Below are 57,671 nucleotides of genomic sequence, written 5' to 3' on the forward strand. Positions count from 1 at the left end.
TATTAGGCAAACAAAGAAATATCAACCTCATTATTTCTTAGCAGACAGAGCTTATGATTCTGAAGAAATAAGAAAATGTATTAATGAAGAAACTTTAGCTTTTGAGCAAATACCACTTAAAACAAGAGCCAAAAATGGTCATTATCGTTTAAATAGTTCAACAATTTTCAGACCTAAGATCTATTCTAGAAGAATGAATGTTGAAAGTGTAATTTTTGTTATAAAGCAAATATTTTCAGGTATAAACTTTTCACGCAACGATAAATTACGTAATAAAGAAACCAAGCTAAAAGATGTTTTATATAATTTCTACAGGCATGTACAAATCTTTTAAAAAGGGTTTCTACAAGGCTAATTTTTTATCTATTTTTCCATTAAGTTTATATGTTATAATTAATATATCTTAATATGTCTATAATTTTAAATGTTTAATTCTAGGCATCGGTTTTTAAGATTTTGTATTTTAAAATAGCTATTTTTAATTAGAAATTAGTGATAAAAGATTTGTTTTGATTTAAAAATATCTATATTTAGAAACATTTATATATAATCATTAACAGACTTTTATGAGTAAGAAGGACCGGTGGTCTAGGGGTATGATACCTCCTTGACATGGAGGTGATCACGAGTTCGAATCTCGTTCGGTCCATTTGCCGTAGTAGTTCAGTTGGGAGAACGCTAGACTGAAGATCTAGATGTCGCTGGTTCAAGTCCGGCCTACGGCACTTTTTTTATCTAAGGTTATTTAGTTTTTATCATCACGAACTATCTTTATAATTAAAAGAATAATGGAAAATTTAAAATATTAAAAAGTCATCTTTAAGGTATTTAAAAAAGATTAAAAAAAGGTTAAAAAGAATAAATTAAAAAAAGAAAAATAAGTTAAAAATAAGTTTAAAAAACTTATTTAAATAAGTCTTGGCCCTGTTTTTTGATTAGGGCTTATCTTTTGATTTTCTAATACATGATTAAGCTGATCCATTATAATAGTTCCTGAGGAGGTTCCAATTTTAGTTACACCTGCTGCCATTACATTACTTGCTAATTTGTAGTTATTGATTCCTCCAGCAGCTTTCATTTCAAGATGAGGTGCATTCTTTTTCATAATTCTTAAACTTTCCATTAATGCATAGAAATCTTCATTTCCATTAAATCCACTAGAAGTTTTTACATAATCTGCTCCACCATCTTCACACATTCTAGAAGCTCCTGCTTTTTCATCTACAGTAAGGAGGGTATTTTCTATGATTACTTTAAGAACTTTATCTCCAATTGCCTCTTTCACTGATTTAATATCATTCTTTACAGATTCAAAGTCATGGTTTTTAATTGCAGGTATATTTGCCATCATATCAATTTCATCAGCACCATCTGCAATTGCTTTTTTTGATTCAGCTATTTTTCCTTCGGTATTTCCTGCACCTAATGGAAAATCAACAACAGTTACTACTTTTATATCAGTATCCTTTAGTTCTTCTTTTGCTAATTTTACATAGTGAGGTAAAACCACAACAGAGTAAAAACCATATTCTTTAGCTTTATCAAAAAAAGCTTTCATTTCTTCTATTGTTGCACTATTATCTAAATTAGTAAACTCAATAACTTTTGAGAGTTTTTTAGCTTTATTGATCATTTGATTCATCTCCCTATTTTTAAACAATTTAAATAAAATTTTAATCTCCAATAATTATGATTTATTTTATATGTATATAATAGTTAGTTTAACTTCAAACTATATAATATTTTTGTCTTGTTTGATTGTTTTAAATTTTTTATATTTTTTCATAGAACAAAATATAAAATAAAAATAAGACAAATGATTTTTAGTTTAATTAAATTAACTTTTTAGCCATATAAGGGCCTTTACGTTCATAACCAAATTTACGGTAATAATTTCTAGCTCCAATACCACTAATAATTAAAAGTTCCTCTTTATTTTGATTAAGGCTGATTTCTTCAGCACGCTTAAGTAATTTTTCTCCAAAACCAGTATGTTGGCCTATGTTTTCTCCTTTTTGACCTATTTTAATCATATTTCCATAAACATGTAATTCACGTACGATTGCAGTTTTATCATCAATCTCTTCTCTATGGGCTTTTAGTGATGGCATTCTCAATCTTAAAAATCCTGCTAGGCTTTCCTCATTTTTATCTTCAATAGATAAGAAGTGCTCTTCCCCATTACTTGCAATATAATCTTCTTCAAATAGTTTATAATCATCAATTGTATACTCTTCTTTTGTCTTTTTATGACCTATTTCTCTACATCTTATACATTGACAGTTAATATCTTCTTCTTCAAGACGATTATAAACTAATTCTCCTAGATTAGATTTTTTAACACCATCTTCAATTAAAGTTGAAGGTATATCTCTTTGTATTCTCATAGTTCTAAGCCACTTTGGCAAAATTTTCTTAATTTGAACTATTAAATCAACTGCTTCTTCATCACTATATGGCCTGTATTTACCTTCTTTCCATAGTTTGTGAAGTTCACTACCTTCAGTAACAAGACAAGGATAAATCTTAAGCATATCTGGCTTAAAGTTTTCATTGGTGAAAATGGTTTTAAACATTTCTAGATCTTTTTCTGGGCATTGTTCTACTTTAGGATTGTCTCTTGCAAGTGGGAATAAACCAGGCATCATATGCATAGCTACTTTCACTCCTGAATCTCTTAAGATTCTATTTGCTTCAATCACATCAGATACTCTATGTCCTCTTTTGATTTTTTTATAAATATAGTCATGAATTGTTTGAACACCTAATTCAACTCTAGTCACACCCATTTTTAGCATTCTATCAACATGATCTTCCATGCAATAGTCTGGACGTGTTTCAAAGGTCATTCCAACACATCTTACTTTAGAACTTTCATTTGCTTTTTGAATATCCTCTATAAGTATATAATCATTTGGCGGATATGTTTTAAGAGCATTGTTTATATAGGGAGGATATTTTAAAAGATCTTCTTTTTTAAATGATTCTATATCATCAATTTGTTTAATATTCTCTAAAATTACTCCAAAATCAGTCATTGCTTTTAGACATTGTGAAACAAACCATTCCTGATAGCAAATATCTCTTGAAGGGAAAGTTCCCCCCATAATAATTAATTCTACTTTATCGATAGGGTGTCCTACTTTATGTAATTGTTTTAATCGGTTATAACATTGAACATATGGGTGAAACTTAAACATTCTGCCTCTAAGTGCTGCAGGTTCTTCTCCAGTATAACTTGGAGGTGCAATATCACTTTCAGGACAATAATAACATCTTCCATGTGGGCATTGGTGGGGATGGCACATAACTGCAACTATTGCAACTCCAGAGATAGTTCTTGTTGGCTTCTTTTTTAATAAACTAGAAACGATTTTCTTTTCTTCAAGACTTGCATGTTCTAAAATTATGGAATTGCTCATAAATTTTTTTAACTTTCTGTCTCTACATAATTGTCTTTTTTCTACTTCAAGTTCACGTCGAGTAGTTATTTTTCCATTTATGATATCTTCTATGATAATTCGACATGCCTCTTCCATTTTAAATCCTCATATATTGTATTTTTTATTTAAAATTTTTACTTATTTAACTACACTTTTTAACTAAATTTTTTTTAATTACACTTTTTAGCTAGATTTTTTAGCTATATTTTTAAATTACTATAATATATTTGTTCTTAAAATATTAAATTATTTTCATAAATTTATAAAACTTTTTATTTTTTAAAAATATTAGATAAGTTTATATAATTCCAAATCATACTTTTAATTAAATTGAACTTATGTTAAAAAATATTTTTCATGATTTATATAACTATTCTAGTTATTAATAAAACTAATGTTTTTTAATTAATAAAATATTTTTTAACCTATTTCATAAATTAATCATTGAGGTAATATTATGAAAATTAAACAATTATTGGGAATGATGGCTTTAGATTCTAATGCAAATGAAATTGGAAAAATTGAGGATGCAGAATTTGATAAAGAAGATGGAAAAATTAGTTCTATAACTATTGTCCTTAAGAAAAACATTATTTCTTCTAACAAAATCGAAGTTGGCTTTGAAGATATAAAAAACATTGGAGATTATGTATTGTTAAATATTGAAATTAACAAAGAAGCTGCAATCGAAGAAGCTGAAAAAGCTAAAAAAGCTGCAAAGGAAGATACAAATGAAGAAAAAGTAGCTGAAAAAGTTGAAACTGTTGAAGCTGAACTTGTTGATGATGTTGGAGAAGAAGTTGAAGATAGAGCTGATGTAAAAATTGAATAATTTTTTAATTTTCAAGAATTAAATTTTTAAAATTTTATTTGAATTTTTTAAAAAATATTTTAAAATTTTATTTGAAATGTTTAAAAGATGAAATGTTTAAAAGACATTTTAAAATTTTATTCTTCTTTGAAGAGCTTATTAAAACTATATTGGTGATAATATGAGTTTTTGTGATATTCGAGGAGAAAACATTGATGTTGGTGCTTTTATAAGATATACTGGTACAGGTACTATAAGCAAAGTTGTCGATTTAAAAGAAGAAGACAACATGCAATGGGTTAAATTAGATGAACCTGCTTTATGGTATGCAACCGATTCTTTAGAAGTAGTTGATGAAAAAGATATCATAAATGTTGAATCTGTTGATAAAGACACTTTAAAACAAGTAAAAGATTTAAAAGAAGATTTTGATGAACTTTCACAATCTATTAATGATATTCAAGGTTGTGAAGGTGGAGGATAATTATCCTCCATTTTTTTTATTTATTCTTTAATCTTATTTTTTAAGTTTTTTATTCTTTAATCTTATTTTTTAAGTTTTTAAATCTATTTTTTTAAAATTAGTTTATAGATAATTAATAGTTATCTGCAAAGTTTTTAATGCTTTTAGCTAATTTAGGGCCGATTCCTTCAACTTTCTGAAGCTCTTTTTCTGAAAATGGCCGTAAATCATCACCGAATACATCTACTAATGCTCTTGCACGGCGTCTTCCTAAACGTTTCACTCCTATTACAAGAGGTATAATGTCTTCTTTTACACCATAATAAAGTCTTGCTGAGAGATAATCTAAATCTTTTGAATAATTATATTTTCCAAGTACTTCAAGTGTATTTTTAGTAAATCTAACAAGTAAGGATGCTTCATATGCAGAACGCCTAGTAGAGGAGGAATAGACATGATAGGCATTTTCAATTTGGTATTCAGTTCTTTCATTTATCCATTCAATTAAAGAAACTGCTGTAGCTTCTGGATTTGCAATATCAATAGCAAAGAGACCATAATTTGAAAGCTTTTCACGAACTGGATCTTTAGATTTTCTGCCTTTGAATGAAATAAGAGGTAAATCAGGAGTTTGAGCTAATTGGTATATCAACTCTTCCGGATTAAAGCTTTCAAGATTATTTACATATTCTTTAATTTTCACTGCTGTTTCAACACTATAATTAGATTTAGCTATTAGATTACCAAATGCAGTTGTTTTTAATCCACTAGGTGTAGCTTGTAAAATCTGGTTTTGTATTAAAAATTCTAAAGCATTTTGAATTTCAAATTTTAAACTTTCCTCAGCAAAGAAACTCATAGAAGAGTTAGCAGTCATTTGATATCCGTAGAATGTCTTATTAAAGAAATCTTGAAGTTCTTCAGGACTTTGTGAGAGAGTAGATGCTACTTGTGCGATAATTTGTTTGAATACAGCATCTTTATTTTCAATTAACTTTGAATTTGTTGGTTCTACCGAACCATTGATATACCTTTCTTCAAGTGTGATAGATTCTTCCATAGATTTAGCAACTAAATAGGAGTAACCTTTATCATCATATTGCGGTCTACCTGCTCTTCCAGACATTTGTTCATAATCAAAAACAGGAATTGCTTGAGGACCTTGTTGAGTCCATCTTGTATAATCTCTAATAATTACATATTTTGAAGGTAAGTTAACACCATACATTAAACTTGGAGTAGCTGCAATCATTAAAATATTCCCATTTCTAAATTCTTCTTCAATGATTTCTTTTTGTTCACTGAAAAGACCAGCATGGTGGAAAACAGAACCATTTTCACAACTTTCAGCTAATTTAAGACAAGTTGAAGTTGGTCTTGATCCTTTTTTCTCAGGAACAGCAAGTAATTTTTCTGCTACTTCTTTAAAACCTTTCTTTTGTTCTATAGTAGTTTTCTTTTTTAATTTTCCAGCAACATAACTTGCTAAACTTTCTGTAAATCTTCTTGTTGAAACAAAACTTAATGCTTGAGAATCATCTGCAATAGCCTTTTCTAAGACTTTTACAACAACATCATTTTTATTTTTTGTATTAAACATTTCACTATCTAAAACATCTTTATTTAATGGCACTGGTCTGTAATCATGCTCTACAACAGTTGCATCTAACCAGTTTTTAATTTCTCCCATATTTTCTAGTGTTGCAGATAATGCAATAATTCTTAAATTAGGATTTATAATCTTTGCTCTTGTAATGGCACATTCTATTGTAGGTCCTCTTGAAAACTCACCAATCATATGGAATTCATCAATAATTAGTGTATCAACTTCCCTTAAAACATCCCATGAAAATCTTGTTAACACATCAAATGATTCAAAAACCATAATAGATAAGTCTGAAGAAGAGGGATGTTTACCTACTTTAATCCCAAATTCTTCGAATTTTTTAAATTCTTTCACTTTTTCGTTTTGAATTGAAAGAAGTGGTGCAGCATAAATTGCTTTTCCACCATCTAAAATAGCTTTAAGTGCTACCATAACTCCAAGTACGGTTTTTCCACTAGCTGTTGGAATTGCAATAACACAATTTTTATTATTTTCAAGATATCCAGAATCAATCACAGCCTTTTGTGCAGGATTAAATTCTTTAATATAGGGATAACAACTATTTATTATTGTTTTTATATTCTCTGGGATGTTTTCCATAATAATCAGTCTTTAATTTTAGATTTTAAATATTTTTTAATTTTTTAATAGTATTTTTTATTATTAATAGATAATTTTGATTTTCATAGAGCAATTGAAAAGTTCTCTAAACCTTTAAAAAAGCTTTGATTAAATTTTTTCATTTTTGATGATTTATTTTTTTCATTTGGGATGTTTTCATTAAAGAAAATCTTTTGATGTTTTAATTAAAAAAATCTATTAAATTAAATTTTTTCTTTTTTAAGAACTTTTATATCAGATATTCTTGTATTAGGGTATTGCCCATCTTCATCTTTTTCCACTGCCTTTGTCATATCCCAAATCGTAAGTAAAGCTACACTTACACCGGTAATAGCTTCCATTTCTACTCCAGTTTGTCCTGTTAATCTACATTCACATATTGCAGTTATATTAGTTTCGCCTATTTCAAAGTCTAGCTCAATTCCACTAAGATTTAATGGGTGGCAAAGGGGTATAATATCTGATGTTTTTTTAACAGCTTGAATTCCAGCTATTTGTGCAGTTGTTAGAACATTTCCCTTTTTAATTTCAGCATTTTTAATCATTTCAATTGTTTCTTTTTGAAGATAAATTTTTCCACTTGCTACTGCAGTTCTTCTCTGTTGTGGTTTTGCTCCAACTTCTACCATATGAACTCCAGTTTCAGTTAAATGTGTAAATTCTTTTTCTCCCATATAAAAACCTCACCATTTTTTAATATTCAGTAATATTTTTTAAATTTCAAATGAATTTATTCATATTTTTACTTTTATTTTTTATTATTAATAACTCTTGTTTAAAATTTCACTTTAATCTAGCTAATTTATTTATATTTTCTAATTTAAATCAGTATTATTAATTTAAATCAACTTTAGATTATTTTTATAAATTTTTTTATTTAATTAATTATTTTATTTAAATTTAATTTTTTACTTATATTAAATATTCTATACTAATTAAGTATTCTAGTTTAATTAAATTTTTTAATCTAAATTAATATTTTATAATCCTAATTAAGTATTCTAGTTTAATTAAATTTTTTAATCTAAATTAATTATTCTATGATTCTATAATTTTCAATTCAATTCATCATAGGGTAATTTAGTTTCTGAGAAGTCTTTTGCTCTATTTCTAGCATTTGATTGGAATTTTTCTCTTAAATCTTTATCTGTTAAGATTTTATCGATAGCTTTTGCTAGATCTTCGCTGTCATTTGGATTGATTAATAAACCAACATCTTCTGTAATTATTTCTTTTATTCCACCTACATTACTACCAATTACAGGTTTACCACAGGCTAAAGCTTCTATTAAAACAAGTCCAAAACTTTCAGTAAATGAAGGTAAAACAAGTAAATCACAGCTTGGTATTATATCTTCTATATCAGTTCTTGAACCTGTGAAGTAAACATTATCGAGATTCCCTTTTAAATATTCATTTTCAGTTTTATCTTTTAGCTGTCTTAAAAGAGGACCATCACCTACAATAACAAGATTTGCCTTAGCTTTTAATTGTTTTTTAGCTTCAATGAGCAAGTCAACATTTTTTCTTTTGATTATATTTCCAACAAATAATATTATAGGTTTATCAATAGCTATATTAAATTTATTAACTAATTCTTCCTTGAATTTACTTTCATTATCTTTTGTAGTTTGAAACTTGTCAATATCTACTGAGTTCCAGTGTAATCTTGTTTTTTTTTCTATATCTGGTATTTTTGTATTTATTATTTCATTTTTTAATGTATCACTTACAGCAAGTACTATATCTGCATCTTTTAGAACTTTTTTTATAAGAGGTCTTATTAATGATTGTTTTTTATAGATTTCAAACATATCCGATCCATGGGATGTTACATAAGTTTTTGTTTTAGTTGATTTTCCAGCTTTTACAGAGGTCCACCCTGCAGGTAGTAAGTAGTGGCCATGGATTATGTCAATATTTTCTTTTTCAATTAATCTTTTAAGTTCTCTTTTTCCATTAATTGCAAAAAATAATCCTCTTAATCCGGGAATATTAACTCCTTTTGTACCGATAACATGGATTCCATCAATATCTTTAATATCTTTGTGAGGGTATGTTATTACATATACTTCATGACCTTCTTTTATTAATTTCTTGGCTAAACTATGTATATGTACTCCAACTCCCCCAATATGTGGTGGAAATTGTCCAACCATTGCAATTTTCATATTTTTACCTCATATTTTGAAAAGTTTTTTATTAATTATCAACTATTTTAATCACTATTTTAATTAAGATAAGTATTTAATTAAGATGAGTATTTAATTAGGATAACTATTTTAATTAAGATATATTTTTAAATCTATTAATTTTAATAAAATTTTAATTATTATAATATATTTTATTAATTCTATTTATTTTTATTTTAAAATAGTTTAAAAAAGTTTAAATTTTTATTTTAAAATAGTTTAAAAAAGTTTAAATTTTTATTATAGGATTATTTTTTAAAAAAAAGGAGGTAAATCAATGATTATTAAAAAAACTTGTTTATATTTAATAGAAATAGTATAAAAAAGAAAAAAAATATTAGAAAATTGTTTATACAATTATTCTAATCTTTCTAATAATTCATTAAGTCTTGGAGCACCAATAAATGCTAATGAATTATTAATTGCAATTGCAGGTACTGCTGTAACACCGTAGCCAATAGCTAAATCTCTGTTATCTGGATCTGCTATACTGAGTACTTGTACATCGAGTTTGTCACCTAATTTTGCTTTTGCTTCTTCAACAACTTTTACAGCACCTGGACAATGAGGACAGGTTGGTGAGGTAAATACTTCTACTTTGTTTGCCATTTTATCACCTAGTTTTTTTTAATTTAATAAAATTTTATTTAGTTTTTTTTAATTTAGTAAAATTTTATTTAGTTTTTTTAATTTAGTAAAATTTTATTTAGTTTTTTTAATTTAATAAAATTTTGATATAAATTTATAAAAATCTATTTAAAAACTTAAACTTTTATAAATTTATTTATAATTATTAGTTGTTACTATATAAATATTCCTATATTTTAATAGATTTTTTTTAACTAAAATCTAAATTTAAAAAATTAGTTAAAAAGATTTAATTATAGATTGAACAATTTATTTTCACTTAAAGTTTCAGTTAAGCTTTTTTTAGCTTTAGGATAATTAACTGCAGTATAATTAGTTGTATTTGATTTTGAAGCAGCTAATTCAATAGCTTTATTTTTATTTCCAACTCTATCAATTAAACCTAAGTTTTTAGCTTCATTTCCATTATATTTTTTACCATGAGCTAATTTTGCAATATAATTTGGACTTAAACCTCTATTTTTAGCGATTTTTTTAATAAATTGAGTATAATCTTGATCAATCATTTTTTGACCATTTGCAAGCTTATCAGCATCTGTTTTATTAGATTTTTTTAATTTAAGATAATCTTCATTATATTCTCCTCTAAGTTTAAGCTTTGAATATTTATCACTATTAATAAAGCTAAGGCCAATTCCTCCAATTGATGATGAAGAACTTGCAACAATAGAATCTGCACTAGATGCGATTAAATAACTTTCATCTAATCCTTTATCTCCAATATATGCAATAACTAACTTTTCTGAGTTTTTAATATCATCAGCTATTTGTTCACTTGCAACTTCACTTCCACCTTTACTATCTATATCTAATACAATAGCTTTTACATTTTTGTTAGAGTTTGCTTCATTTAATGCATTTTCTATCTGACTTACACTTGTTGTAACTTTGGTAGAATTAGATGGATTGTATGTAACAGTTCCACTAATTGATATAATAGCTATTTCATCCTGTTCAATAGCTAAATTACTTAGTGGTAAAATAAGAACTAAAAGTAATGTTATAGCTAATATAATGAATGCACCTATTCCTATATTAAGCCATTTTATTTTGTTTTCACTCATTTTATCACATCTAGTATCTTATTTTAATATTCTCTATAATTCATTAAGTGATTGGGTTATGAAAATTTTTTTCATATTCTCCAATATTTTCATTAATTTAATAATATATTATATTTAATTACATTAATATATAAGTTTATTTTTTTTAATATTTTTCAATGTTTTTTAAATAATAAAATTGATTTTTTCACATTTAAAAATTTAACTTTAAAAAGTTATAATCTTATTTTCAATTAAGTTTATATGATTTAATTTAAAGGGTTATATTCTTATTTTCAATTAAGTTTATATGATTTAATTTAAAGGGTTATATTCTTATTTTCAATTAAGTTTATATGATTTAATTTAAAAAATAAGATATATATTTAATCCTATTTAAAAATTAGCTAAATAATTAGGTGATTCAGTTGAGTAAAACAGTTTTATCTCCAGGTTCTGCTACAATTATTAATGCAATTTCAACTGGTTTTGGTTCTGCATTTGGTATTGGCCTTTCTATTGAAGCTGAAGCTAAATTTTCTAATTGTGGTATTAACTGCTCTTCAGATTTAGGAGTTAGTCCTAATTTAATGAATTTATGTGTAAAGAAAGTTTTAGATTATTATAATATTACTAATGATAAAATTATTGAAGAGATTATCAGTGATTTAGATTTTGGAAATGGAGAAGGTATTGAAATTAAAACTAAATCTAATTTACCATTAGGTTCAGGTTTATCAAGTAGCAGTGCTTTATCTAATGCAGTCGTTATGGCATCTGCTTCTTTAATTGCAGATGAATTCTGCCTAAAACCATTAAGTGATTTTGAATTAGTTAATCTTGGAATTGATGCTTCACTTGAGGCAGGAGTTACTATAACTGGAGCTTTTGATGATGCTTCTGCATCTCTCTTTGGTGGAGTAACTATAACTGATAATACTAAGCGTAAGATTTTACATCAAGAAAAAATGCCTAATTATGATGTTTTAGTATTTATGCCAGATAAAGAATCTTTAAGCGGATCTTCTGATGTTAGTAGGATGAAATTAATTGCTCCATTTGTTGAAATGGCCTTTGATAAAGCTATGGATAAAGAATATCTTGAAGCTTTAACTTTAAATGGTTTATTATATGCTAGTGTATTAAATTTTGATAATAATATTGCACTTGATGCACTTGAGTCTGGTGCTTTAGCTTCTGGTTTATCAGGAACTGGTTCTTCATTTGTAGCTATTGTAGATGATAGTTCTATTGACAATGTCAAAGAGGCTTGGAATTCTTATGATGGCAAGATTATTGAAACAATAGTAGATAATGAAGGAACAAGGTTTATTTAATTATTTTATTTTTTTCATGAAATTTAAAACCTCTTTCATGAAATTGTTCAGTATTTTCTTTTTTTTAAAAGAAGGTAGTTTGTTTAGTATTATCTTTATTTGGAAGTTCATTCAAATATTCAAATATTTCATTTGGATTATTCATGATATTGTTTTCTTTTGTTCTTTTATAGAACATTTCCATTAGTTTCTTATTATTTGGACTATTTAAGATATAACTGTTTCCATAAGTTTCAATATATTTTTCTTTAAGAGCTGGAAAACTCTTATCTAGATTTTTATAGAAATATTCTCTATTTCCTTCTCTTAAAGTCATTCCAATACCAAAACAAATTATTCCTTCCACATTTGTTTCAATGCAATAATCAATTATTCCATTTATATTTTCTTCTGTATCGTTAATAAATGGTAAAATTGGGCATAGCCATACAACAGTTGGAATATTTGATTTATTTAACTGCTCAAGTACTTTTACTCTTTCTTTTGTGCTAGATACATTTGGCTCAAGTACTTTGCATAAATCTTCATCATATGTAGTTAAAGTCATTTGTACAACTACTTTTGATTTTTTATTAATCTTTTTTAATAAATCTAAATCTCTTAAAATTAAATCAGATTTAGTTATACAGGTAAATCCATGACCATATTTATAAATTAATTCTAAAGATTGCCTTAGATGATTTAATTCTTCCTCAATCGGGATATATGGATCTGTCATAGCTCCAGTTCCAATCATAATTTTTTCTCTTTTTGATTTAAGAGCTTTTTTAAGTAGCTCAATGGCATTTGCTTTAATTTCAATATCTTCAAAATCATGATTCATATTGTAAACTTTACTTCTAGAGTCACAATAGATACATCCATGAGAGCATCCTCTGTATAGGTTCATACCATTCTTATTAGACAAAATACTTTTAGAATTCACATAATGCATGATTTCACTTTTTTAAATTTTTATTTTAATATTTGTTGTACTATATTTAATTATTTATGAGAGCGTTTGATAAGAATTTTTAAATTTTAATTATTTATGGGAGCGTTTGATAAGAATTTTTAAATTTTAATTATTTATGTGAGTATTTGATAGGAATTTAAATAAATTTTTGTTAAAATTAAATTCAATTCAATAATTATCTTTAAATAATATGAAATATAAAGTATATCTATTATCAAAACTATGGAGTTGTTTTTGTGGATGAGAAAGAGATAATGAGCTTATTTAAAAGTGAATATGAAGCTCGTAATATTCTTGAAGCGTCTAGAAAAAGAATTGATGAAATTGATAATGATTTAGTTAACTTAATTAGTGAAAGAACTTCACTTGCTAAGGATATTGTTTCTGCTAAAGTTTTTTTAGGTATGGAAATTTATGATAAATCAAGAGAAGATGCAATCCATAACAAAGTAAATAAATTAGCTCATGAAAAAAATATTGATGATGATATTCTTAGTGATATTATGAATATGCTAACAATTTTAAGTAAAAATAAACAGAAGGAAATTTTGGAGGAATGATTATGGGAAATATTAGAACTTCATTCGTAAAACGTATATCTAAAGAATTAATTGAAACTAATGCTGGTAAATTTACTACTGATTTTGAAGAAAACAAAAAATTAGTAGCGGAATACTCTACTGTAAGTACTAAACATTTAAGAAATAAAATTGCTGGTTACATTACTAGATTAGTAAGACAACAAGCAAACCAAGTTTAATTTTATTTTTTACTATTTTTAAGATTATTTAATTTTAATCTACTTTTTCCTATTTTTAATTTTTAAGTAGTTATTATTTTTCTCTATTTTTATAATTTCATTGTAAATGAATAGTTTTTTCTATTTAACTTTTATTTTAATTTCACCTATTTTTTATTAAAAAATTCTAAATTTTTATTCAAAAATTCTAAAATTAATAAATAAATTTATTAACACCCTTTAATAAAATAAATAAATGAATAATAGTTTATAAAATATATACTTATCAAAATTTATTATTTTAATTTTTAATTTATTAAAAAGGTGTGTAAACAAATGGAATTAATTGTAGCCAAATTTGGCGGTACTTCGATTGGAAATGGTAAAAGAATTAGAAAAGCTGCACAATCTGTCGTTAATGAGTTTATGAAAGGAAAGAAGGTTGTGGTTGTTGTATCAGCTATTAATAAGACTACTGATGATTTAGTACTTATTACTGATGAATCCATTGGAAAAGAAGTAACTGAAAAGCAATTGGCAGAAATTTTATCCATGGGTGAGAGAACCAGCATCAGAGTATTTTCATCAGTTTTAGAATCTTTAGGTGTAAAATCTGAATATATCGATCCAAGTCATGATTTATGGCCTGTGATAACTGATAATAACTATGGTAAAGCTAAAATCAACTTCGATAAAACTGAAGAGAAATCTAAAGGTCTTTTAGATTTATTAGAGCAAGGAATTATTCCAGTTATTTGCGGATTTTTAGGAAAATCTGAAGATGGACAAGTAACTACCTTAGGAAGAGGAGGTAGCGATGTAACTGCATTTCTCTTAGGGCATTGTTTAAATGCAGATGATGTAATCATTGTAACTGATGTAAATGGAGTTATGTCAACTGATCCGAGAAAAATTAGTGATGCTGAAAAATTAGATTATATCTCTGTTGATGAAATGAGAGATTTAGCTACTCATGGTGCTCAAATTTTACACCCTCATGCTTTAAGATTTAAAGACCCAGAAATAAATGCAAAAATTATTGGCTTTGAAAAAGGGGATTTATCTGATCTTGGAACTGCTATTGTTGGCCCTTTTGAAGATTCTATAGGTAAATCTGTAAGTTTGCATCCTGAACCTATCTCTGTAGTAGCTTTAGTTGGAGAAGATTTACTTAATCAGATTGGACTTCTTGCAAAAATGACTACCTTGGTAGCAGATGCTAATATCAATATTTATGGTATTTCTGCAGGTCAAAATTCAATTACTTTATTCTTAGATAAATGTGATGCTGATGAAGCATATCACTTATTACATAATTTAGTTATAGCTGAAGATAGCTTAAGTTCTATTTCTTTAGGCAGAGATATTGCTATGTTAACTATGATTAATCCAGACTTTATTGAAACTCCTGGAGTAATTACTGAAATTACTAATCCACTTAAGGAACAAGGTATAAATATTGTAGAAATCTCATCCTCCCAAACTGCTATTGTTTTATTTATTAATTGGGAAGATGGTAAGGTAGCTTATGATTTAATTAAGGGAGTTTTATAACTTCCGCCTTTATTTATTTAATCTTATAAAGAAGTATTTACTTTTATTTTCTTTCAAGAGAAGTATTATGCTTCTAACGCTTTTTACTGTATATTAATTTTAATTTACAATTATTAAATTTTCGTAAAAAATAATTGGTTTTTATTGGTACGAATTTTATTTAAGTATTTTAAAATTAATATTGGGATTTTTTAAAAATTAAAAATTAAAATAATTAAAGTATTAAAAGTCTTTAATTATTATTTAAATTTATTGGAGTCTTTAAATAGCTCTATATAAATTAATTATTAGATTATTTCATTTGAAGAAATAATTATGTTATAGTAAGGTGTTATTATGCGTTTTGAAGGTACAGCTGTTGCTATGGTCACTCCTTTCTTTGAGGATGGGACTATAGATGAAGAAGGATACAGACAAAATATTAACTGGCTAATCGACCAAGATGTAGATGGTTTAGTTGCTGCAGGAACTACTGGTGAATCTGCTACCTTATCCCACGCAGAACATAGAAAAGTTCTCGATATTATGATTGATGAGGTAGATGGTAGAGTAACTACTATTGCAGGAACTGGAAGCAATGCAACTACAGAAGCTATAGACTTAACTAAATATGCAGATGATGTTGGAGCAGATATGGCTCTTTTAATCACTCCATACTACAACAAACCTCAACAACATGGAGTTATTGAACATTATACTCAAATTGCAAATGTGGTGGATATTGACTTAGTTACTTATAATGTTCCATCACGTACTAGTTTAGATATGGCTCCTGAAACTATTGTAGAACTTGCAAAAGTAGATAATATCACTGCTTTAAAAGAAGCTTCATCTGATGTAGATAAAACATCTAAAACTATGAGCTTACTAAGGGATGCAGGTTTAGATGATGATATTGTTATATTATCGGGTAGTGATGAATTAACCCTTCCTTTAATGTCTGTTGGTGCAAGAGGGGTAATTAGTGCATCTGCAAATATCGATCCAAGAAGAATGGTTCAGATGGTAAACAATATTTTAGATGCTAACTATGATAAAGCCTTAGAATTACATTATGAAATGTATGATTTAATTAAAGCTTTATTTATTGAAACTAGTCCTGCTCCTGCAAAAGAAGCATTGACCATGATGGGAATGCCTGCAGGTCCATTAAGATTACCTTTAGTTCCTATGTTAGAAGAAAACAAAGTAGTCTTAAGAAAAGCATTAGAAGATGCTGGAATTTTATAATTTTAAATAAAAATTTAATATTAACCTAGTTCTATTTTAGAACTAGTTTTTAATTTTTTTTAAAATTTTAATTCTAGACTTATTTATTAAGATGGTACTATGATAAAAGTTGCTGTAACTGGAGCTGCTGGAAGAATGGGCTCTGGTATTATAAGGAAAATTAGTGAACAAGATGATATGGAACTTGTAGCTGCTATTGAAATACCAAACTCTCCATTAGCAGGTATTGATGCTGGTGAAAAAGCAGGTATTGGTAATATTGGTGTAGCTATTACTGGTTCTGAAGATTTAGAAAAAACTTTAAAGGAATCTGGAGCTGAAGTATTGGTTGATTTTACTATTGCTCATGCAGCTGTAGAAACAATTAAAAGAGCTGCTGATTGTGGCGTAGATTTAGTAGTTGGAACTACTGGTTTTACTGAAGAGCAAGCACAAGGAAATGCAGATATAATTAAAGAAAAAAATATTAAAGCTGTAATTTCTTCTAATTTCTCAATTGGGGTAAATGTATTTTTTAAAGTTTTAAAAGACTTAACTCCTATTTTAAATGATTTTGATATTGAAATTATTGAAGCTCACCATAATCAAAAGGCAGATGCTCCCTCTGGAACTGCTATGACTGCATTTGAACTTGTTGCAAATGCATTAGAAAGAAAACCAGAAGAAGTAGGTGTTTATGGAAGACAAGGTCAAGTAGGTAAAAGAACTAAAGAAGAAATTGGTATACATGCAGTACGTGGTGGAGATATTGTAGGAGATCATACTGTATTGTATGTTGGTGATGGTGAAAGATTAGAAGTTAAACACATGGCACATACTAGGGAAGTATTTATTGCTGGTGTAATCCGTGCTTTAAGATTTGTCGGTTCTGCTGAAAGAGGAAAAGTAAATGACATGTCTGATGTTTTAGGAATTTAATTTAGTTTTTTTTTTACTAAATTTTAATTCCTTTTTTTAATTCTTTCAAATTAATAAGAAATATTTATTTTTTTTAAAATAATTATTAAAGATATTTATTTTTTTAAAATAACTATTAAAAATACTTATTTCTTTTAAGATAATTATTAAAAATACTTATTTCTTAAAATAACCACTAAAAATATTTATTTCTTAAAATAACCACTAAAAATATTTATTTCTTAAAATAACCACTAAAAATATTTATTATATGATTAAGGATTGATTAAAATGGTAAAAGTAGGTGTACTTGGTGCAACTGGAATGGTAGGTCAAAGGTTTATCCAATTATTGGATAATCATCCTGATTTTGAAATAGCTGCTCTTGCAGCATCATCAAGATCTGCTGGTAAAAAATATGAAGATGCTACCACTTGGTATTTAAATGAAGAAATGCCAGAATCTGTAAAAGATATGAATGTTATTGAAACGGATCCTGCAAAAATGGATAAGGATGTAGAAATTGTTTTTTCATCACTTCCAGCTGATTTTGCAGCTAAAATTGAACCTCAATATGCTAAAGATTTTGTAGTAGCTTCTAATGCAAGTGCTATGCGTATGAAAAAAGATATTCCTTTAGTTATTCCAGAAGTTAATCCTCAATTTTTAGATATGATTGATGCACAGCAAAAAAATAACAACTGGGATGGATTTATTGTAACTAATCCTAATTGTTCTACTATTGCTTTAACTTTAACTTTAAAGCCAATTTATGATAATTTTAATATTAATAGAATTTATGTCTCTACTATGCAGGCTATTTCAGGAGCAGGTTATAATGGTGTTCCTTCTATGGCTATTTTAGATAATCTAGTTCCATACATTGGTGGGGAAGAAGAAAAAATGGAAAGTGAAACTTTACATTTACTAGGTTCTCTTGATGGTGGAGAAGTTAAACCTGCAAACTTTTCATTAAGTGCATCATGCCACAGAGTTGCTGTTATTGATGGCCATACTGAAGCAGTATTTGTAGAACTTGATGATGAGGCAGATATTGATAAAATCAAAAAGACTATAGCTGATTTTAAAGGCCTTCCACAAGAATTAAATCTTCACTCTGCTCCAGAACATCCAGTTCTTATTAAAGAAGAAGATAATAGGCCTCAACCAAGAATGGATAGAAATGCTTATGGGGGAATGGCTGCAACAGTAGGTAGACTAAGAAAAGATCAAGCATTTGATAATAGTTTTAAATATGTTTTAGTAGGACATAACACTATTAGAGGTGCTGCTGGTGCTTCTATCTTAAATGCAGAATTGATTAATAAGCAAATATTATAATCATTTTTTTTAACTTTCAGCTAAAAACCTTGTCCAAGATTTTTATTGATGCTTGGGAGTAATTATATCAATATTTAGGGGTAATTACCCTTAATTATTTTCTTTTTTATTTTCTTTATTTTACTATTTTTTATATTTTTTTATCTTTAGTTTATTCTTATTTTTCTTAAATTATCTATTTTTTATATTTTTTTATCTTTAGTTTATTCTTATTTTTCTTAAATTATCTATTTTTTATAAATTTGAATTGTTTAATAAAATTTAATTAATTTGATTAAATAACTTTAAATAAGAGATTAAATATAATTTTAATTGATAGTTTTAATTAAAGATTAATCTATTTTGATTAACATTAAATTAAGTTATATTTAAGTGATAAAATGAGCTTTGAAAATTCAAATGATATAAATAAACTTCAAAAATTAGTAAAATCTTCTCTTTTAGAGATTAACAAACTTAAAATGGAAAATGTTCAATTAAAACAAGAGCAAAATTCCCTAAAATCTAATGACGAATTTGAAAAATTAAAAAATGAATCTGAAGAATCTTTAAAACAAAAAGATAATGAAATATCAGATTTAAAAAATAAGTATGATGTTGAGCTTTCTGATTTAAAATCTCAATATGAAAATGATATTTCTTCTTTAAAAAATAAACATGAAGTTGAAGTTTCTAATTTAAAGAATAAACATATTGATGATGTATCAGATTTAAAACTTAAATATGATGAAAATTTAAGAGTTAAGGATGATGAAATTTCTGATTTAAAAACTAAATTTAGGGATGATTTAAAGAATAAAAGTCTTGAACTTAGTGACTTTTTAGCTAAATTTGATAATGATATTAAAGTTAAGGATGATGAAATTTCTGATTTAAAATCTAAATATGAAGCTGATTTAAAAACTAAAAATTATGAAATTGAAAATTTGACTCATTCTTTAAATACTAATATTGAAGTGTTAAACAGGTCTAAAGATTTATTAAATTCTAAGGATGAAACTATTAGGAATTTATCTGATAAGGTTAAAGAACTTTCTGATATAAATGAATCTCTTTCTAAAATGAAAGAATCTTTTGATGAAGAATTTAATAACTTTAGAACTTTAGAATTAGGACAAGCAAATCTTAAATTAAAAGAAACATTAAATGATCTTAGTTCTAAAGATAATGAGATTCAAGCTATTTCTAATGATTTAAAAATTGCAAATAATAAAATCACTGAGATTCAACGTCAATTGGATGAAGCAAAAAATAAAGAAAATCAAGCTAATCTTAAATTAGCTAATACATTAAGCTCTGTGGATGATAAAAATATGGAAATCCAATCCCTTAATGCTCAAATTGCTTCTAAAAATGAAGAGATTCTTGATTTGAAAAATAATTTAGTAAATAAAGATAATCTTGTAGCATTACAAAGAGAACTTGATTCTCGTGATGTAACTATTCGTGAGAAGGATGTTCAAATAAAATTATTAAAAGATAAATCTGTTTCTCGTGAGGACTATGCTAAAGTTCAAAATGAATTATCTAAGAAAGATTTACAAATCCAAAGGCTTAGTGAAGTTAAAGATTTATTCTTTGAATTATCTGATAATAGCTTCTTAGATAATCAAGCTCATGATAGTCTTGTAAATAAAACATCTTCTGAAGATAGGGAATTATTAGAATTAAATGACATTAAAAGGGAACTAGAGTTAGCTAAAGAAAACAAACTTAAAATTAAAGTAGCAAAAGATAAAAAATTAAATAAAGGTGCTGATTTAATCGATTCTACAGATTCAGTTAGTGGTATTAAAAATCTATCTGGCAATCCATCTAGTGATTTAGAAGATTCTCTTAATGACCTTAATCAAAATAATTTAAAAGAAATTGAAAGGTTAAAGCAAGAAGTTGAAGAATATAAATCTTCTGTTTCTGAGTTAAAAAAATTCAAAATGGTCTATGATAAATTAACTGCTCCTCAGTTGAAGAATTTAAATTCTATTCAGTCTCAAATTTATCATTTACTACCTAATGAATCTATGGACACATTATCTGTAAAAGATTATCTTAATGATATAGCATTTAAAAATCTTTCATTTGGTAACACAAAGAACATTCTTAAAAGTTTAGAGAGAAAAGGCTATATTGAAGTAGCTAAGAAGGAAAATGATATATTCTTCTGGAAAAAGCTTCCTTTACCAGAGGAATAACTAATTTTTCTTATTTTCTTTTTTATACGCTATTTACTTTTATTTTTTTATTTTATAGATTATTCTTCTATTTTTATATTATTTTTCCTTTCATGTAATTAGCTAAAATTTTCATGAAAGCATTTTTTTTAAAATTTTTAATATATTTATTTGGATTATTTAGATTATTTTTATTATTTTATTTTTATTATTTTATTTTTATTATTTTATTTTTATTATTTTGTAAAATTATTATGTTCTAACTTTTTAATTTTTCATATAAACTATTTCATTTATTTATACACTTAGATAATTTACTATTTTTATCTTTAATAAAATCACCTTTTAAGAGATTTTCATTATTTAAATTTTTATTAATCTTATTATAACAATTCATTGAAAATTTTATTAATTTTTAATTGGCGTTTGTCTGTTAACTGCAAAGGAACATGTGTAAACCGCAAAGGAACTTTCTATTTTAATATATTTTTGTAACTAAATTATATTTATATTGATTTGTCTATTTTTTTATTAAATTATTATAATTTATTTATAATAAATTAATTTTTTTATATTTTTATTTAATTAATTAGTTTTTATAAAAACTATAATGAAAACAAAAACTTTATATATTACTTTAAACCCATTGTTATTATAGAATAAATATTATTAACATTAGTTAAATCTATCTTTAATTTAAAAATTTCTATTAAATTTAAAGATTTTTACTTAAAAAAAATTTATAGAGTTTTTATTAAAAATTAATTAATTTTTCAATGATTTAACTTAGGTTATTGCTTTTAATTTAAAATTAAGTAAATTAATTAGCTATAATTGAAGTATATTTATTATCTATTAAAAAATATTATTTATTTAAAAAAATTGAGGTGTATTAATATGGCACAAGGTGGACAACCTATTTTCATTTTACCTGAAGGAACTAACAGATTGTTAGGTAGAGATGCACAAAGAACTAACATCTTAGCAGGTAAAGTATTAGCTGAAACTGTAAGAACTACTTTAGGTCCAAAAGGAATGGACAAAATGTTAGTAGACGGACTTGGAGATATTGTAGTGACTAACGATGGAGTTACTATATTAAAAGAAATGGATATTGAACATCCTGCAGCAAAAATGCTTGTAGAAGTTGCAAAAACCCAAGAAGATGAAGTTGGAGATGGAACTACAACTGCAGTAATCATTGCTGGAGAACTCCTCAAAAAATCTGAATCCTTATTAGATATGGATATTCACCCTACTATCATTGCTATGGGTTACAGACAAGCTGCTGAAAAAGCACAAGAAATCTTAGATGAAATTGCTATTGAAGATATTTCTCGTGATATGTTAGTTAAAGTAGCTATGACTGCTATGACTGGCAAAGGAACTGAAAAAGCTCGTGAACCTTTAGCAAACTTAATCGTCGATGCTGTTTTAGAAGTATCTGATGATGGTGAAGTTGATACTGATCATATTAAAATTGAGAAAAAAGATGGTGCTGTAGTAGAAGAATCTACTTTAGTACAAGGTGTAATTATAGATAAGGAAAAAGTACACCCAGGTATGCCTTCTGAATTAAAAGATGCTAATGTTGTTTTAATTAACTCTCCTTTAGAAGTTAAAGAAACTGAAGTTGATGCTGAAATCAGAATCACTGACCCTGCTCAAATGCAAGCATTCATTGAACAAGAAGAACAAATGGTCAGAGATATGGTTAATAAAATCGCAGATGTTGGAGCAACTGTATTATTTGCACAAAAAGGTATCGATGACTTAGCACAACACTACTTAGCTAAAGAAGGAATAATGGCTGTAAGAAGAGTCAAAAAATCTGATATTGAAAAATTAGCAAAAGCAACTGGTGCTACTGTTGTATCTAACTTAGATGATTTAACTGAAGATGATTTAGGTAGTGCTGGCTCTGTAACTGAGAAAAAAATCTCTGGTGAAGACATGATCTTTGTAGAGGAATGCAAAGAACCTAAAGCAGTAACTTTACTCGTAAGAGGAAGTACCAAACACATCGTTGATGAAATCGACAGAGCTGTTGTTGATGCAATCGGTGTAGTAGCTGCTACTATAGAAGATGGCCAAATTGTAGCTGGAGGAGGAGCTCCTGAAATCGCTATGGCTAAAAAACTCAAAGATTATGCGGAATCTATTAGTGGAAGAGAACAATTAGCAGTTACTGCATTTGCAGAATCTTTAGAAATTGTTCCTAAAACCTTAGCTGAAAACGCAGGTTTAGATAGCATTGACTCCTTAGTAGACTTAAGGGCTTCACATGAAAACTCTTGCTATATGGGATTGAATGTCTTTACTGGCGATGTTACTGACATGAAAGAAGAAGGTGTTATAGAACCTAAACGTGTCAAAAAACAAGCTATTCAATCTGCTTCTGAAGCTGCTGAAATGATTTTAAGAATTGATGATGTAATTGCTTCCAGTGGAACTAGTGCTGGTGACATGCCTATGGACCCAGGTATGGGTGGCATGCCTCCAATGATGTAATTACCAAACTTTTTCTGACCTTCGGTTAAAAAACCTTCACCAAAATTCTTATATATTTTGGTGAGGTCTGGTTTTTTTATTTTAAAATGAACCTTTTTTAAGGTTTTTTATTTTCTTTTTATTTTTTTACTCATTTTTATTACTTCATAACTATTTTCTAGATTTTTCATTTTAGATTTTATCAATTTTTATGGCATATTATTTTAAACTATTTTTATAAATGATCATTTTTTTCATATATATTAAACTATTTATTATTTATTTCATATATATTAAATTATTTATTATTTATTTCATATATATTAAACTATTTATTAGTTATTTTTAATTTTACCATGTATGGTTTACTTATTTTAAATATTACTTTTCAAATGCTCTTTGTTTAGGATTATATTCTTTAAAAAACAATTTTTATTCAAGAACTTTTTTAAAATAATGTAAAGGATTTGATAAAATGTCTTTAAAAAATTGTAAAAAAAGCACTAAAGAAAGTAGATATCTAAAAAGTAATGTTGACTATAGTTCTCATGTTTCTCCTTTAAGAAATGATGAGAAAAATAAGGATGAAAATAATTCAGATTCTTTAGATTTTTTAGATGATTTTGAATTAGATGACTTAAAACAAAATGGTATTGTTGAAGATTTAGACCAAAATGGTATTGTTGAAGATTTAGACCAAAATGGTCTTGGTTGTGATTTAAAGGATTCAGACCCATTGAAAAATATAAATTGCCAATATTTTAATGAAAATCCAGATGAACTCATCATCTTATCTTTTTTCAATGATTTTACTTTAATGGATATTGGAATAGGCGATTTTATTCGGGAAGTTTATTTCGAAGATTAACTCCTTTTTTAGTTATTATTTTTTATTTATTTATTTATTATCAGATACTAAGATTTATTAATCATGCATATTAATATTATAATTGATAAGATTATATTAATTGTTAAGATTGTATTTTTAGGAGTTATAATATGTCTGATGATAAAAAAATGAGAAGGACTAAAGAAGAGAAAGAATTATTGATTAATGCTCGTAAACCTAAAGGGGATTTAGGGGATAAATTATTGGATAGAATGAATAAAAGTCATGAAAGTCTTGCACAGTGGGGTGTAAGCCATTTAGATATCTCAAAAGATGATGTAATTTTAGATATTGGTTGTGGTGGAGGAGTCAACCTAGAAAGATTCCTTAAAATGACTGATAATAAAGTTTATGGTTTAGATTATTCAGAGATTGCAGTTGAAAAATCTATTAAATTAAATCAAGCTGCTATTGATGATGGAAGATGTGAGATTATTCAAGGTTCTGTTTCTGATTTACCTTTTGATGATAATAGCTTTGATATTGTAACTTGTTTTGAAACTGTTTATTTCTGGCCAGATTTTCTTAATGATTCAAAAGAAGTTAGAAGAGTATTAAAAGATGATGGAATAATGTTTATTTGTAATGAAGCAATTCCAAATGAAGATGATGAAGGTCAAAATGAGCTCATTGATTTATTAGATATGGATATTTATTCTGAAGATGAATTTGACGAGTATTTGCGTGAGGCTGGATTTTCTGATATAATCTGCTTTTCAAAAGACGGTTCAGATAGTCTAACTAAAGAAGTTACTGGCTGGCTTTGTGTAATCGCTAGAAAATAAATATTTATCTATTTATTTCTTTTTTATTATTTTTTAATCTATTTTTTATTCTAAAATTTAGAGTTTTTATTTAATTTTCTCATAGATAGATTAAAATCCCTTTTATTGAAGTAAATTTTAAATATTATTAAACAAATATAAAACATGTTAATGATTAATTTTAATTAAGATTTTTTATTAACTATTATTTGTAATTATTCAATTAATTCTAAATAATAGCTAATAAAAAATAGTAATAATTTAGTTATCCTTAATAAAGAGGAAAGGGTGATGAAATGATTTTAGGACTAACTATTGGTTTGATTTCCTTAATAGTTTTTGGAAATATAGAAAACTTAATTTTAGCTTCTCAAGGAGTAGTTAAAGGTGCAAACCCTTTAAAACTTGCGATATTCAGTTTAATTTGTGTAAATATATGGTTAATCCTTGGTACTGTATGTACTCAACAATTAGAATATTATGGTATTTATATTGAATTCATTGGCGGATTTGCAATATTTGTTTTAGGTATCCAATCAATGATAGAAGCAGTTAAAGGTTAGGTGAAATGGTGTCTTTTATTGAAGAGTATAAGCCTTTTTTAGGATTATTAATTTTTGGTAACATTGAAAACTTAGTTTTAGCTGCTCAAGGTGTAATTGAAGGAGCTGATCCATTCATTGTTGCAGGTGCTAGTATTTGTTTGGTTATTCTTTGGCAATTAATCGGTGTTTTTGGTACGAAAGTAGCTATGAAATATTCCAGACATATTGAATTCATTGGTGGATTTGCAATATTTGTTTTAGGTATTCTATCTATGCTTCCTCTTATTTATTATTTAATTTAAAAATAATTTTAAATTTTTATTATTTTAATATTTTAATTTCTTAGAATATTTTAATTTTTTTAATATTCTAATTTCTTAGAATATTTTAATTTTTTTAATATTCTAATTTCTTATAAGTTTGGCCTTATATTTTTAAATTTTTTATCAATCATTTGATTATAGAAAAATTTATATAGTATATTGACCAATCTTTATATGTTGTTATATTGCGGTGTTAGTCCAGCCTGGTTAAGACTCTAGCCTGCCACGTTAGAGACCCGGGTTCAAATCCCGGACGCCGCACTTTTTTTATTGCAGCTGTGGTATAGTCTGGCTATTACTTGGGCCTTCCAAGCCTACAACCCGGGTTCGAATCCCGGCAGCTGCATGGTGTTTTTTTAAATTCTTTTTTAATATTACTTTTTTTATAGGTAGTTTTTTCTTATTTTTTAAATTAATCATTGTTAACTTGATTTAGTATTCCTAATTAATTAGTTTTTATAGATTTTTTCTTTATTTTATTAAATAAGTTTATATGTAGTAAAAAATAATATTATAATAATATAAATTTATAATGATTATTTTAAATTCTTATTTAATTATTTAAGTTTATATTCTCAGTAAAAATGAAAGGAAAAATAAATTAAAAATTTAATTTATTTTGGAATTATTAGAAATTTAAAAAATTTATATTTTTTATTTAAAATTAAATTTAAATCAGATTAAAAATATTAAATTTATATAATTTAAAATTAAAATCTAGATAAATTTAAAATTAAGTTAATAGCAATTATTAGCTATTTTAATTAAAACTAAATATAAAAATGGTTGTGATTCAATGGCAGGAATTGTTGGATATGGGGCAAGTGTGCCATCATATAGAATAAAAGTAGAAGAAATCGCAAAAGTATGGGGAGATAATGCTGATTCAATTTCAAACGGTTTAATCGTTAATGAAAAATCAGTGCCTTCTTCTGATGAAGATACTGCAACTATTGCAGTTACTGCTGCAAGATATGCATTAGCAAGATCACAAATTAATCCTCAAGACATTGAGGCAGTTTATGTTGGTTCTGAATCTCATCCTTATGCAGTAAAACCAACTGCTACTATTGTTGCTGAAGCGATTGGTGCAACTCCTGATATGACTGCAGCAGATTTAGAATTTGCTTGTAAAGCAGGTACTGCAGGAATTCAAGCTACTATGGGTTTAGTTGACTCTGGTATGATTAAGTATGGTTTAGCTATTGGTGCTGATACCTCTCAAGGAGCACCGGGGGATGCTTTAGAATACACTGCATCTGCTGGTGGTGCAGCATATATCATTGGTAATAAAAATACTATTGCTGACTTTGGAACTACTTACAGTTTCACTACTGATACTCCTGATTTCTATAGAAGAGAAGGTCAACCTTTCCCAAGTCATGGGGGAAGATTTACTGGTGATCCAGCTTACTTCAAACATGTATTTGGAGCAGCTAAAGGCTTACTCGAAAAAACCGATTCAAAAGCAGAAGATTATGATTATGCTCTTTTCCATCAGCCAAATGGTAAATTTTACATAAGAGTTGCTAAAAAATTAGGATTCACTCAAGAACAATATAAAGATGGTCTTTTAGCTCCTAATGTAGGTAATACTTATTCTGGTGCGGTTCCTTTAGCACTTTCTAATGTTTTAGATAAAGCAGAACCTGGAGATAAAATTTTTATAGTATCTTATGGTTCCGGTGCAGGTAGTGATGGATTTACTTTAACTGTAAATGATAGAATCGAAGAAGTTAAAAGTTTAGCTCCTACAACTGAAGAAATTATATCTAAAAAAATTTATGTTGATTATGCAGTTTATGCTAAATTTAAAGGAAAACTTAGAATGGTATAGGTTAAATTTAGAATTTAAAAGCTAAGAACTTATTAAAAAGTTATTATAACATATTATTAAATAATATTTTTACATTTGAAGGTGAAAAAATGAGAGATGTTGCAATTATTGGAACTTCCCAAACAAAATTCGGAGAATTATGGGATAGTTCATTTAGACAGTTAATTTCAGAAGCTGGTCTTGGAGCTATGGAAGATGCTAATCTTAGTGGTTCTGACTTGGAAGCTATGTTTGTAGGAAACATGTCTGCAGGTCTTTTTGTAGGTCAAGAACATATCGCAGCACTTATTTCTGACAGTATGGGTATGAACCCAATTCCATGTACAAGAGTTGAAGCTGCTTGTGCATCTGGTGGATTAGCACTTAGACAGGGGATTATGGCTGTTGCTTCTGGTTATCATGATGTAGTGGTATCTGCAGGGGTAGAGAAAATGACTGATGTTGTAGATGCAACACCAGCTATTGCTACTGCTTCAGATCAAGAATGGGAAGCACAACAAGGAGCTACTTTCCCATCATTATATGCTATGATTGCTAAAAGGCATATGTATGAATATGGAACTACAAGGGAACAATTAGCTATGATGTCTGTTATAAACCATAAGAATGCTGCAAATAATCCTAATGCCCAATTCCCATTTGAAATAAGTGTGGATAAATTATTAGCATCCTCTTCTGTTGCAGACCCATTAACTTTATTAGATTGTTCACCTGTTTCTGATGGTGCATCTGCTATTGTTATTTGTGCAGCAGAAAGAGCTAAAGAATTTACTGATACTCCTATTTATGTAAAAGCATCTGCACAATCTTCTGGAACTATTGCATTACATAGTAGAAAAGACATTACTACTTTAGATGCAACTGTTGCTGCTTCTAGAAAAGCTTATGATATGGCAGGGCTAACTGTAAAAGATATTGATGCTACTGAAGTTCACGATTGTTTCTCAATTAATGGATTACTTGCTATAGAAGACCTTGGTTTTGCCCCTAAAGGTGAAGGTGGAAAAGTTCTTGAGGAAGGACAAACTAATATTGATGGTGATTGTCCTATTAACCCATCTGGTGGTTTAAAAGCAAGAGGACACCCTCTTGGTGCTACTGGTATTGCTCAAGCTGCTGAAATTGTATGGCAATTAAGAGGAGAAGCAGGTAAACGTCAAGTGGATGGTGCTGAAATCGGTATGACTCATAATATTGGTGGTACTGGCGGTACTTGTGCTGTTCACATTTTTGGTAGAGATCTTAACTAGATTTCTACTTTCTTTTAACTAGTTTTTTTTATTTTTTATTTTCTTATTTCTCCTATTTTTCTTTTTTTAATTTTTAATTTCACATCTATTCATCAAATATTAAATTATCAATATAATTCATATCTAAAGATTCTTCTACAATTTTTGCTAATTCTTCTAGTGAATTTTCTACACTAGTTTTAAATGGATCTTCTCCAGTTTTTATTTTTAGATTTTTATTTTCTCTTAAATAATTTAATAATTCTCTTCTTAAATTGTAATTATTAAATATTCCATGGAAATAAGTTCCAAATATATTATCACTGTATGCTCCGTCATATGTATCGGTATCGTTATTTCCAATTCCCTTTTCTATTTTAAATAATGGTTTAGCACTAATTAAGTTGCTTGTTCCTTCATGTAGTTCATATCCACTTATATCTTCACCATTAATTTTTGAAAGGATACTATAAATTGATTCATTATCATCCTCTGATGAATTACTTTCTAAATCAATTTTAGCAATACTTTGTTTAACAATTTTATTTTCCCGAATAAATTCACTTTCAATGTCTAAAAGCCCAAGACCGTTTATTTCATCAAGTTTAGATTCCTTATGATTTTTATCGATGATTTTTCTTCCAAGTATTTGATATCCCCCACAGATTCCTCCAATAAGAATGCCCTTATTTTTTGATAATTTTCTTATTTCATCTGCTAAACCTGTTCTTTCTAATTCTTTCATATCCTCTGTAGAATTTCTAGTTCCAGGAATTATTATTGCATCAAGATCTTGAATTTTTTCTTTATAATTATATAATTCAATCATCCTTACTTCAACGTCCTCTTCAGCTTCAAATGGGTCAATATCAGTAAAATTAGCTATTTTTGGAAGCTTAATTATTCCAATAATTATATGGTCTTTAGTTTCAGAACTTTCATCATCAAAGTTTTTATTCCATTTATGTTCTTTTAAGGATGTAGAGTCCTCTTCAGGTAGTTGTAAATTTTCAGCATATGGGACGATTCCAAGAATTGGCACTTTAACGATTTCTTCAAGTCTTTCTATTCCAGAATCTAAAAGATTTATATTGCCTCTAAATTTGTTTATAATAACTCCTTTAAAGCGTGATCTGTCTTTATCATCGAGAAGTAAGAAAGTCCCAGCTACTGATGCAAAGACTCCTCCCTTGTCAATATCTCCAACCAGAACTACATTAGCATCTGCTAGTTCAGCAGCACCCATATTTGCTAAATCTCCTTCTCTTAAGTTTATTTCAGCTGGAGATCCAGCACCTTCCATAATTATTATATCATAATCCTTTTTTAGATTGTTTAATGAATTTATAACAGCCTCTTTAGCAATTTTTCTATAATCTTCCTCATTTATCAAATCATTATTTTTATTTGCATCGTAATCTCTAAAAAAGTCTCTGTCTCCTATAGCTTCACCTCGTATAATTACTTGAGAAATTGCATCTTCTTTTGGTTTAAGAAGAATGGGGTTCATATCTACTGTAGGTTCTATCATTGCAGCTTTTGCTTGTAGAACCTGTGCCATAGCTATTTCTTTATTTTCCTTTGTAGTATATGAATTTAAAGACATATTCTGTGATTTAAATGGAGCTACTTTATATCCTCTTTTTACATATATTCTACAAAGAGCCGCTACAATAAGACTTTTTCCTGCATTAGATGCAGTTCCTTGAATCATTAAACATTTTGTCATAATTTTTACCTAAATATCTGATATATAAATTTCATTTGTTTTTTATAAAATATAAAATTTATTTGATGTTTATATTTTTATAGTTTTTTTTATTAATTTTTTACTTTATTCTATTGATTTTTTTCAAGTTTTTATATTTTATCTATTGTCTTATTTATTAATTTTATGGTATATTTTATTATTCCTTAATATTTTTTTATTCTTTCTTATTTTAGTTAATTTAGGTTACTAAAATACAAACCTTTTTATATAACTTAAATCATAAAGTTATTAAGCATATAGTTCAATATATATACATATAATATATTTACATATAATAAAATTAGATAAATTAGTATAATATATGAAATTAGTATAATATATGAAAATTAAATTTTTATTTTAAAAATAAATTTTATAATTTTTAAAACTAAACCAAATAAAAATATTAAGAAGAATACTAATAAAAAACATTATCTAAATATTAAATAAATTGAATCTAAATATTAGATTTAAATATTGATTAGATTTAAATATTAAATAAATTAATTATTAAAACTTTTAGGAGGTTTTAAATGAAAGAAAATAAAGTATTATCTACAGAAGTAGAAGAATTAGAATCTAATGTAGAAATCATAGATTCCTCTGTAGAAGATAATCTAATTGATGAAAATGATGCAGTTGAAGAAATAACAGATTCTAAAATATCTAAGGAAAAAGACTCTTTAGATGTTGAATTTGTAGAAGATGATAACGGTAATCGTAGGATTAAACCTATGCTTGATTATGAAGCAATTTCAAACACTGCAGATGTAGAAGTGCCTCCTTTACTTATTGACCAAGTTATTGGTCATGAAGAATCTGTTGAAACTATTAAAAAAGCAGCAAAACAAAGAAGGAATGTTCTTCTTATTGGTGATCCTGGTGTAGGTAAATCAATGTTAGCTAAAGGAATGGCTGAATTATTACCTCCTGAGGTTTTAGAAGATGTATTGGTTTATCCTAATGGTGAAGATAGTAATTATCCATTAATCAGAACTGTTCCTGCAGGTCAAGGTAAGAAGATAGTTAAAGCAAACAAAGCTAATGTTAAAAGTGGTGATGAGAAGAAGATGATGATTACCATGTTTGCTACTGCAGCTATCTTTGTTTTAGGTATATTATATCAAAGAATCTTTGAAGCTATTATTGCTGTGCTTCTTGTTATATTTATTTCAATGCAAATTAAACCTAAATCAACTAATATGGCTCCAAAATTATTAGTAAACAATGGAGATAAAAGATTTGCACCATTTATGGATGCTACTGGAGCTCATGCAGGTGCATTATTAGGTGATGTAAGGCATGACCCTTATCAATCTGGTGGTCTTGGAACTCCTGCACATGAACGTGTAGAAAGTGGTATGATTCATAAAGCACATAAAGGAGTTTTATACATAGATGAAATCGGTACAATGAGTATGAAAACTCAACAAGAACTTTTATCTGCAATGCAAGAGAAAAAATATTCAATTACTGGTCAAAGTGAAAACAGTAGTGGTGCAATGGTTCGTTCTCAAGCAGTTCCATGTGATTTTGTTCTTGTAGCTTCTGGAAATATTCAAGTTCTTGAAGGTATGCACATTGCTATGCGTTCAAGAATTAGAGGATATGGTTACGAAGTCTTTATGAAAGATTATATGGAAGATAATGAAGAAAACAGGAAAAAACTTGTTCAATTCGTTGCTCAAGAAATTAAAAATGATGGTAGAATTCCACACTTTGCAACAGATGCTTTAGATGAAATCATATTAGAAGCTAAACGTAGATCTGGTAGAAAAAATTCATTAACCCTTAGACTTAGAGAGTTAGGTGGTTTAGTACGTTCATCTGGGGACGTGGCTATTGAAGAAGGGGTTGACTTAGTAAGTGCAGAACATGTTATAACTGCTAAAAAATTTTCAAGAACCTTAGAACAACAAATCGTAGATAGATCTATTGTTCAAAGAAAAGAATACAGCGTATTCTATTCAAGTGGTGGAAAAATTGGTATGGTTAATGGTTTAGCAGTTATGGGTGATAGAAGCGGTATTGTCATGCCAATTGCTGCTGAAATGGCTCCTGCAAACAGTAAAAATGAAGGTAAAATCATTGTTACTGGTAAACTTGGTGAAATTGCATTAGATTCTGTTCAAAATGTAAGTGCAATTATTAAAAAATACACTCAAGTAGATATTTCTAACCATGATATTCATGTTCAATTCTTACAAAGTTATGATGGTGTAGAAGGAGACAGTGCAAGTGTCTCTATAACTGCAGCTGTTATTTCTGCTGTTGAAGGAATTCCAATTGATCAATCTATTGCATTAACTGGTTCTTTAAGCGTTCGTGGAGATGTAATGCCTATTGGTGGAGCTACTTCTAAAATTGAAGCAGCAGCTGAAGCAGGTATTAAAAAAGTTTTATTACCAAAATCAAACATGGAAGATGTAATGCTTGAGAAAAAGTATGAAGACATGATTGAAATTGTTCCTATTGAAACAATCGAAGATGTTTTAGAAAACATATTAATTAATGGTAGTAAGAAAGAAAGATTAATTCAGAAAATGAGAGAGATTAGTGGTGTAGTAACTAGCAAAGTATCTACTGATGCTATGAATTTATCTAAACCAAGTCATAATTAATCTCCAAGCTTTTTAGCCTTCGGCTAAAAACCTTGACCAAAATTTATTCTAATTAATTTTATTTTTTTATTTTTATTTTATTTTCTTACTTTGTTTTTCTTGTTTTATTTTTTCTATTTTTTATTATTATTATTTTTTCTTTTAGTATTTTAATCTATTTTTTTATTATTATTTTTTCTTTTAGTGTTTTACTCTATTTTTTTAACTTTTTTTATTTAATTATCTTTCTCTTTTTAGCTTTTTTATCATTTTTTAGTAGTTTTATTATCACATATGCAAAAAGTTTATATATTTAAATAGAACTATAATAATTTAGATGTGAAAAAACATCTTGATTAAGTATATTGAATAATCGATTAAATTGATTAATTTTTATATGGCGGTGATAAAATGGCAATTTCATTAAAAAAAGTTCTAGCTATTATTGCTATTATTGTAGTTTTCTTATTAGTAATAACTGCATTTTCTGGAGTATTAGTTTTAGCTCAAGATGATACTGAGGGGGGAATTCCAGGAGTGGATATGGCTGCTTTATGGAGTTTAAATGGAGGATTTACTTGGATTTATCCAGGAAGTTCACATAATGCAAATGGTCACACTCTTCATAATATCTATATGACTGATAATCCATATCAAGATGCTAAGGAAATTATGGAGTATACATATGGGGTCAGACCACATATTTTAATAATCATTAATGATCAAGCTGCAGCACATATTTTCGGTGATGATATTTTAGACACTATTCGTCAACATGATTGGGGTGAAGGAAACTCTCGTGGTGATGCCGTTGCTATGAGTATTACTTCTGTAAACTTATTACCAGTTATTCCAGATATTTTGATGGGTAATATTAAGATTATGTTAATTTAATTCAAGCTTTTTAGCCTTCGGCTAAAAACCTTGACCAAAATTTTTATTTCAGTTTGTGTATTTCTTTAATTTTTATTTTAGTTAGGTGTATTTCTTTAATTTTTATTTTAGTTAGGTGTATTTCTTTAATTTTTATTTTAGTTAGGTGTATTTCTTTAATTTTTATTTTAGTTAGGTGTATTTTTTAACTTTTATTTAAGTTGCTGTGTTCTTTTTGTTGTTTTTATTTTTCTATAAGTTTTCATTTTTTCTAATATTTTTCCTTATTTGGCTAATATTTAAATACTTTGTAAAATAAAAAGACTATTGTTATATTTAATATTAAATTAAGATTATTTTTTAAGATTTATTCTTGTTTAATGCTAATTATTAAATTTTTAAAATTATTTATTTGTGTGATTTCATGTTTTTAATAGCTCAAAATCATTTTCAACTTATAATCGAAGTAGGTTTGATTTTACTTGCTACCATGATATTTATTATAAATTTAGTTCCACTATCTTTAAGTGTAGTAACTTTCTTGTCATTATTCTTATCTGGAGGATTTACACTTTTATTTGGAGCTGATTTAGCATTCTTAATATTATCATTTGGTCAGCACGAATTTACTCACCCTTTCGGTCCAATTGCTCTTTTATCTATTATAACTGCATTAGCTTCGCTGAAGGTAATGGAAGAGTCGGGAGTTAATGTAGTAAGGCTGAAACGGATAGTTTATATACTTCTTGTAGGTATTACTATCTTTGGTGGAGCAATGCATAGATCTTTCTTGTTATTATGGTTTATAGGTTTATTTATAGGATATATTATTATTTCTAAATCATTTAGAGAGAAATCTATTCTTTCAATGAAAAGAATTTTAATATTCCTAGGAATGGGATTAGTTGCTTTTGGATTATTAGAACTAGTTGCAAGAATTAGTGGTATGGATGTTTTCTCACCAATGCTTAGGATTTCAAGACTTGCTCAAAATTCATTATCTAGTTTAAAATTAGTAGTTGGAAATACTTGGTTAATTGGACATGACCCTAGTTCTTCTTATTGGTCTAATAGTGTTGGATTTGCAGATGGTTATATTAGTTTACCGATGCAATTTATTTTATTGTTTGGTTTACCATTCCCTCTTTTCTTCGGTCTATTAGTAACTAAGAAAGATACAATTGATTATATGCTTCCAGGTATTTTTGGTTATGCTTATGACTTTGGATATCTTACATTTATCATATTGCTTTTAATAGTTTTAGGAACTATTGTAGCTGGATTAATGATTCTCAAACAATACAGGTATAAAAGAGAAAATAAAAACAGAAAATATCTTGGTAAAGAAGTTCTTTTAATAGGCTCTCTTGCTGGTTTTACTTCTCAAGCAATTATCGGCTTATTCCTATTTAATAGGACAGTAAATGGTATGGCTTTATTATCATTTATGTTCTTAGGATCTTTAGTTTTAGCCCATACAATTACTATTAGAAGAGATAGTAATGATGCTGTAAGTTCTTAAAGGCAATTTTCTATTTTTACTTTTTATTTTATTTTTATTTTTCTATTTTATTTTTCTATTTTTACTTTTTAATTTTATTTTTATTTTTCTATTTTTATTTCTTAACTCTAATTTTTTAAAAATAGTAATATTTAATTATAAACATAAATATAAATAATATTATATTATTATTGATTTAGTAATTTAAAATTTTAATTAACAAATATATTTCTTTTATTAACAACAATATTTTTGGTGATTATTTTGATAATTGGTGGTTCAGCATCACAAAAATTAGCAGCAGATGTTGCAAAAGAATTAGGAGAGACCTTATCTTCTCTTGAAACTAAAAAATTTCCTGATGGTGAAAGATATCTTAGGATTAAAGGGGAAGTTGAAAAAGATGTAACTGTTATTCAATCAACAGGTTTTCCTCAAGATGAACATTTAATTGAATTATTATTTTTAATTAGAACTCTTAAAGACTTAGGTGCAGAGCATATTAAAGTAGTTGTTCCATATTTAGGTTATGGTAGGCAAGAGTTAAGATTTAAAGATGGAGAAGCTATCTCTGCTCAAGTGGTGGCTAATTTAATTGAAGAATCTGGTGCAGATGAATTTATTTCAATTAACTTACATGAAGACAGTGTTAGAGATTTCTTTAATATTCCAACTGCAAACCTTTCTGCCATGCCTCCAATTGCAGAATATATTGCAGATAATGTAGAAAATCCTATAATCATTGCTCCAGATAAAGGTGCTTTAGGATTTGCAGAAGAAATAGCTGAAATTCTTGGTTGTAATTGTACTTATATGAGTAAAATTAGATTAGGTCCAGATAAAGTAGAAACTAGAATCGTTGATGTACAATGTGATTTTGATTCAGAAGATTTTGATAAAGTTAAAAAAGATTCTAAAGTTAATATTGACTCTGTAAATGGAAAAGAAGCAGTTATTATTGATGATATTATAGCTACTGGTGGAACAATTGTTAATGCAATAGATATTTTAAAAGAGCATGGTGCAAAATCAGTTTATGTATGCTGTGTTCATCCAGTACTTGTAAATGATGCTGTTTTAAAAATATGTGCTGCTGGAGCTCGTGATTTGGCAAGTACCGATACTTTAAGATCTGATGTTAGTAGTATTTCTGTAGCTAAAATCATTGCAGATGCTTTAAAATAATTTTTATTAATTATTAATAATTATTTTTATTAAATAATTGTTTTAATCTATTAATATTTTCTTATTAACTAATTATTTTAATCAATTAATTATTTTTATTAATTAATAATTTTTATTATTTTATTTATTTTTTTAAAAAAAGTATTACTAATTGTTCATTCTAATAATAATTGTTTTAATTTATAACAATAGTTTTATATTGTATTAATAAATATAAATTATAATTGTTAATATTACAATGAAAATTATAATGAAAATTTATATTATTTTTATAATATTTTTTTATTTATTTGAGGTTGTTGGGGATTTATAATGCATGAATTATCTATGGCTCAAGGGATTTTAAATGCAGTTTTAGAAACTGCTGAAGCTAATGATGCAATTGAAGTAACTGAAATGATTGTTGAGATTGGAAGATTGGCTATGCTTAATCCCGAGCAACTAAAGTTTATGTTAGGTGTTTTATGCCAAGACACCATAGCAGAAAATTCTGATATTATTATTGAAAATATTGATGTTGAAGTTAAATGTCACAATTGTGACTTTGAAGGTGTAGCTAATGTTGATAGCAGTGATCATTATGCTCCTATGATTTTATGTCCAAAATGTGAAAGTCATAGAGTTGAAGTTCTTAATGGTAAAGATGTAACTGTTAGAAATATTAGTATTGAAAGAGAAGATGATGGAGAAAATTAACAAAAATTAAGATATATTTTTCTATTAAAAATATTAAAATTACTTTTTATAATTTTCATAGTTGTCATATAAACTATTAAAAATATTGTTTAAATTTTTAAAATTATTAAACTTATTATAAAATTATATATTATGAAGGTGAACTATATGCATAAAGTTGCTGATGTTGAAGTAGCAAAGAACATTATGGATGCTAATAAAAAATTAGCACATAAAAATTTACATACTTTAGAAGATAATAATATCTTTTGTGTTGACTTTGTAGGAGCTATAGGTTCTGGTAAGACTTCCCTTATTGAAGATATTATTGATGCTGTTGATGAGAGGATTGGTGTTATTGCAGGAGATGTAATTAGTAAATTTGATGCTGGAAGAATAGAATCACATAATGTTCCTGTAGTTGGATTAAACACTGGTAAGGAGTGTCACTTAGATGCACATTTGGTGGGTCATGGTTTAGGTGATTTACCACTTGAAGATATTGATTACTTATTTATTGAAAATGTAGGAAACTTAATATGTCCTGTTGACTTTGAATTAGGTTCTCATATGAGAATTGTTGTAGTGTCTGTTAGTGAAGGTGATGATACTGTAGAAAAACACCCACTTATATTCCAAAACTCTGATTTAGTAATAATTAATAAAATTGATTTAGCTGATGCAGTTGGTGCTAATGTAGGTAAGATGGTAGATGATGCAAAAAGTCTCAATCCCGATGTAAAAGTTATTACTACTAGTTTAAAAGAAGATAAAGGATTAGATGAAGTGATTGAAGCTATTGAAGCTTGTAAAGCACATCAAGCAGAGCATCACCATCATCATTAATTTTTAATTATTTTTTTTTTTTTTTTTTTATTTAATTGTCAATTGGCCTTTTTACAATTTTATAAATTATTATATTTTTCTTAAATTTATTTTATATTTAAACTATTAAGCGGTGATTTCATGAAAATATGGATCGATATATCAAATGCTCCTCATGTAAGATTTTTTAAAGATGTTATTAAGTATTTTGAAGATGAAGGAGAAGATGTTTTAGTAACAACTCGTAAATTTGGAGATATTCATAAATTAATGGATATGTATGATATAGACTTTGTATCTGTAGGTAAACATGGAGTCACATTAGAAGAAAAACTTAAGGAAAGTGCTCAGCGTGTTGTTAATTTAGCGGATTTAGTTTCTGGTGAAAACTTTGATGTTGCAATATCAAAACATTCTATTGAACTTCCAAGAGTTGCTTTTGGTCTTGGAATCCCTAGTTTATATGTTTTAGATAATGAACATGCAATGGCTGCTAATAAATTGACCCTTCCATTATGTAGTAAAATTATAGTTCCAAGTATTATTGATGAATGGAAATTAATGCACTATGGTGCTAATCCTAATGATATTATTCGCTATAATGGAACTTCTGAGCTGATGCACTTTAACAACTTTGTATTTAATGAAAATATTTTTGATGACTTAGGTCTAAATTTACCATTACAAAGAACTATTTTGATGAGACCTGAACCTTCTCTTGCTTCTTATTTAAATACTGATTGTAGAAAATCTGTTTTATCTCCTGTTGTAGATGTTTTAAAAGAATATGCAAATATTCTTATTTTGCCTCGTTTTAAAGAACAGGCTGAAATATTTGAGGGTATTAAAAATGTTACTATTTTAAAACCTCCTGTTGATACTTCAAGTATTATTAAAGCATCTGATCTTGTGATTGGTGCAGGAGGTACAATGAATAGGGAAGCGGCTATACTTCAGACTCCAGTTATTTCATGTTATCCTGGAGACACTTTATCTGTAGATCAGTTTTATGTAAATAATGATTTGATGTATAGAACTACTGATTTAGATGAAATTACTAAACAAGCTCTTAGTTTTATTGTAAATCCAAATAAACCAATCGAGTTAAAAACAGATAATTTATTTGAATTAATTCTAAATAAGACTTATGAATTGGCTAATTCTAAAAAATAAGTTTTATTTTTTCTTTTTTATATCTTTTTAATTATTTTTGATTTTTCAAAGATTTCCTTTCTATCTTTAATTATTTTTTCATATTTTTTGGGATTTTCTTCTTTGAATTTTTTATGAAGCTCTAGAGTCTTTTCATATCTGGGTTTGCTTTTTATTTCTTTTATTCAGAATTTCATTTATCATAATGAATTTATGGAATAATGAATGATTACTTATATTATTAGCATTGTCATTTATCTTATTTCCATTATTCATATGATGTTCTCCTTTATTTGAGTGTTTAAGGTATTGTAGTAGTATCCTTTTTTCTCTAATAATTCTTCATGACTACCTTCTTCTATAATTTCCCCATCTTCAATTACGATTATTTTGTCTGCATTTCTAACGGTTGATAATCTATGTGCTATGATAAAGCTTGTTCTATTTTCCATTAGTTTATCCATAGCTTCTTGAATTATTTTTTCGGTTCTTGTATCAACTGAAGATGTTGCTTCATCTAAAGCTAATATTTGTTTATTAGAAAGAATAGTTCTTGCAATTGTTAAAAGCTGTTTTTGACCATGAGAAATATTATCTGTATCTTCATTTAAATAACTATTATATCCGTCAGGGATTTGTCTTATAAAATTATCTGCATGGGCTTCTTTTGAAGCATTTATAATTTCTTCTTCTCTTGCATCTAATTTACCATAACGAATATTATTCAATATTGTATCATTAAATAACCAAGTATCTTGAAGTACCATTCCTACAAGTGACCTAAGGCTATTTTTATCATATTCATTGATATTCACCCCATCAATTTTTATCTCACCACTATCTACATCATAGAATCTCATAAGCAATTTTATGATAGTTGTCTTTCCAGCTCCAGTTTCACCTACAATAGCTATTTTTTCACCTTTTTTCGCTGTAAATGATAAATTTTTAATTATTTTTTCATCTTCATTATAGGAAAAACTAACATTTTCAAAGCTGATTCCTTCATTCATTTTACTTATTTGCTTTCTTGAAGGATTTTCTTCCTTAGATATTTCTAAAAATTCAAAGATTCTTTCACTTGCAGCCATTGCAGTTTGGACCATATTCATTACATTTGTTATTTGTTGAATGGGATGTGTGAAGTTTTTAGAGTATTGAATAAATGCTAAAATATCCCCTACTGCTATTGCTTTTTGAAGTACAAGTACAGCTCCAAGAACCGCTATTATAACATATGCAAAATTCGAAATAAAATTCATTAAAGGTGCAGATAAACTTGAATAGAATTTAGATTTCCATTCTTGCTCATACCAATTCTCATTATCTTTTTCAAAGATTTCCATAGACTCTTCTTCCTGGTTAAATGAACGAATAATTTCATGTCCTGTAAATGATTCTTCAATTTGTCCATTTAGATTGCCTCTATATTTTAATTGTCTTAAATAATAGTTTTGTGAGAATTTAGTAACATAAGTTATAATTAGAAATGCTATTGGAATTAATATTATTGTTGCAACTGTCATCCATAAGTTAATAGATAGCATCATTATTGTTATGCCAATTATTGTAATAATAGCTGTTAATAATTGATTAAATGTTTGATTGAGTCCATTTTGGAGAGAATCTACATCATTTGTAATTATTGATAAAATATCTCCTCTTCTATTTAGATCTAAATTTCTCATTGATAAATGGGTAATTTTTTCTATTAATTCTTTTCTTAAGCTATAACTTATATCTGTTGATATTTCTATTAAGAAATAACTTTGAAGATATGAGAAAACCCCACTTATAATATATAAAATTACTACTATGATGAGTAAATTGATTATATATTCTAAATTCATATTTCCAGAGTTTATTCCATCAAATATTGCAGTTGTAGCTAATCCGATTAGTAAGGGACCTATTACTGAAAATATTGTTGATAAAATACCGCAAATAATGGTTACAATTACCTTTAGTTTATAATCCTTTAAAAGATTAAATATATTTTTAATAGATTCCTTGCTATTAGCTGGCTTTTCAGGAGGTTTTCTGCTTGGCCTTGGTGGCATATTATTTACCTTCTCTTGATATATTGATTGAATTAGTATCTATAGTAAAACTAGATTTGGTATTTTCGTATAATAAGTCTTCTGCATCTTCAATTTGTGAAGATACGATTTCTTTATAAATATTACAATTTTTATATAAGTAGTCATGGCTTCCTTTATCAACAATCTCACCATTATCAAGTACTATTATTTCATCTGCATCCATAATTGTTGAAATTCTTTGTGAGATAATAAGTATTGATGAAGTTTCTTTTAAATCTTTTAGCTTTTCTTTAACTTTTGCTTCTGTATTCATATCAAGTGCTGAAAAACAATCATCAAATAGGTAAAAGGCACCTTTAGAAATTATTGCTCTTGCTAATTGAAGGCGCTGTTTTTGGCCTCCTGAGAAATTAGATGCTCCTTGTGATACCTCATCATCTAAACTTTCTATAAAGTCTACTTGAGCCATATCTAATGCTTTTTTTATTTCCTCATCATCTGCATCCTTTCTGCCTACTTGTATATTTGATCTTACTGTTCCTTGGAAAAGAATAGCCTTTTGAGGGGTGTATGAAATTTTTTCCCTAAGGGTAGCTAATTTATACTCCTTTATATTTTTACCATTAACTAATATTTCACCACTTGTTAAGTCTTGAAGACGTGGAATTAAGTTTAAGATTGTTGACTTTCCACTTCCAGTTCCACCTATTATTGCTGTAGTTTTTCCTTTTTCTAATTTAAAATTAATACCTTTCAATGTTTCTTTTTCACTTTCAGGATACCTATAGCTTACATTTTTAAATATAATAGTTGGATTATCGTCTATTTTATCTATTGGTCCATCACTAATTGATATTTCTGTATTTAATACTTCAGCTACACGTCTTCCAGATACTAAAATTCTTGGAATCATAATTGTAAATCCTCCAATCATTAAAAATGAAGTTACAATTTGTGTAGAATACTGGATAAATGCTATTATCGTTCCAGTTAAGATTTCTCCATTGATTGCATCATAAGCTCCAAAGTATAAAATAAGAACTATCATTATATTTAATATCAAAGTCATTGTAGGCATTAAAAGGAAGATAGTTTTAAAAACATATAAATTCACAGATTTAAATTCCTCATTAGTTTTATCAAACCTTTCCTCTTCATAATCTTGCCTTATGAATGCTTTAATAACAGGCATACCAATTAATATTTCTCTTGATGTTTGGTTGATTTTATCAATCAATTCTTGTATTATCTTAAAGTAAGGTACAGCTTTTAGAAATATTACCCCAAGAGGTATAGCTACTGAGATAAATGTTACTACAATAATCCATAGAAGATTAGTTCCAAGTTCTAATGCTTTGACAATACTTCCTATACCTAATATTGGCGCAAATAATATTGTAGTAAAAAGCATAGCTAAAAAGGTTTGTATTTGGTATACATCGTTTGTATTACGAGTTATAAGGGATGATCTTGATATCTTATTCAGTTCAAAATTTGAAAATTTTAAAATTTTCTCATAAGTCATTTTTCTTAAATCTCTTCCATAAGCTGATGAAACTTTACTTGATAGGTAAGAGAGAGCTATTGTAGCAAGTACTCCTATTAAAACCATAATCATCATCATAGTTCCTACATTTATTATGTAGTTAAAATCAGTATTCTGTATACCAATATCTACAATATCTGCAGTGTAGGATGGTAGAGTTAAGTTACAGTACACGTTTATTAGTAAGAATATGAGAATAAGAGATATTTGGATTATACTCTTTTTTAAGGGTTTAAGTAATTGTTTCATGATTTTCAACTTTGATTTTTATTTTTAGTTTAAAGCTCATTTTTAATTTTTATGGTTTTAAATTTTATTATTAAATTTCCTAAAGGTACCTTTAGCTTTTATTATATATGTTTTTTAGTATTTTTTCAATATTCTATTTTTAATTTTTTTTCTACTATTTCTATCATATTTTTTAAATATTTCTCATGCTTTTTATTGCTTTTTAATAGAAACTTGAAAACCAATATTTTAATGTTAAATATGATTAATATTTTTTAATTTACAATATTAAATTTAAATCATCTGATTTATGATTCAGCTATGAAATAATCAATTTTAACATAGTTTTTATTCATTAAAACTATTTAAAATAATTTAAAATAATTTAAAAGAATATAGAAAACTTTAAATGTAACTATAATCATTATAATTATTAAATAAAGAGTTTGGTATTTTTTAAGTTTTTTAATTATTTTTATACTAAATTCTTAGGAAGAATTTTATATGTGATATACATATTTGTGTGGAAATATCATAGATGATATGATGAATTTTAAAGTTTTAGTTATTTAGGGGGATTTTTATGCTTATTTGTCCAATTTGTAGTTATCTATTAGATAGTGATGGTCGTTGTTGGAATTGTGGTTATTGGGTAGAAACTCACCCATTAGATCCTTTTGCACCAGGCTCTATCTATAACTGTGGTAATGATGATGATTAATTGAAACAATGGACAATTTTCATTTAAAAGTTAATATTATATTATTAGAAGAATATAATATTAATGTGATTTTATTTTAGGCTATATTAAAGGGAAAATAATTTTTAAAGTTAATAATTCAAATGAATTCTTATACTTTAATTTTAACGATTTTTTTAAATTTATTTTTATTTTTCTATTTTTATAAATTCAACTATGTTGATTGGGATAATAGAGAAGATATTAAAGCTACATTAAAAGTAGATTTAATATTACTTCTTGATAAAAATGGTTATCCTCCAGAATTTAATGATGAGGTATTTTCAGAAGTATTTGAACAAGCAGAGAATTTTAAGAAATATGCTTAACAAAATTTATGGGGTGAATTTTATGGATATTGAATGTTTATCTTTAATCGTTAATATTATATTAACTATTGTTACGGGTGTTATGGCAATTGCTACTTATAAGATGGCATGTTCAACTAGAAAGTCTGTTGATGAAATGGAAATTTCTAGAAAAGAATCAAATTCTGCAGAAGTTGTAGTATATTTATATGTAGAATATAATAGGATTTATTTAGTCATTGAGAATGTGGGCAAGACTGTTGCAAAAAATATTATCTTAAATTTTGATTCTTCATTAAAAAATACTCACAATACTGATTTTTCTAGTTTAGAAAAAATAGCTTTTTTACCCCCTAATTATAAAATTAAAACATTTTTTGGTATGTCTCATTCAATTAGAAATGAATTTCAAGGTTTTCCAGAATATATATTTAAGGTTATTTTTGAAACAATATATGATGAATCTGTTGAAAGAGAATACATTTCTGACTTAAATTTTTTAAATAGTGTAGAATATTTAACCTCAGAATCAGAAACCTTGGAAATGTCATTATATAAGATTAGGAAAGAACTTGAAAAAACAAATAATTCTTTGGAAAAAATTAAAAGTAAGAAATAATTCTTTTTTAATTAATTTTATTTATAACTATTAATAAAAATATAAAGTGATTAATTATTATAAAAAATTTTACTATTAAAAAAATTTATTAAAGTGATAAAATGAAAGCATTATTTTTACTTGGATGTCCTGAAGCTCCTTCACAAACCCCTATTGCGTTGTATGCTTCATATAAATTAAGTAAGATGGGTTACGATGTTACTGTATCAAGTAATCCTGCAGCTGGAAAAATATTAGATTTATCTGATCCTGAAGGAATTTATGTAAAAAAGAGAATAGATATTGAAAAATGTTTAGATGAAATTAATGAGGGAGATTATGATTTATTAGTAGGCTGTGTTCACAAAGATGCAGCAGCTACTTTCTTTATAACTTATTGTCATATTTTGCAGTGTAAATCTCTTGCCCTTATCTTTTCAAGAGAAGCTGATGAAGTTGCAGAATTTGCTGATATGGTTGAATCATCTACTGATGCAGATATTATTGCTGTTAGAGCATTCCATAACCCAAATCCAATTAAAGTTAAATTTGATAAATATTTAAAAACTTTAGAAGAACAATTATCAAATCATGAATAAAGATTAGATATTTTAATTTTAAACTTGTCTTATGAATAAAGATTAGATATTTTAATTTTAAACTTGTCTTATGAATAAAGATTAGATATTTTAATTTTAAACTTGTCTAGTTATTAAAAAAAAGAAAATGATGGTGAAAAGTATGTCTTTCTGCTTAGAAACTTATTTACAACAAAATGATGATTATAGAATACTTATTTCTCGCTCTGGAGTAAAACAATGTTACAAACTTATTAAAGAAAATTCAAAAGAAATTATTCATGTAAATCCTGGGGATAAAGTATTAGGTGCAAGATTAATTGGTCTTCCTCCAATACCTGTAGGAATTAATGAAGATGAAGGAACTATATTAATTACTTATACTAAACCTTGTCATGGAACTGCAGCTATTGAAATTCCAATCAGTCCTGAAGAAATTGATGATGTTAGAAAAATGGATATTGGTGCTTAATTTTAAGTATTTATTTATAGCTTGTTAGAACTATTTAAGTTTAGATTATAAAATATTAAATGATTATTATGCAATTTTGGTGGTGATTATTTGATTACAACTGTTGTAGGTAGTTTTGGAATTGATTTAAAAGAACCAAAAACCTTTGTGGAGAAACTCAAATCTTCTATTGGATTATATGATCCTTATAAAATAGCTATTGAAGAAGCAGTTAAATTACAACTTAACTGTGGAGTAGATATTATTGGAGATGGTCAACCAAGAGGGGATATGGTAGCTTCTTTTGTAAAGCATATTCCAGGATTTTCATATGAAATGAATTCTTCAGTTATCCTATCAAAGATACGAGCTCCTCAAGTTGATATAATGATTAAAGACTTGAAATATGCTCAAAAGGTTCTTGCAAATGAAATAAAGACTAGGGATATGTCTCCTGAAGAAGCAAGTAGAAAAGGTGTTAAACTTATATTAACCGGCCCATCTACTATTGTTCACTCATCACGAATAGAATCTTTTTATAAAGAGAGAAATCCTGCAATTATTGATTGTGCTTATGCCTTAAGACGTGAAGTTGAATCAGCTGAAAAATCTGGAGCTAAATATGTTCAGATTGATGATCCATTCTTATCTACTGGAATGGTTGATTTAAAAGTTGCAAAAGAATCTATTGCTATATTAACTGATGGTATTGAAATACCAATGGCTATGCATGTTTGTGGAAATTTGAATGAATGTTTTAAAGACATTGCCAAGTTTCCAATTGATATTTTAGACTGTGAATTTGCAGGAAACAATGTGAATATTGGTGTTTTAGAAGAAAATGCAGATTTACTTAAAGGTAAAAAATTGGGATTCGGCTGTGTTGATTCTGCTCTTAATGCTGTTGATGATAAAGAAGAAGTAAAAGCTTTAATTCAAAGAGGAATCGATGCTGTAGGTAAAGAGAAGATGATTTTAGATCCTGATTGTGGACTTAGAAAAGTAGATATTCCAATTGCAATGGAAAAGTTAAAAATCATCTCTGATTTAGCAAAAGAGTTTAATTAAGAGTTTTTTAATTTTTCTTTTTTAAAATTATTTTTTCAAGATTTTCATTTATAATAATTATTTTTTCAACACTTTCATTTATAATAATTATTTTTTCAATTATTTTTTCAACATTCTCATTTATAATACTTACTTTTTCAAGATTTTCATTTATAATAATTATTTTTTTCTATTTTTAATTAAATGAATTATTAGAGGGTATTTTATTCTTTGATTAGCCATCTTCTAAAAAGAAGTTTTAGAGGGTATTTTATTCTTTGATTAATCATCTTCTAATAGGAAATCGATTATATTAACAAATTTTATCCCTTTCCATTCCATCTTAACATTTTTATCTAATGTTAAGACTATTTTTTCATAATTGTCCTTAATTAATTCTAAGGATTCGCATTTTTCTTTAAGGATTTCCTTATCATTAATGGTTTTACAGATTTGATAATATTTACGTGTTTCAGGGGTTCTAACAACAAAGCTTATTTCTTTATTATTATATTTCCCAACTCTTATTTTATAATTTCTATGTAACAAGTTCAAAAATACAATATTTTCTAATATATTATTTTTGATATCTTCGCTAAATCCCATTATTGAATTATTAATTCCTGTATCTCCAACATAATACTTAGGTAATGTTTTTAATTCTTTATCTTTAGCAATATCATACCTACGTACTGAATAAAAAAGATGGGATTCTTCTAAGATTTTTAAATAGTCTAAAACTGTTGTTGGAGTAGTTTTTTTACAATCTTTTTTTAGGTACTTACATAAATTTTTTGATGATGTAAGATTACCTAAATTGAGTAAGGTGTATTTAATGATTCTTTCAAGTAATATAACATTTTTAATAGAATTTTTTTTAACGATATCCTGTAAAAATATAGTATTATAAACTCCAAAAACTAAATTCTTTAAAATATTATTCTTATTATCATACTCAAACAATATAGGTAATGATCCGTATTTCACATATTCTTTAAACTCTTTAGAATAATCTTTATTCGAACTGACTTTAAATGCATTGTTTTTATCTAAGACTTGGAGTAATATTTCTTCTTTTTCTTTATTTGTAATTTTATTTAAGTTAGTTTTATTAAATTCATATTTTAACTCTAAAAATTCTCTAAATGATAAAGGCAATACTTTTATTTCATTGTATTCTAATTCAAAAAAGTTTTTTAATCTCTTAAAGTTAATACCTATAAAATATAAGTCTATGATAATATTATTATTTTCATTGATTTTTGACAATAGCTCAGGTAATATAAATTTCCAGTTGTGCAAATCTTGAATTTCATCAAAGAAGATATAATTATTCTTATTAGTTTTTATTTTTTTATTAATTAAGTTAGGTAGTTCGGAATCTTCTAAATTATTTTTTAATTTTAATAAATCGCAATCGATATTACATTCTATATAGATTATATTATTGTTTCTATCAGACTCTAATTCTTTTACAAATTCTTTTACAATACTTGTTTTTCCAGATTGTCTCATCCCACTAATTAACTTAATTTTATTATTATCTTTATATTTCCTTAAATCATTTATATAAACTTCTCTATTTAACACAATATCACCTTTTAATTAAGCTTATAAGTTTTAGATTTTTCTGTTTTTTGTATTGTGAATTTTTTATTTTAAGTTTGCTAATAAAAAAGAATTATATTTAATAAAATAAATATTGGAATTCTTTTTTTATTAGCAATTAATTTTTATCTAATAGTTTTTTAAGGTCATTTTGTTTTTCCTATTTTGAGAATGCCGGCAGAATGATACTTCTTTCACCATCTGCTTCAAATTCTCTTAGTGCACCTTTAGCAATACATTTTCTAGGATGTAGAAAGTCGAAGGATAAATTCTTATCTGCAAATGCAATTTTAATTAATGGATTTACACAGAAAGCATCTCCCCTTGCAGCATGAGGTGCTTGAGCAATTCCAGCATATTCTGGTTGGTGTCCTACATTCATTGCATAGTTAGGATAGTTAGGCCCTCTTAATTCATGAATTAATCCTTCATCACTTCTAATAGATAATGAATTAGCTGCACCACATTGGTCTTGTAAATCGTAACCATAGAATCCTAATCTGCTGTGAGATTCTTTATGTTCAATCATACTGAGATACCAACCATTTACTCCTGCATTAGAGTTTCCTGTTGCAAATGCTACAGAACATCCTGCAGCTGCGGAAATAACAGATGCTCTTTGAGAACCACCGAAATGGTCTTCAAGTAATGTTGGGATTTCGTACTGTTCTAAACCATAAATTGTAACTTCAGTAGCAATATCCTTTACATTATCAAAGTTAGCTTCTGCCTGACACATTCCATAATTTTTCTCTACATAATCTTTTCCATAGTAAATAAAATCATCTAATATATCATCAGTATATGTTGCACTTGCATATTGAGTAAATCCTACACCACCAGACATGTATGAACCTAGCCATACTTGGTCGTAAAAGGTTGCTGCCCCGCCAATTACTTCTAATGTAATTTTAGCAGGGTCATCACTAATTCTAGATGTTTGAATCATATCTGCAAAGATTCCAAATGGAACTCCCCCTGGTTCATTTGCTCCTCTTGCACGTCTTGCAGGTAAAATTGCAGCCATACCAATTACATCTGCATGTTTAGCAGCATATGAAAAGTCAGCAATTGCCGCTTCTCCTGCACATAAACTGTATGCAGTAATGAAACTCATACCAATTTGCATAGCAGACCATCTAGATACAGTACCTCCATCACAAGCTCTAACAACTAATGTAGGCACTCTACTAACTTGGTAAGTTTTATTACCTATATATTCTTTAAGCATTTCTGCTTGTTCTTCTGGAAATTCTTTGTTGATATCGATTAATACTCTTTTATCAAGTTCATCTGCTAATTCATCATTTCCAGTGAAGATTTTTGCATAACAGTCAGATGCAAGACCTGGGTGTACTTCTACCATATGTTCTTGAACTACAGCCCCTCCAGGAAGTGCATGGTTAATAGTTTCCATATATTCATTAATTGTTTCAGGTGTCACTTCAACACCTAATCTTTCTTGTAGCACAGAATGTGCAGTGTCCATTCCTACAATTACAGTTCTTTTAATATCATCAACTAATTGTTGGATTGCTGCGTTATTACAAAAGTGTAAGTCATCACCTTCAACATAGTCTTCAGTACCAGATATTTTATAACTCATTAATTGTCTTTGTCCTAAAGGTACACCAATATCTGGGTTATAAAAAGGTAAATTATCTCTTTTTTTAGCTAATTCATTTGCAGCATCGAAAAATTCTCTTTTACGTGGAGATTGTTTCCATCCATCGAAACAGTAAAAACTTGTTTGTTGATCTTCTTGATCTTCACCTTTAAATTTTTGAGTTAATGCCTCTAGAAAACGTTTATTTTCTAATTTTTCTCCTTTTGTCATTAAGCATCACCTAATCTCTTTTTCAAATCATCTTTAAATACATTTAATCCAAAACCTCCTTCAGTACGAGAGGTATGAATATTTTCTACAACGTCTACAAGTTCTTTATCGGTTCTTAAACCAATATTATCTGCTCTGTAAATCGTAGTAATTTCATTAAGGTAATCTTCAGGAAGAGGTTCCCCTAGATCTACACTTTCATCAAGGAGACGACCTACTTGATCTTTTATATAAACGATATGGCCAGTTTCTTCATCATAAACATATCTTTGTAATCCATCAAACATTAAGCCATTTTCATCTAGTCTTAATGAGTGTCCATGTACTGTTGCACCTCTCATACCAGATCTTGCAGGGTCAAATAAATCAGTTTCTACTAATTCTTTAGATATTTTTTCTAAGTCAGACTCCCTTATTTCAATCACTTGTCTTCCAGATAGTGTTCCAGTATCCACTCCCCTATATCTCCACATATACATTCTTGCTCTGTCATATGGCTGGGAAGGAGCATTATACATAGAGTCTGCAAATTGAATATATCTTACACGAATCCCTTCTTTAGCACCATGAATTGGTTCGACTAAATCTCTTATAGGGTCTTCATTTAAATCCATTTCATCTAATGGAGGGTGTACTTTTTTATAATCTTGCCCTGGAGTTCTATGGCCTAAAATTCTTACAAGTCCTTCATCGGAAATTTCTCTTATATTCTTTAATTGATGATTGGGGTTCATGTGATTTCTTCTATTTTCAGCAATTTTAGTATCTCCTGGAGCAAATTGAGCTTTATATGTCATATTTTCACCTTTAAATCATATTTATTGTTTCAGAACTTCGAGCACGTGAATCAACCATACCGATATATCTCTCATCTATTGAATCTTCAAAATTTCTTCCATATTTTAAATAATCACTTACTGTAGTTTGAGTTTTGGTAAAAATACCAATCATTAAAATATATTTGCAGGGCAAAATTTCATCAAGTATTATTTCGATGGATTCCATAATCTCATTTAGTAATTTAACATCTATTGTTAAAATTATCTCACCAATAAGCAGTCTTAAATCAATATTCTGACCTTTTACATTGATGCTTTTTCTGTATTGGTGGTTTACAGGTGTTCCTCTCGCGGGACCATAATAAACAGTTTTTGGTAATGAAGGACCATGCACTATTCCTCTCACGATTCCATCAAGCTCAAAGATTTTATTTAATACTTTTTCAGATGTTTCTGGCTTTAAAAATCTGTTGGGAACTATTTTTATATCGATGATTTTGCAGACTTCATCATTAGCATTGATTTTATTTTCTTTTTCAGTGCTCATTATTTCACCTTTAAATTTTATCTTTAATTTCTCCTGCACCTTCTGCTACAAACTTAATAGGTTCTCTTAATGTATCAATGGTACTATATACTGTACCAATTAATGCAGAGGTTCTTTCTACTGAAAACATTTGTGTTCCTGCATCTAGACACATTGCTACAGCTGCACAAGGTATTGCATAACCTTTAGCATGTCTTGTTACTACGTGGTTTCCGTGGAAAGTACCTGGTCCACCTCCTCCATAGATTGAGTGAGAGAAGAAACTGAATCCTACACCTACCCCCTCTACTCTACCGAAATCTACTCCAGGTAGTCCAGTTTCATATTCAAGAATGTCATTATAATAAAGTACAGTGGATGCTACTGCTTGAGCAGCTCTTGCAGCACCACAATTTACAATATTTGCAGCTAATAATCCTGCAGCAGCATAAGCATTCCATAGTGCCCAATCTACAGGTTCATACATATTGTATCCGGAATTCATTTTTTTTAAAACTCTAATAACTCCATCTTCAAGTGCCAATCCTACGAGAGTTTCAATAACAGTACCTACACTTCCTTTTCCATTTTCTTTAACTAATTCATATACTAAATTATTAGCATTTAAACCTTGGAAAGCCAGTCCCAATAAATGGCTACGCTCATAAGCTCCAGTTGCATCTCCAGTTTCAAACATAGCAGTTTGTTCCATAATAGAGGACAATGCAGCAGCGTTTAATGTATTCTTATTTGTAATAGCAACTACATGATTTGCCATAACATTTCTAAGACCATAGCCTAATCCTTCAAAAAGTACTGGAGGTCCTAAAATCGCACTGATGTTTGCACCACTTAAATCAAGTGTTTGAGGATAAGCTCCCATTACTGCGGTTTTGACTGTTGATGCATCAAAGATATTAACATCAAATGTATCAATAATAGACTGAGTTACTGCAGCTCCAGTAACTAATGAAGAAACAGTATAATCCCCAGCCATTTTGATTCTTTCATTAGGTACTTGAACTAAGAGTTGATTGCCCTTATTAATTAAAGAAACAGATATATCATCATCATCATCACTAACTCTTACTATTTTCCTAATTTTCTCACCAATTATTTCAGCATTTTCTGTAATTGGTAAATCAAGTTCACGTCCTGGGATAAATCTACCTTTTCCTCCTAATGCTCCATTTTTAAGCCCTTTTTCAATTCCACTTAAATTTACTGCAACAGATCTTTTAATATTATATATAATATTTTCAATTGCAGGATTTCTCATAGGGCTTATAGCTTCTAATGGAACATCAGATTCTAATAATTTACCATTAGGATCATATAAATCTATTTTGTCATCATATATTGGCATTTTCCCACCTTTCAATTCTATAAAAAAATAAATTATAGAGAAAAATTTTAATTAAATATTGAGATATTTTAGATGGTTTTATTAAAAAATATTTAAATAATCTTAATTTTAATTAGTTCTAATTAATTTTTACCAGTATTAATTAATTTTTATTAGTTAGAATCATTCATATCAATCATTTTAATTTATTTATAATTAATTCTGCATTGTAAAAATTTTCTATTAAACAATATTTTCCCTATTTTTGATTATTTTTCACAAAAAATAATCATTTTTTTATATTAAGTAATACTTATATAAACTTTTTTATTACAATATTTTTTTTTATTCCTATTCATTTCTATTATTTTAGGATTTTAGGGATTAATTATAATTTTTTTACCATAATTCCAATTTTTTTTAATTTTTTAATTAAAATTAAGATTATTTAAATATTTTTTAATTCTTATGCATTTATTTTATTATCTTTAATTCATTGTATTTTTATTTATTTTCATTATTTTCTTTATATTTTTATTTATAATTTAAAAATTAAGCTAAATGTTGAATATTTTTTGATTTTAATTAGTATTTATTCTTATTTTATTGTTTGTTTTATTTTTCAGTGATATTTTAATTTAGTAATACTTTTTTAAGGATATATGATACTAATTTTTTATAAAAGAATTCTTTTATTTTTTTTACTTTTATTATTTTAGAAAAGAATCATAGGAGGGAATCCTTAAAATTTTAGCCTATTATCACTATTTTTGAATTAAAAAATAAGATTCAATTAAAAAAATTCTTAAGATGCCTTAGTTAAATCATTGTTTTTATGGTCTTTTTAATAATAATGATGATTTAATTGAAATTTTCCTTTATGAATTTTGGATTCAAATTATTTATTTTTGTGGTGTAAAAAAAAATATGGTGATCATGGTTAGAGCTTTAATTACATAAGCTTTTTATCTAATTTGGGTTTTATTAAATAAAACTATTTATAAGATCATTTTTCTTAAGATCATTTTTCTTAATGTCCTTTTTCTAATATCCTTTTTCTAATATCATTTTTCTATAGTTATATTACCAATGTTTAAATCGTATCCTTTTAATACATTAACTCTATGGCTACCACATTTTGGACATAAGACCATAGGGATTATTTCTTTGTTTATGTTATCTATTAGTCCTATATAATTACAGTTGTAACATTTAATTTTAGCATCAGCTTCATTAACAATTAGCTCTGCATTTTCTGCTAATGTATCTTTTGATAAAACACTAAAAATGTATTTTAATTTATCAGTTGTTATCCAGTTTAATTTTCCAATTTCAACATTAATTTCTGTTACTTTATTTGCATCATATTCTTCTGCAGTTTCTAATGCAACATTTAGAATACTTTGTACTACTGTTGAGCTATGCATATTATAACCTCATTAATATCTTAATTGAGTTTAGAGATTAAATATAATTTTATTAAAATTAACCATGTGGAATTGTAGCTGACTATCACAATTAAAATTTATATTTAAACTCTATTGAACTCTATTTTCTATCACAATATACTTTTTTATCCAGGAAAGCATTTTGCTAATTTGTAATTAGTTGGCATTCTAATTACAAGAGGGTGATTATTAGTTCTAATAATCAATTATCTATTAATAGTAATAATTATATAAATCTTTTTATTACTAATATTTTTTTTAATTTAATCTATTCCTCCTATTTATATCAATAACCTAATAATTTAATTTATTTTATTATATGATTGTTTATTTTTGCTTATTTTTTAATAATAGTCAATTTTAATGATTTTATTTTTTTATCTTAATTTAAAAATTTAATTCAATGGGATTGTTTTCATTGTTTATTTAATAAAATTACTTAATTTTCTATAAAATTAGTTTATATTAATTTTTATAGTTATTGAATGTTTATTTTTCCTTATTATTTTGATTGAATCATTATACATTATTAAAAATTTTAGTAATACTTATATATAAAAATTTATTACAGGTTCTTTAGAAAATAATTTAATCTAAAAAATTTTTTAAATTCTTTTTTAAAAGAATTTGCTTATTTAATTGGAATAGTACTTTAAAAATACTTAAAAATATCTACATTTTTATAGGATGTAATATATTTGCTAATAAGAAGATTACTATTTGTCTAAATTAAAGCTCTGTTGAAATCCTTTAAGCTTTTATAAGTGAGAACTATTATTTCATAATTTAAAAGGATTTTATCTTTTAAATTAATATAAAAATAGGATTTCAGATAATAAATATAAAAATAGGATTTCAGATAATAAATATAAAAATAGGATTTAGAAAATAAATAAAAAAATAGGATTTCAGAAAAGTCCTTATATTAGCTTTTCAATTTTATGCTATCTTGTATCTATGTGTTTTTAAAAGTATTATTAATAAGAGTTTTAAAGAGTGCTTTTTATATTTTTTAAAAGTATTACTTAATACGAATTTTAAAAAAAGTATTACTATATTTTATTTCTGATTAAATAGTTCTTTTTCTCTAAAAAAATGGCTAAAAATTTAAATTTTCTTTAAATTATAAAATATATTGTTTATTTCATTAAATAATTGATTTTTGGATGTTATTTTAGATTATATTTTTCATCATAAAAATTCTTTTCTAATAGAATTATTACTTTTTTAAAATAATTGCTATTAGATTAGTTATATTAATTTTAACGTATTTTTATCCTTTTTAGACTAATTTAGAACATGATAATTTATTATTTTTTAACAATACTTCTTTTTATTCACTTTAATTTTACTAAATTTTTCAAAATATTTATATAAGTATTACTAATTATATAAATAGTGTGATTATTAAATTTAAATCACATTAACTTGTTTATTAAAATTTAAGTATTACTTTATAATATTCTTTTTAAATGGTTTTTCCGTTTTTTATATGAGTATTATAGTGATTATACTTATTTATTTTAATAATAAAGTAATAAGAGAATAATTTCTTAACTTAGGTAATTTCCTAGAATTAAATCCTTTTAGATCAATCAGAGGATTTAATTTCTTTAAGAATAAATTTTGGAGATAGAATTTTATGTTAGACATAAAACATACAATATGTCCTTCATGCTCTGTAGGATGTGGGTTAAACATTGTTTCAAAAGATGGAGTGGTGGTAGGAACCTATCCTTATAAAAGGCATCCTATTAATGAAGGGAAAAATTGTTTAAATGGTCGAAATTCCATATTGCAATTTGAAGATTCAATCAAAAAACCTTCATTTGTAAAAAACAACGAACTTGAAGAATCGGATAATGAATCTATAATTAAGGCAATTAAAGATCAACTAGATTCTATTGATGCTAATGAATTAGCTATCATTTGTTCTGGAAATAATACAAATGAGGAAATTGATAGAATAATTAAATTTGCTGAAGAATATGGAAGTGAAAAAATAGGATTTTATGGATATAATTTCCCTAACTTTTTTGGTGATGTAGCTAGCTATGATGATGTATATAATGCAAGTACTATACTAGCTATTGGGGATATTTATAGGGATAATCCTTTATTAGGTAGAAGAATAGTATTATCTAAAGAAAATGGAGCAAAACTCATTAATTTAGATGATGTAGAAAAATCTATAACTTCATTAAATGCAGATGAATTTATTCAATTTAAAGATGGAGAATTTGCAGATAAAATTGATGCTTTAAAAGATCAATTAGATGAAAATTCTGTCATTATTGTAAATAAAATTGATAGTAAAGAGGATTTTGCTTTAATTGAAGGATTATCTAAAGGGGCTAATGCAAAGTTATTACCTGTATTTAATGCTCCTAATAGTAAAGGTGCTATGAATAGATTAAATTCATTAGACAATGATGAAATTAAGGACCTTATTGATAACTCTAAAGTACTTATTGTTGTTAAAGATAATTTATTAGATTATTTATCTGAAGATGACATTAAAGGAAAAAGTTTTATTGTAAATATTTCTAATGAGAAAAATCGTTTTGCTGAACTTTCAGATATAGTTCTTCCAGGTAAATTCTGGGTAGAGAAAAGTGGAACTTTCACTAATTGTGAAGGTTTAGAACAAAACTTTAGTATATCTGCAGAATGTGAAAATGATAATTTAAGTGAAATAGAAATGTTCGATGAACTTGCTTAATATCGGTGATAGTATGAGTGAAAAATTTATTCTTGCTAAAAGTAAAGAAAATGAAATAACTGATAGTGGAGCATGTGGAGGAGCAGTAAGTTCTATTTTTCAATATTTGTTAGCTAATAATCTCGTTGATGGTGTATTAACTCTTAATAAGGGTGACGATGTATACGATGGTATTCCAAG

50 protein-coding genes and 4 tRNA genes (1 of these 54 running past the window's edge) are annotated in these 57,671 nt (G+C 26.9%); 37 read left to right on the forward strand and 17 right to left on the reverse strand.

What is annotated here, in order from left to right:
• The 3 genes from BM020_RS09375 to BM020_RS01275 form a co-directional block, all read left to right on the forward strand.
• On the forward strand, positions 1-334 hold a 334-nt coding region (locus BM020_RS09375), incomplete at its 5' end, for a transposase (protein WP_159428547.1).
• 243 nt (positions 335-577) lie between these two features.
• Positions 578-649, forward strand: a tRNA-Val gene (locus tag BM020_RS01270).
• A 3-nt stretch (positions 650-652) separates the two neighbouring features.
• Positions 653-725, forward strand: a tRNA-Phe gene (locus BM020_RS01275).
• A gap of 182 nt (positions 726-907) precedes the next feature.
• Here the strand turns inward: BM020_RS01275 and deoC are convergent.
• Together deoC and BM020_RS01285 are read right to left on the reverse strand one after the other, a co-directional pair.
• Positions 908-1,642, reverse strand: coding sequence for a deoxyribose-phosphate aldolase (gene deoC, locus BM020_RS01280; protein ID WP_082762142.1), 735 nt, complete (start codon positions 1,640-1,642; stop codon positions 908-910).
• A gap of 190 nt (positions 1,643-1,832) precedes the next feature.
• Positions 1,833-3,539: a tRNA uridine(34) 5-carboxymethylaminomethyl modification radical SAM/GNAT enzyme Elp3 gene (locus BM020_RS01285; protein ID WP_067147169.1), complete on the reverse strand. Its 1,707-nt coding sequence runs from the start codon at positions 3,537-3,539 to the stop codon at positions 1,833-1,835.
• A 361-nt stretch (positions 3,540-3,900) separates the two neighbouring features.
• On the opposite strand from BM020_RS01285, the gene BM020_RS01290 reads away from it, so the two are divergent.
• Both BM020_RS01290 and BM020_RS01295 read left to right on the forward strand, forming a co-directional pair.
• Positions 3,901-4,275, forward strand: a complete 375-nt coding sequence (locus BM020_RS01290; protein WP_067147167.1) for a PRC-barrel domain-containing protein — start codon at positions 3,901-3,903, stop codon at positions 4,273-4,275.
• A 160-nt stretch (positions 4,276-4,435) separates the two neighbouring features.
• Complete coding sequence (locus BM020_RS01295) at positions 4,436-4,738, forward strand: DUF2098 domain-containing protein (protein ID WP_067147164.1); 303 nt, start codon at positions 4,436-4,438, stop codon at positions 4,736-4,738.
• A 112-nt stretch (positions 4,739-4,850) separates the two neighbouring features.
• Here BM020_RS01295 and BM020_RS01300 read toward each other — a convergent pair whose 3' ends face one another.
• From BM020_RS01300 to BM020_RS01320, 5 genes are all read right to left on the reverse strand, one after another.
• Positions 4,851-6,932, reverse strand: coding sequence for a DEAD/DEAH box helicase (locus BM020_RS01300; RefSeq protein ID WP_083405352.1), 2,082 nt, complete (start codon positions 6,930-6,932; stop codon positions 4,851-4,853).
• A gap of 215 nt (positions 6,933-7,147) precedes the next feature.
• Positions 7,148-7,618: a cyclic pyranopterin monophosphate synthase MoaC gene (gene moaC / locus BM020_RS01305; protein WP_067147160.1), complete on the reverse strand. Its 471-nt coding sequence runs from the start codon at positions 7,616-7,618 to the stop codon at positions 7,148-7,150.
• 381 nt (positions 7,619-7,999) lie between these two features.
• A complete protein-coding gene (locus BM020_RS01310; RefSeq protein WP_074797967.1) occupies positions 8,000-9,115 on the reverse strand; it encodes a glycosyltransferase family 4 protein in 1,116 nt (371 codons plus the stop codon).
• 378 nt (positions 9,116-9,493) lie between these two features.
• Positions 9,494-9,745, reverse strand: coding sequence for a thioredoxin family protein (locus BM020_RS01315; RefSeq protein WP_067147155.1), 252 nt, complete (start codon positions 9,743-9,745; stop codon positions 9,494-9,496).
• A 272-nt stretch (positions 9,746-10,017) separates the two neighbouring features.
• Positions 10,018-10,848 (reverse strand): S49 family peptidase, encoded by an 831-nt coding sequence (locus tag BM020_RS01320; RefSeq protein ID WP_067147153.1) that lies wholly within the window; start codon positions 10,846-10,848, stop codon positions 10,018-10,020.
• A 407-nt stretch (positions 10,849-11,255) separates the two neighbouring features.
• On the opposite strand from BM020_RS01320, the gene BM020_RS01325 reads away from it, so the two are divergent.
• Positions 11,256-12,164, forward strand: a complete 909-nt coding sequence (locus BM020_RS01325; RefSeq protein WP_067147152.1) for a shikimate kinase — start codon at positions 11,256-11,258, stop codon at positions 12,162-12,164.
• 64 nt (positions 12,165-12,228) lie between these two features.
• On the opposite strand, the gene BM020_RS01330 is transcribed toward BM020_RS01325, so the two are convergent.
• A complete protein-coding gene (locus BM020_RS01330; RefSeq protein WP_067147149.1) occupies positions 12,229-13,098 on the reverse strand; it encodes an SPL family radical SAM protein in 870 nt (289 codons plus the stop codon).
• 257 nt (positions 13,099-13,355) lie between these two features.
• On the opposite strand from BM020_RS01330, the gene BM020_RS01335 reads away from it, so the two are divergent.
• The 16 genes from BM020_RS01335 (at position 13,356) to BM020_RS01410 (ending at position 29,149) form a co-directional block, all read left to right on the forward strand.
• A complete protein-coding gene (locus tag BM020_RS01335) occupies positions 13,356-13,679 on the forward strand; it encodes a chorismate mutase (protein WP_234970495.1) in 324 nt (107 codons plus the stop codon).
• Positions 13,680-13,681: 2 nt separating this feature from the next.
• A complete protein-coding gene (locus tag BM020_RS01340) occupies positions 13,682-13,879 on the forward strand; it encodes a 30S ribosomal protein S17e (protein WP_067147147.1) in 198 nt (65 codons plus the stop codon).
• 315 nt (positions 13,880-14,194) lie between these two features.
• Positions 14,195-15,412, forward strand: coding sequence for an aspartate kinase (locus tag BM020_RS01345; protein ID WP_074797968.1), 1,218 nt, complete (start codon positions 14,195-14,197; stop codon positions 15,410-15,412).
• A 336-nt stretch (positions 15,413-15,748) separates the two neighbouring features.
• Positions 15,749-16,642: a 4-hydroxy-tetrahydrodipicolinate synthase gene (gene dapA / locus BM020_RS01350; RefSeq protein ID WP_067147143.1), complete on the forward strand. Its 894-nt coding sequence runs from the start codon at positions 15,749-15,751 to the stop codon at positions 16,640-16,642.
• A gap of 99 nt (positions 16,643-16,741) precedes the next feature.
• Positions 16,742-17,560 carry a 4-hydroxy-tetrahydrodipicolinate reductase gene (dapB, locus tag BM020_RS01355; RefSeq protein WP_067147141.1) on the forward strand — a complete coding sequence of 273 codons (819 nt, stop codon included), beginning with the start codon at positions 16,742-16,744 and terminating at the stop codon, positions 17,558-17,560.
• Positions 17,561-17,830: 270 nt separating this feature from the next.
• The gene (gene asd / locus BM020_RS01360) at positions 17,831-18,880 is read left to right on the forward strand and encodes an aspartate-semialdehyde dehydrogenase (protein ID WP_074797969.1); all 1,050 of its coding nucleotides are present in this window, start codon (positions 17,831-17,833) and stop codon (positions 18,878-18,880) included.
• A 380-nt stretch (positions 18,881-19,260) separates the two neighbouring features.
• On the forward strand, positions 19,261-21,072 hold the full coding sequence (locus BM020_RS01365) for a coiled-coil domain-containing protein (RefSeq protein ID WP_067147137.1): 1,812 nt from the start codon (positions 19,261-19,263) through the stop codon (positions 21,070-21,072).
• 876 nt (positions 21,073-21,948) lie between these two features.
• The gene (gene thsA / locus BM020_RS01370; RefSeq protein WP_067147135.1) at positions 21,949-23,562 is read left to right on the forward strand and encodes a thermosome subunit alpha; all 1,614 of its coding nucleotides are present in this window, start codon (positions 21,949-21,951) and stop codon (positions 23,560-23,562) included.
• Between the two features lie 454 nt (positions 23,563-24,016).
• Positions 24,017-24,409: a hypothetical protein gene (locus tag BM020_RS01375; protein ID WP_067147133.1), complete on the forward strand. Its 393-nt coding sequence runs from the start codon at positions 24,017-24,019 to the stop codon at positions 24,407-24,409.
• A 131-nt stretch (positions 24,410-24,540) separates the two neighbouring features.
• On the forward strand, positions 24,541-25,215 hold the full coding sequence (locus BM020_RS01380; protein WP_067147129.1) for a class I SAM-dependent methyltransferase: 675 nt from the start codon (positions 24,541-24,543) through the stop codon (positions 25,213-25,215).
• Positions 25,216-25,490: 275 nt separating this feature from the next.
• Entirely contained in the window at positions 25,491-25,757 is a 267-nt protein-coding gene (locus BM020_RS01385; RefSeq protein WP_067147124.1) for a hypothetical protein, read from the forward strand.
• A gap of 8 nt (positions 25,758-25,765) precedes the next feature.
• Positions 25,766-26,041, forward strand: coding sequence for a hypothetical protein (locus BM020_RS01390; RefSeq protein WP_234970496.1), 276 nt, complete (start codon positions 25,766-25,768; stop codon positions 26,039-26,041).
• A 208-nt stretch (positions 26,042-26,249) separates the two neighbouring features.
• Positions 26,250-26,323: transfer RNA gene (locus BM020_RS01395), tRNA-Gly, on the forward strand.
• Between the two features lie 11 nt (positions 26,324-26,334).
• Positions 26,335-26,408 (forward strand) — tRNA-Gly (locus BM020_RS01400).
• A gap of 450 nt (positions 26,409-26,858) precedes the next feature.
• The gene (locus tag BM020_RS01405) at positions 26,859-27,899 is read left to right on the forward strand and encodes a hydroxymethylglutaryl-CoA synthase (protein WP_067147120.1); all 1,041 of its coding nucleotides are present in this window, start codon (positions 26,859-26,861) and stop codon (positions 27,897-27,899) included.
• A gap of 89 nt (positions 27,900-27,988) precedes the next feature.
• Positions 27,989-29,149, forward strand: a complete 1,161-nt coding sequence (locus BM020_RS01410) for an acetyl-CoA acetyltransferase (protein ID WP_067147118.1) — start codon at positions 27,989-27,991, stop codon at positions 29,147-29,149.
• A gap of 85 nt (positions 29,150-29,234) precedes the next feature.
• Here BM020_RS01410 and cobQ read toward each other — a convergent pair whose 3' ends face one another.
• Positions 29,235-30,857, reverse strand: coding sequence for a cobyric acid synthase CobQ (gene cobQ / locus BM020_RS01415; RefSeq protein ID WP_067147116.1), 1,623 nt, complete (start codon positions 30,855-30,857; stop codon positions 29,235-29,237).
• A 755-nt stretch (positions 30,858-31,612) separates the two neighbouring features.
• Here cobQ and lonB point away from each other — a divergent pair.
• From lonB to BM020_RS01450, 7 genes are all read left to right on the forward strand, one after another.
• Positions 31,613-33,499: an ATP-dependent protease LonB gene (gene lonB, locus BM020_RS01420; RefSeq protein WP_143743933.1), complete on the forward strand. Its 1,887-nt coding sequence runs from the start codon at positions 31,613-31,615 to the stop codon at positions 33,497-33,499.
• A 390-nt stretch (positions 33,500-33,889) separates the two neighbouring features.
• Positions 33,890-34,372: a hypothetical protein gene (locus tag BM020_RS01425; protein WP_067147114.1), complete on the forward strand. Its 483-nt coding sequence runs from the start codon at positions 33,890-33,892 to the stop codon at positions 34,370-34,372.
• A 403-nt stretch (positions 34,373-34,775) separates the two neighbouring features.
• Complete coding sequence (locus BM020_RS01430) at positions 34,776-35,873, forward strand: hypothetical protein (protein ID WP_067147112.1); 1,098 nt, start codon at positions 34,776-34,778, stop codon at positions 35,871-35,873.
• A 243-nt stretch (positions 35,874-36,116) separates the two neighbouring features.
• Complete coding sequence (locus BM020_RS01435) at positions 36,117-37,037, forward strand: ribose-phosphate diphosphokinase (protein ID WP_074797970.1); 921 nt, start codon at positions 36,117-36,119, stop codon at positions 37,035-37,037.
• Between the two features lie 312 nt (positions 37,038-37,349).
• Positions 37,350-37,733 (forward strand): hydrogenase maturation nickel metallochaperone HypA, encoded by a 384-nt coding sequence (hypA, locus tag BM020_RS01440; protein WP_067147108.1) that lies wholly within the window; start codon positions 37,350-37,352, stop codon positions 37,731-37,733.
• Between the two features lie 147 nt (positions 37,734-37,880).
• Positions 37,881-38,558, forward strand: a complete 678-nt coding sequence (gene hypB / locus BM020_RS01445) for a hydrogenase nickel incorporation protein HypB (RefSeq protein WP_067147106.1) — start codon at positions 37,881-37,883, stop codon at positions 38,556-38,558.
• Positions 38,559-38,678: 120 nt separating this feature from the next.
• On the forward strand, positions 38,679-39,710 hold the full coding sequence (locus BM020_RS01450; protein WP_074797972.1) for a DUF354 domain-containing protein: 1,032 nt from the start codon (positions 38,679-38,681) through the stop codon (positions 39,708-39,710).
• Positions 39,711-39,961: 251 nt separating this feature from the next.
• Here the strand turns inward: BM020_RS01450 and BM020_RS01455 are convergent, their stop codons facing one another.
• Positions 39,962-41,749 (reverse strand): ABC transporter ATP-binding protein, encoded by a 1,788-nt coding sequence (locus BM020_RS01455; protein ID WP_074797974.1) that lies wholly within the window; start codon positions 41,747-41,749, stop codon positions 39,962-39,964.
• A gap of 1 nt (position 41,750) precedes the next feature.
• Positions 41,751-43,526 (reverse strand): ABC transporter ATP-binding protein, encoded by a 1,776-nt coding sequence (locus BM020_RS01460; RefSeq protein WP_074797976.1) that lies wholly within the window; start codon positions 43,524-43,526, stop codon positions 41,751-41,753.
• 562 nt (positions 43,527-44,088) lie between these two features.
• Between BM020_RS01460 and BM020_RS09535 the strand changes: the two genes are divergently transcribed.
• From BM020_RS09535 to BM020_RS01485, 6 genes are all read left to right on the forward strand, one after another.
• Positions 44,089-44,226 carry a hypothetical protein gene (locus BM020_RS09535; protein ID WP_158499598.1) on the forward strand — a complete coding sequence of 46 codons (138 nt, stop codon included), beginning with the start codon at positions 44,089-44,091 and terminating at the stop codon, positions 44,224-44,226.
• Positions 44,227-44,348: 122 nt separating this feature from the next.
• Positions 44,349-44,573 carry a type I restriction enzyme endonuclease domain-containing protein gene (locus BM020_RS01465; protein WP_083405353.1) on the forward strand — a complete coding sequence of 75 codons (225 nt, stop codon included), beginning with the start codon at positions 44,349-44,351 and terminating at the stop codon, positions 44,571-44,573.
• A gap of 22 nt (positions 44,574-44,595) precedes the next feature.
• Positions 44,596-45,171: a hypothetical protein gene (locus BM020_RS01470; RefSeq protein ID WP_074797978.1), complete on the forward strand. Its 576-nt coding sequence runs from the start codon at positions 44,596-44,598 to the stop codon at positions 45,169-45,171.
• A gap of 101 nt (positions 45,172-45,272) precedes the next feature.
• The gene (locus tag BM020_RS01475) at positions 45,273-45,749 is read left to right on the forward strand and encodes a DUF1890 domain-containing protein (protein WP_067147097.1); all 477 of its coding nucleotides are present in this window, start codon (positions 45,273-45,275) and stop codon (positions 45,747-45,749) included.
• Positions 45,750-45,891: 142 nt separating this feature from the next.
• On the forward strand, positions 45,892-46,200 hold the full coding sequence (locus tag BM020_RS01480) for a DUF1894 domain-containing protein (protein ID WP_067147095.1): 309 nt from the start codon (positions 45,892-45,894) through the stop codon (positions 46,198-46,200).
• Between the two features lie 90 nt (positions 46,201-46,290).
• Positions 46,291-47,247 (forward strand): methionine synthase, encoded by a 957-nt coding sequence (locus BM020_RS01485; protein WP_067147093.1) that lies wholly within the window; start codon positions 46,291-46,293, stop codon positions 47,245-47,247.
• A gap of 261 nt (positions 47,248-47,508) precedes the next feature.
• Here the strand turns inward: BM020_RS01485 and BM020_RS01490 are convergent, their stop codons facing one another.
• From BM020_RS01490 to hypA (BM020_RS01515), 6 genes are all read right to left on the reverse strand, one after another.
• Positions 47,509-48,816, reverse strand: coding sequence for an ATP-binding protein (locus BM020_RS01490; protein ID WP_067147091.1), 1,308 nt, complete (start codon positions 48,814-48,816; stop codon positions 47,509-47,511).
• Between the two features lie 178 nt (positions 48,817-48,994).
• Positions 48,995-50,671 carry a coenzyme-B sulfoethylthiotransferase subunit alpha gene (gene mcrA, locus BM020_RS01495; RefSeq protein ID WP_074797980.1) on the reverse strand — a complete coding sequence of 559 codons (1,677 nt, stop codon included), beginning with the start codon at positions 50,669-50,671 and terminating at the stop codon, positions 48,995-48,997.
• On the reverse strand, positions 50,671-51,468 hold the full coding sequence (gene mcrG / locus BM020_RS01500; protein WP_067147087.1) for a coenzyme-B sulfoethylthiotransferase subunit gamma: 798 nt from the start codon (positions 51,466-51,468) through the stop codon (positions 50,671-50,673). The genes mcrA and mcrG overlap by 1 nt, the downstream gene beginning before the upstream one ends.
• Before the next feature lie 10 nt (positions 51,469-51,478).
• A complete protein-coding gene (gene mcrD, locus BM020_RS01505) occupies positions 51,479-51,997 on the reverse strand; it encodes a methyl-coenzyme M reductase operon protein D (protein WP_067147085.1) in 519 nt (172 codons plus the stop codon).
• A gap of 10 nt (positions 51,998-52,007) precedes the next feature.
• A complete protein-coding gene (mcrB, locus tag BM020_RS01510; protein ID WP_074797982.1) occupies positions 52,008-53,342 on the reverse strand; it encodes a coenzyme-B sulfoethylthiotransferase subunit beta in 1,335 nt (444 codons plus the stop codon).
• Positions 53,343-54,385: 1,043 nt separating this feature from the next.
• Positions 54,386-54,748 carry a hydrogenase maturation nickel metallochaperone HypA gene (gene hypA, locus BM020_RS01515; RefSeq protein ID WP_067147081.1) on the reverse strand — a complete coding sequence of 121 codons (363 nt, stop codon included), beginning with the start codon at positions 54,746-54,748 and terminating at the stop codon, positions 54,386-54,388.
• A gap of 1,663 nt (positions 54,749-56,411) precedes the next feature.
• Here hypA (BM020_RS01515) and BM020_RS01520 point away from each other — a divergent pair.
• Both BM020_RS01520 and BM020_RS01525 read left to right on the forward strand, forming a co-directional pair.
• On the forward strand, positions 56,412-57,491 hold the full coding sequence (locus tag BM020_RS01520; RefSeq protein ID WP_067147079.1) for a molybdopterin-dependent oxidoreductase: 1,080 nt from the start codon (positions 56,412-56,414) through the stop codon (positions 57,489-57,491).
• A 13-nt stretch (positions 57,492-57,504) separates the two neighbouring features.
• On the forward strand, positions 57,505-57,671 hold the 5' portion of the coding sequence (locus BM020_RS01525) for a Coenzyme F420 hydrogenase/dehydrogenase, beta subunit C-terminal domain (protein WP_067147077.1). It continues 988 nt past the right edge of the window; the window shows 167 of its 1,155 coding nt (coding positions 1-167); its start codon is at positions 57,505-57,507; its stop codon lies beyond the right edge, outside the window.

The organism is Methanobrevibacter olleyae (genome assembly GCF_900114585.1).
GTDB classification, from domain to species: Archaea; Methanobacteriota; Methanobacteria; order Methanobacteriales; family Methanobacteriaceae; genus Methanobrevibacter; species Methanobrevibacter olleyae.

Excerpts from the sequence above, each read along its gene's own strand:
- hypA (WP_067147108.1), top strand. The coding sequence starts at position 37,350 with ATGCATGAATTATCTATGGCTCAAGGGATTTTAAATGCAGTTTTAGAA.
- BM020_RS01425 (WP_067147114.1), top strand. The coding sequence starts at position 33,890 with ATGGCAATTTCATTAAAAAAAGTTCTAGCTATTATTGCTATTATTGTA.
- BM020_RS01460 (WP_074797976.1), bottom strand. The coding sequence starts at position 43,526 with ATGAAACAATTACTTAAACCCTTAAAAAAGAGTATAATCCAAATATCT.
- deoC (WP_082762142.1), bottom strand. The coding sequence starts at position 1,642 with ATGAATCAAATGATCAATAAAGCTAAAAAACTCTCAAAAGTTATTGAG.
- mcrA (WP_074797980.1), bottom strand. The coding sequence starts at position 50,671 with ATGACAAAAGGAGAAAAATTAGAAAATAAACGTTTTCTAGAGGCATTA.
- BM020_RS01480 (WP_067147095.1), top strand. The coding sequence starts at position 45,892 with ATGTCTTTCTGCTTAGAAACTTATTTACAACAAAATGATGATTATAGA.
- BM020_RS01520 (WP_067147079.1), top strand. The coding sequence starts at position 56,412 with ATGTTAGACATAAAACATACAATATGTCCTTCATGCTCTGTAGGATGT.
- BM020_RS01375 (WP_067147133.1), top strand. The coding sequence starts at position 24,017 with ATGTCTTTAAAAAATTGTAAAAAAAGCACTAAAGAAAGTAGATATCTA.
- BM020_RS01315 (WP_067147155.1), bottom strand. The coding sequence starts at position 9,745 with ATGGCAAACAAAGTAGAAGTATTTACCTCACCAACCTGTCCTCATTGT.
- BM020_RS01470 (WP_074797978.1), top strand. The coding sequence starts at position 44,596 with ATGGATATTGAATGTTTATCTTTAATCGTTAATATTATATTAACTATT.
- BM020_RS01345 (WP_074797968.1), top strand. The coding sequence starts at position 14,195 with ATGGAATTAATTGTAGCCAAATTTGGCGGTACTTCGATTGGAAATGGT.
- BM020_RS01380 (WP_067147129.1), top strand. The coding sequence starts at position 24,541 with ATGTCTGATGATAAAAAAATGAGAAGGACTAAAGAAGAGAAAGAATTA.
- BM020_RS01385 (WP_067147124.1), top strand. The coding sequence starts at position 25,491 with ATGATTTTAGGACTAACTATTGGTTTGATTTCCTTAATAGTTTTTGGA.
- BM020_RS01310 (WP_074797967.1), bottom strand. The coding sequence starts at position 9,115 with ATGAAAATTGCAATGGTTGGACAATTTCCACCACATATTGGGGGAGTT.
- lonB (WP_143743933.1), top strand. The coding sequence starts at position 31,613 with ATGCTTGATTATGAAGCAATTTCAAACACTGCAGATGTAGAAGTGCCT.
- cobQ (WP_067147116.1), bottom strand. The coding sequence starts at position 30,857 with ATGACAAAATGTTTAATGATTCAAGGAACTGCATCTAATGCAGGAAAA.
- BM020_RS01455 (WP_074797974.1), bottom strand. The coding sequence starts at position 41,749 with ATGCCACCAAGGCCAAGCAGAAAACCTCCTGAAAAGCCAGCTAATAGC.
- mcrG (WP_067147087.1), bottom strand. The coding sequence starts at position 51,468 with ATGACATATAAAGCTCAATTTGCTCCAGGAGATACTAAAATTGCTGAA.
- mcrD (WP_067147085.1), bottom strand. The coding sequence starts at position 51,997 with ATGAGCACTGAAAAAGAAAATAAAATCAATGCTAATGATGAAGTCTGC.
- BM020_RS01365 (WP_067147137.1), top strand. The coding sequence starts at position 19,261 with ATGAGCTTTGAAAATTCAAATGATATAAATAAACTTCAAAAATTAGTA.
- BM020_RS09535 (WP_158499598.1), top strand. The coding sequence starts at position 44,089 with ATGCTTATTTGTCCAATTTGTAGTTATCTATTAGATAGTGATGGTCGT.
- BM020_RS01330 (WP_067147149.1), bottom strand. The coding sequence starts at position 13,098 with ATGCATTATGTGAATTCTAAAAGTATTTTGTCTAATAAGAATGGTATG.
- dapA (WP_067147143.1), top strand. The coding sequence starts at position 15,749 with ATGCGTTTTGAAGGTACAGCTGTTGCTATGGTCACTCCTTTCTTTGAG.
- hypA (WP_067147081.1), bottom strand. The coding sequence starts at position 54,748 with ATGCATAGCTCAACAGTAGTACAAAGTATTCTAAATGTTGCATTAGAA.
- dapB (WP_067147141.1), top strand. The coding sequence starts at position 16,742 with ATGATAAAAGTTGCTGTAACTGGAGCTGCTGGAAGAATGGGCTCTGGT.
- BM020_RS01465 (WP_083405353.1), top strand. The coding sequence starts at position 44,349 with ATGAATTCTTATACTTTAATTTTAACGATTTTTTTAAATTTATTTTTA.
- asd (WP_074797969.1), top strand. The coding sequence starts at position 17,831 with ATGGTAAAAGTAGGTGTACTTGGTGCAACTGGAATGGTAGGTCAAAGG.
- BM020_RS01430 (WP_067147112.1), top strand. The coding sequence starts at position 34,776 with ATGTTTTTAATAGCTCAAAATCATTTTCAACTTATAATCGAAGTAGGT.
- BM020_RS01475 (WP_067147097.1), top strand. The coding sequence starts at position 45,273 with ATGAAAGCATTATTTTTACTTGGATGTCCTGAAGCTCCTTCACAAACC.
- thsA (WP_067147135.1), top strand. The coding sequence starts at position 21,949 with ATGGCACAAGGTGGACAACCTATTTTCATTTTACCTGAAGGAACTAAC.
- BM020_RS01295 (WP_067147164.1), top strand. The coding sequence starts at position 4,436 with ATGAGTTTTTGTGATATTCGAGGAGAAAACATTGATGTTGGTGCTTTT.
- BM020_RS01450 (WP_074797972.1), top strand. The coding sequence starts at position 38,679 with ATGAAAATATGGATCGATATATCAAATGCTCCTCATGTAAGATTTTTT.
- BM020_RS01410 (WP_067147118.1), top strand. The coding sequence starts at position 27,989 with ATGAGAGATGTTGCAATTATTGGAACTTCCCAAACAAAATTCGGAGAA.
- BM020_RS01290 (WP_067147167.1), top strand. The coding sequence starts at position 3,901 with ATGAAAATTAAACAATTATTGGGAATGATGGCTTTAGATTCTAATGCA.
- moaC (WP_067147160.1), bottom strand. The coding sequence starts at position 7,618 with ATGGGAGAAAAAGAATTTACACATTTAACTGAAACTGGAGTTCATATG.
- BM020_RS01320 (WP_067147153.1), bottom strand. The coding sequence starts at position 10,848 with ATGAGTGAAAACAAAATAAAATGGCTTAATATAGGAATAGGTGCATTC.
- BM020_RS01285 (WP_067147169.1), bottom strand. The coding sequence starts at position 3,539 with ATGGAAGAGGCATGTCGAATTATCATAGAAGATATCATAAATGGAAAA.
- BM020_RS01340 (WP_067147147.1), top strand. The coding sequence starts at position 13,682 with ATGGGAAATATTAGAACTTCATTCGTAAAACGTATATCTAAAGAATTA.
- hypB (WP_067147106.1), top strand. The coding sequence starts at position 37,881 with ATGCATAAAGTTGCTGATGTTGAAGTAGCAAAGAACATTATGGATGCT.
- BM020_RS01405 (WP_067147120.1), top strand. The coding sequence starts at position 26,859 with ATGGCAGGAATTGTTGGATATGGGGCAAGTGTGCCATCATATAGAATA.
- mcrB (WP_074797982.1), bottom strand. The coding sequence starts at position 53,342 with ATGCCAATATATGATGACAAAATAGATTTATATGATCCTAATGGTAAA.